Origin of the sequence: Phytohabitans sp. LJ34, assembly GCF_052068095.1 — a bacterium.
Classification (GTDB): Bacteria; Actinomycetota; Actinomycetes; order Mycobacteriales; family Micromonosporaceae; genus Phytohabitans.
In genome coordinates this window covers 56151-113821 of sequence record NZ_JBQHDG010000016.1, presented here as the reverse complement: position 1 = coordinate 113821, position 57671 = coordinate 56151, and the positions used below count along the sequence as shown (strand labels likewise).

Here is a 57671-nt window from a genome sequence, read left to right as displayed (position 1 = left end):
CATCCCCGAAGGACCGGCGACCGGATCCATCCGCCTCCAGGACCACGGAAACCCCGTGCAGTACCGCAACATCTGGATCGAGCCGCTGAGCTGACCGGCTGTCACGGCGGCCGTGCCGGGTTCGCTCGGCACGGCCGCCGCCAGCTCCCTAGGGCAGCGGGGTCATCTTGACCACCCGCGCGGACCACGGACAGTAGCGGTCGCTGGTGAGCGTGCCACTCTCCACATCGGACGGCAGCCCGTCGCAGACCTCGATGCTGAAGTCGACGAACTCCACGTCGTTCGGGTCGAGGTGCCAGCTGTACCCGATGTTGTACTCCGGCCCGGTGCGCACGATGAGGCCGTTCGGAAACTGGTTGCTCTGGTTGTTGAGGCTCGCGAACGCGGCCGTGATGTCGTTGGCGTCGACGAGGTGGATCCGGAAGAACTCGGTGTTGCTACCGCCGCCCACCCGGAGCTTGGCGACGTACTCGGTGGCCGGCGCGGCCACGGCCGGCGTGCCGGACACCGCCATCGCGACGGTCGTCGCCAGGGCGGACAGGATCGCTGTCATTCTGGCCCGCAAGGGTGCCTCCTCGGTCTGAAGTGACTGGCGCAGGGATCCGCGACCATCATCGTGGCGCGCTCTTTCAGATCGCTTTCACGCTCGCTTCACCCCGCGACAGCCGCGCGACAGGGCGCCCCACGTTCGTGGAGCGCCCTCGCGGAGGGGCGGTGTTCAGCTGGTGGGGAAGTTGTCCGGGGTCATGATGCGGCCGCGGATGAACTGGCCGGACGCCTTGAGCACGCCGTTGCCGCTGTAGTTGCCGCCGTTGCACGTGCCGGGCAGCAGCGCCGCGCTGCTCTCGGTGTGGTCGGAGAAGGTCCAGTTCGCGTAGCTGATCTTCAGCGAGTCGAGCAGGTTGAGCCAGGTGGTGCTGCTCGCCTGGTCGAACGGGCCGCTGCCGGTGTAGTCGACCGTGCCGAACTCCGTCACGAACAGCGGGATGCGGCTCGCCGCGCGGGTCACCGCGTCACGGTACGGGCCCTGGTGCGAGGCGGCGTAGAAGTGGAAGGCGTACATCACGTTCTGCGCGTTGACCGGGTTGTTGACGACCTCGTTCTCGTTGCCGCCCTCGGAGACGCCGAGCGAGGACCAGCCGCGGGTGCCGACGACGACGGGGCCGTCCGGGTCGTTGCCGCGGATCACCGGGATGACCTGCTCGGCGTAGCTCTTGATGGACGACCAGCTCACCCCGTTGGGCTCGTTGGCGATCTCGTAGATGACGTTGTTCTTGTTGGCGTGGCGGGCCGACACGTTCGCGAAGAACGTCCGCGCGTGCTGGAGGTTGATGTTGGGGTCGCCCGGCGTGAGGATGTGGAAGTCGATCAGCACGTACAGCCCGCGGGCGGTGGCCATGTCGACGAGGTTGTTCACCTGGTTGGTGAACGCGGTGGGGTTGGTCTCGTAGCCCTGCTCCTGCACGTACATGGAGACCCGGAAGAGGTCGGCCTTCCAGTCGTTGGCCAGCGCGTCCAGCGAGGCGTTGTTGTAGCAGCTACCGAACCACTGGATGCCGTGCGTGCTCATGCCGCGCAGCTGGATCGGCCGGTTGTACTGGTTGCACAGGTTGACGCCGCACACCCGCAGCTGGCCGTTGATCGCGACCGGCGTGGTCCCGGTCGGCGGCGGTGGCGTGGTCGGGCCGGTCGTCGGCGGCCGCGTGGTCGGTGCGCCGGTCGTCGGGCCGACCGTGCCGGTGCAGGTGGTCCCGTTGAGCGAGAAGCTGCCCGGCACCGGGTTGGCGCCCGACCACGAGCCGGTGAAGCCGATGCTCGTCGCGGCGTTGGTGGCGAGCGACCCGTTCCAGCCGTAGCTGGCGGCGGTGACCCGGGTGCCGGACTGCGTCCAGGTGGCGTTCCAGCCCTGCGTCACCCGCTGGCCCGCGTTGGCGAAGTCGAACCCGAGCGACCACCCGCTGATCGGGTCGCCCAGGTTGGTGATCTTCACGTCGCCCTGGAAGCCGCCCTGCCACTGGCTCACGATCGTGTAGTCGACCCGGCAGCCCGCCGCTGCCGTGGCGATGGCTTGCGGCAACACCGCCGCGGTGAGGCCGGCGGCTACCGCGCCGGCGAGGAGGAGTGCGGCAGAACGCTTCATGGGGCCCCTCATGCATAGAGAACGATTTATGGAAGCGCTCCCATGCTGGCTTTCCGGAAGGCGGCTGTCAAGCTGCCGGTATGCCCCCGTCCGCGCCAAGCCCGGTGTCCACGGCGCGTCGGTGATCGTTAGCCCAAAACCCGCGTTCGCGCCCGCGTGTCACACGGGTTCCGGGCTAACGATCATTGGTGAGCGTGACCAACAGCGGACGGGTGAGGCCGCGGGAGCGACGGTCTGGACCACGACGGACATCGCGGTAGCTCAAAATTTCAGAGCAGCTCGCGCAGCCTCCCGCGCGCCACGTCGGCGTCCGGGTGGCCGAGCTCGTCGAGGATGTCGACCGCGCCGCGCATGCTGTCGCGCGCGGCGCCGAGGTCGCCCGCGGCGAGGTCGTGCCAGAGCCCCCGGCGGTCGAGGAAGTTGGCGATGGTCCAGGCCAGCCGCCACCGGTACCGGTCTTCGTGGTGCGGCTGGCAGATGAGCGCGACGAGGGTGGCCCGCTCCGCCGCGCACCACGCCATCGCCCCGGCGTAGTCGGTCAGCGGCTCGGGCGCTACGCCGGCCGGCGGCGGAGCCGAGCAGGCGGAAGAGTCGGGCCGTCCCGGTGTCCAGCGCCCGGTAGGACCAGGAGAACAGCGCGCGGACGTCCGCCGCCGGGTCGCTGCCGGCCAGCGCGTCCAGGCGGTCGCGGGCGTCGTGCAGCTCGGCCGCGAGCGAGGCGAGCGTGAGCCGCGTGCGGGTCGCGGCGCGGGCGGCCACGATGGACAGTGCGAGCGGCAGGCCGGCGCAGGCCCGGACGATCGGCTCGACCGCGTCCGGCTCGGCGGCCAGCCGGCGCCGTCGATGCGCCGGGCGAGCACCTGCCGCGACTCGGCGGTGTTCATCACCTCCAGCGCGATCGGGTGGGCGCCGTCGACGCTCACCAGGCCGGTCAGCTGGTCGCGGCTGGTCACCACCACGGCGCAGCCGCGTGCGGCCGGCAGCAGGGGGCGCACCTGCTCCGGGTCGCGGGCGTTGTCGAGGACCACCAGCGCCCGGCGGTCGGCCAGCAGGCTGCGGTACAAGCCGGCCTGCGCGGCCAGGGTGACGGGTATCCGCGCCGCCGGCACCTCCAGCGCCTCCAGGAAGCCGCGCACCGCCTCGTCGGGGCTCATCGCCGTGCCGCCGGGGTCGAAGCCGCGCAGGTGGATCCGCAACGACGCCTGACCACCGGGGGCACGCACGCTGGCCGGTCCGCACGGGGGGACCGGCCAGCGCCTTCGGGAGATGACTTCGCCGGGGCTGTCACAGACCGGTGGCCCGCCCTGTCTTAGCTGGTGACCAGAGCGCACAGGGAAAGGGCAACTCATGAAAATCGTGGTAATCGGCGGAACCGGCCTCATCGGGTCCAAGCTCGTGACGAAGCTCACCGAGCAGGGCCACGAGGCGGTGGCGGCGTCGCCCAACACCGGCGTCGACACCCTCACCGGCGCGGGCCTGCCCGAGGCGCTGGCGGGCGCGTCGGTGGTGGTCGACGTGTCCAACTCGCCGTCGTTCGAGGCCGCCGAGGTGTTGCGGTTCTTCGAGACCTCCACCGGCAACCTGCTCGCCGCGGAAAAGGTGGCGGGCGTCGGCCACCACGTCGCCCTTTCGGTGGTAGGCACGGGCCGGAAACCGGGCAACGACTACTTCCGGGCGAAGGTCGCCCAGGAGAAGCTGATCGAGGACTCAGGGGTGCCCTACTCGATCGTGCACGCGACGCAGTTCTTCGAGTTCGTCCGCCGGATCGCCGACGAGGCCACCCAGGACGGCAAGGTCGTCATCCCGCCGGTGGCCTTCCAGCCGATCGCGGGCGACGACGTCGCCGAGGCGGTCGCCCGGGTCGCGGTGGGCACGCCGTTGAACGGCCACGTCGAGGTGGGTGGCCCCGAACGCGTCCGGATGGACGACTTCTTCCGCGACGCCCTGGCCAGGCTGGGCGACCCGCGCGAGGTGGTCACCGACCCGCACGCGCACTACTTCGGCGCCGAGGTCCTCGAGGAGTCCCTGGTGCCGGTCACCGAGGGCGCGCGGCACGGCGACATCAAGTACGCCGACTGGCCGGCCAAGTGAAGTAGCGCTCCTTCGAAACAGATTTCCCGGGCCGTGTCAGCTGCGGACCGCCGCTCCCGCCGGAGAACGCGCGGGTCGGCGGCTCGCAGCGCTCGCCGAGATCCCCGACCCGCACTGCCAGGTCCGCGCCGCAAGCCCGCGGTCGCCCATTCGTGCCCTCGCGGAAGGGCGGTCTGGGTGCCTGTGTGCGGGCCCGGGTTGGGTGTCCAGAGTGGTGTCGCAAGGCCTTGGTCGGCGGCGAGGGTGGGGAAGTCCTGGTGATCGTGGTCGTTTAGACCCCCTGGAGGGGGTCCAGATGACCACGATCTACAAGACGGCCCGGCGAGCAAGGCTCCGCAAGCCCTGGCGTCCACCGCCCTCGATGATCGTTAGCCCGAGAGGGGCGTGGTCGTCGGCGTGTCACAGCCGTATCGGGCTAACGATCATGACGCCGCCCACATGCTGAGCCATATCCCCAAACAGTGGGAAGGTGGGCCCGGCGATCCGCCGGTCATTTGTGTTTCGCGGCCGGGTCAACCCCCGAAGCCGCAGCCAGCGTGCGAAGCCCGAGGCCCCGCCGGAGGCGCCGCACTGACCGCACCAGCAACCGAAGCCGGAGCCCGTGGGCTTGCACCGCGGACCCGGCAGTGGACGGCCGGGGGTTTCGGCTCGGTCTGCGAGCCGCCGGCCGGGAGCGGTGCCCGCGGGAGCATACGATCTACCGCTGACACGGACATGGGCAAATGTCACGGCGATGGACGGCTAGGCGCGCCACGGTGTGAGGTCGAGGTCGGGATAGCGCAGGGCCACGCCGGCCAGGGTCTGCGGTGTCCAATATGGATGCCCTGGGGGCGGAAAGCCCAACACCTCCAGCTGGCGCTGGCTGGCCCGGCCGACGAACGCGGACCACTCGCTGGTGAAGCTCCGTGCCGCCCAGGCGACCCGCTGTCCCCAATGGACGCTCGCCGGGCGGAAGCCGACCTGCATGCTGTATCGGGCGCCGCGGGGTGCGGTCAGCTGGGTGCCGCGGTGGAAGGTGCCCGGCTCGAAGGCGATGACCGTGCCGGCGGGCCCGGCGCCGGAGACCTCCGCGCGGTAGAGCCGCGGGCTGCCGCTGTCGTCGTCGAAGCGCCAGTCGCTCTCCCGGCCCGGGCGCAGATACCAGTTGGGCACGGCCGGCAGGTCGGCGGTGTGCCGGCGGGAGACGAGGTGCGGCGGGCCGAGCTCCTCGGGCACGTCGTGGAGGAAGACGAACATCTCCACCTGCTGGCAGCCCGGCGTCGTGCTCGGCACGAGGATGGTGTGGTTGAGGTAGTCGCGGTGCAGGTCCTGGTCGTAGTCGCAGGCGCCGGTGAACTTGGCCCACGCCTCGGCCGACTGGAGCAGGATGTCGCCGCCGCCCAGCAGCGCCTCGGCCAGCGCCAGGATGCGGTGGTGGACGGCCAGCAGGCTGACCTCGGTGCTGGCGAACGGAAACGTGTCGATCCCGGCGAACTCGTCGCCGAGGAAGCGCTCGCGTCGCGGGTCGGTGCCGTCGTGGAAGCCTTCGGCGGAGGGGAAGAGCAGGTCGAGCTCGCCGACCGCGGCCGCCAGCTCGCCGGCCGGGACGAAGCCTGGCAGGATCACGAAGCCGTCGTCCTGCCAGGCTTTCGCCGCGTCCGCGAGGTCCATGCGGGCAGGATCACCGAACGCCGGGACCGCCCGCAACCGTTTTACTCACCGCAGCAGGCGGGCGAACTTTCGCACCTCGTCGGTGAAGACGGCGGGTTGTTCGAAGGCGGCGAAGTGGCCGCCCCGGTCGACGGTGTTGAAGTAGATCAGCTGGGACTTGTAGATGCGTTCGGCCCAGATTTTCGGGGTGGGCACGATCTCGTGGGGGAAGACGGTGAAGCCGACCGGCACCCGGAAGTCGTCGGGGGTGGCGGCGGTGCGCGCGTCCTCCCAGTAGATGCGCGCGGCGGAGGCGGCGGTGCCGGGCAGCCAGTACAGCATGATGTCGTCGAGCATCCGGTCGAGGCCGAGCACCTGCTCGGGGTTGCCGTCGCTGTCGGTCCACGCCATGAACTTCTCGAAGATCCAGGCGGCCTGGCCGGCGGGGGAGTCGGTCAGGCCGTAGCCGAGGGTCTGCGGGCGGGTGGACTGCTGGTAGACGAACCCGGCGCCGTCGTCGAAGAACCGCCGCAGCTTGTCCAGCGCCTGCTGCTCCTCCGCGGTTGGCGGGTCGCTGACCGGCGGCGAGAAGACCGGGAAGAAATTGAGGTGGACGCCGGCCAGCCCGGCGGGCGCCTGCTTGGCCATTTCGTGGGTCACCGAGCCGCCGAAGTCGCCGCCCTGTGCCAGCCACCGGCGGTAGCCGAGGCGGGCCATCAGCTGGCCCCAGGCGCCGGCGATACGTGGAACGTTCCACCCGGGCGCGGCCGGCTTGTCGGAGAAGCCGAAGCCGGGCATCGACGGCACCACCACGTGGAACGCGTCAGCGGCGCTGCCACCGAACGCGGTGGGGTCGGTCAGCGGGCCGATCACGTCGAGGAACTCCACCACCGACCCCGGCCAGCCGTGGGTCAGCAGCAGCGGGAGGGCGTCGCGGTGGCGGGAGCGTACGTGGAGGAAGTGGATGCCCAGCCCGTCGATCTGGGTGCGGAACTGGCCGAATCCGTTGAGCCGCGCCTCGACCCGCCGCCAGTCGTACCTGGTGCGCCAGTGCTCGACGAGGTCGCGGACCCGCCGCAGCGGGGCGCCCTGCGACACGTCGGTCTCCGGCTCCGGAAACCGGGTCGCGTCCAGCCGCCGCCGCAGGTCGCGCAGGGCGGCGTCGGATATCGACAGCCGAAATGGTGTCACGAGGCCGGATGCCGCCGACGCGGGTTCGCCGGCCCAGCCGAGCGGCGCGGCCACGGCGCCGACGGCAGCGGCGGTCTGGAGGAGGTTGCGACGAGTGGGGTTTCGCATGGCACTTACCGTGCCCAGGCGCCGCCTCCGGGACCAACGATTCGACCGTGCTGGAATCACCCGCGCTCGGCGACCGAGAGCAGTCCCTCGGCGAGCTGGGTGCGCTGGTAGAGCACCCGCCGCCCGGACCGCCACGAGCGCACCAGGCCGCTGCGCCGCAGCACCGACAGGTGGAAGCTCACCGACGGCGGGCTCTGGCCCAGCTCACCGGCGATCTCCGTGGTCGACCGCGGCGACGCCACGTGCGCGAGGATCGCCGCGCGGCTCTGGCCGAGCAGCGCGCCCAGCGCCTCGCCGGCCTCCCGCTCACCGCGCCCCCACAGCGTGCCGACGCCGCGAGCCGCGTAGACGAGCGTCGCGGGCCGGCCGGGAGCCTTGTCGACCATCAGGTTGGGCCAGCCGAACACCGACGGGAACAGCATCAGCCCGTCGCCGGCCAGGTCGTGGTCGACCGAGTGGCGGGGCTTGTCGATCCGGAGCACCGCCTCGCGGACGCTGACCTCCGGGTGCAGGCCGGACAGCAGCGCGTCGACACCGCCGTCGGTCAGCTGACCCGCCCGGTAGGCCACGTCGTCGCGGAGCACCGCGTGGAGGTGGCGCCAATGCGGCTCGATCGCCGCCGACCAGTACCCCCACAGCACGTCGGCCAGCCGCCGGGCGCCGGCCGCACCCTCGCCGATCAACGCCCGCGCCGGCTCGGGCATCGGCCGGCCCCGCCACACCGCTTCGAGCTCGTGGCGGACGGCGGCCGGGTCGGACTCGGCCACCAGCCGCAGCTGCCCGTCCACGCCGGCGCCCTGGCTCGCCGCGCGGAACAGGAAGTCCGCGACGTAGGCGCGCGCCGGCACCACCGCGGCCAGCAGCTCCATGTCGACGGGCCGCAGGCCGCCGCGGGTCGCCTCCCACCACGGCCGGTGCAGCGGCGAGACCCGCCGGGACGACAGCTGGTACAGGCTCTGCACCACCTCGCCGAGCGGCGAGTAGCCGAACCGGGTGCGGGCCACGTCGGCGACACCCATGCGCAGCTGGATCACGACGGCGCGTCCGATCGGCCCCACTCGACGACCACCCGGATCTGGGCGGTCGAGGCGGCGCGGGCGACGACGAAGGTCGCCTCGGCCGTGACGCTGAGTCCGATCTCGACGGTGACCCGCTCCGGCGGCTCCGCCAGCTCGGCGAGCCCGGCGGTGACGCTGCTCGCCACCGCCTTGAGCCGGGCCACGCCCTGCTCGAGCAGCTCGTCGGAGCGGTCCGCGCGGCGGCCGGCCGGCACCGGCTCGTCCGGGTCGGCCACCTCGAACGGCACGACGTCGCCGGCGGCGGTGCGGATGTCGACGTACTCGGTCATCTGGTCTCCTCACAGGCGGGCCCGGAGTAGGCGCCGCCGGGGCACCCGCGGCGCCGCGGAGGAGGGCTCGTTGCCGGATGCGCGCGCGTATCGTAGCAACGCCGCTACGAGGTGAGCCGCGCGTACATCACGTCGACCGGCAGGGCCGGGTTGGCCGCCGCGTACTCGGCCAGCTCGGCGTCGTCGAGCAGCGCCAGGATCCGGTCGGCGGGCAGTCGCGGGCACGCCGCCATCGCCCTGCGCACCCCGGCGTCGGGGTCACCGGTGAGCCGGTCGACCAGCGCCGGATCGGCGAGCGGGTCGCGGGCGGCGAGCCGCCGCACCGCCGGATCGTCGTCGCCGGCCAGCGCGGCCAGCCCGCCGGTCGGGAACCCCGGCAGCAACGGCAGCCGAAACCTGCCCGGTTCGCGGTACTCGCGGAACACCCGCAGCAGCAGCTCCGGCGGCGCGGCCGGGTGGTGCTGCGCGAGCAGGGCCCGCACACCGAGGTCTGGGTCGTCGGCCAGCGCGGCGACGACCTCGGCCGGGAGGCGAGGGTCGACCGCGGCCCGGCGGCGCAGCAGCGGGTTGACCGACGCGGCCAGCCGCACCGACTCCGCCAGCGGCCACGCCAGGGGATCCGGCTCGCCTTCCGACGCGGTGGTGACGTCGATGTCGATCCGGGCCCGCTCGTCCTCGCTCAACGCGGGATGCGTGGAGACCGCGGTCCGCACGGACACGTCGGGGTCGGCGGCCAGGCGCGCCAGCTGCGACCGGGTCAGGTCGGTGCGCCGGGCGAGGCCGGCGCGGACGTCCGCCGCCGGGTGGGCGAACAGTTCCTCGACCGTCTCCGGCGGCAGGTGCGGGTTGTCCGCCATCGCCGACACGCCGCCCATCAGGTCGCCCGGGTCGGTGGCCAGCACGTGCGCGACGAGCGCCGGCGACAGCCGCCGCCGGTAGACCATCGCGCGGAAGAAATGACCGTTGCGCGGGATGTCCGCCACCTCGTGCACCCGCTCCCGCTCCGCGTCGAGCCGGGCCACCGCCGCCCGCACCTCCGGCGCCGGGTCGCGCGACAGGGCCTGGCGCAACCTCGCGGACTCGCCGTCGGACCGGTCGAGCAGCTCGACGGCGGCGGCCCGGACGAGCGGCTCCGGGTGCGCGGCGAGCGCCGGCACCGCACGCGCGTCCTTGGCCCCCATCTCGAACACCTCGTCGCGCAGCTCGGCCAGCGTGATCATGTTGCGCCGCAGGAACGACACCAGCCGGTCGACCCACCGATGGAACGCGCGGTGTGGCAGCACCAGCACGCGGTCGTCACGGACGAGCTCGCTGACGCGACGCTCAGGATCGTCCAGCAGGCGGAGCCGCACCGCCGGATCGACGTGCACATTGGACGCGATCGCCCCCCGCACCCGCGCCGACGGATGGCGCGCGGCCGCCTCCACCACCGCGGGCGGCAGGTCGGCCCGCCGCCGGAACGCCGCGGGAACGGCGTCGGGGTGCGCGTCGAGCAGGCGCAGCAGCAGGTCGAGCGGCGCCGCGGGGTTGCGCGCGAGGCCGCGGGCGATCGCGTCCCCGGCCGGGCTGTCCAGCCAGTGGTCACCCCGAACGCCGGTCACCCCGCCCGCGCCCACCGCCCACCTGTCCTCCTCGATCACAGCGGCAACATTAGACACTGTCGGGCGCATGACTGTGCGGGATCGAGCTACTTCACACCGCCTTGACCCCGGGCGGACGAGACTGGCGGCGCTTGCGACGCGCGGCTCGTGGCACTGGCGGACGGAACGGGGACGGGGTATGCCGGAACAAGATGTGAGAGGTCGGGGTGACCTCACGCAAGCGTTGCTGGATAACGCAATCTGGTCGGACGAGCTGGTGGCGGAGGCCGGCATCCCGGTGCACGACGTGCCGCTGGTCACGGTGGGCGGGGGGATCGGCTCGTTCGTGCTCGTCGACTACCTGCGGATCGCGGGCGTGCCGAGCGCGGACATCCGGGCACTGTCCAATATCGACCATCCGTGGCAGACGTACGAGTACCTGACGCGGGTCTCACAGATCCCCGGGCCGGAGCGCATCCGGTCGGACTCGTCGTCGCGGCCGGACAACATCTGGGGCTTCCCGTCGTACGCGTTGAGTGAGGCGTGGCGGGAGAAGACCGTGCGGCCGCTGCTGCACGTGCTCGGCGAGCCGATCTTCGCGGACTACTGGACGCCGCGGGTCGGTGCGGTCTTCGCGAGCATGGCCCGCGAGTCGGCGCGCATCGGGTACCCGGAGATGTTGGTGAAGGGTGTGGCCCGGATGGTGCGGCGGCGCGCCGGCGGTGGGTACTTCACGGTGTTGACGCCGCCCCGCGAAGCCGGCCCGACGCGCCGGGTCGTCTACCGGTCCCGGTTCGTGCACCTGGCGGTCGGGTACCCGGGGCTGCGCTTCCTCCCCGACCTCCAGGAGTTCCGGGAGAAGTACGGCGACTTCACCCGCGTGGTCAACGCGTACGAGCCGCACGAGCACGTCTACGAGGCACTGCGCACCCGGCCCGGCACGGTGGTGGTACGCGGTGGCGGCATCGTCGCCTCGCGGGTGTTGCAGCGGCTGATGGACGACCGCGAGCGGTACCGGCTCAAGACGAAGATCGTGCACATCTTCCGCACCTTCGTCGCCGGTGCGCACGGCCCGCACCTGTGGTCGCGGCGCAAGGGCGGCGACGGCTGGGCGTACCAGGGCTTCAACTACCCGAAGTCGGTGTGGGGCGGCCAGCTGAAGGCGAAGATGCGGCGGCTCGACGGCGCCGAGCGGGCCGCGGAGTACAAGCGGATGGGCGGCACCAACACCCCCAAGCGCCGCCGGTGGCAGCAGCAGATGCGCGCCGGCCGCGAAGGCGGCTGGTACGAGGCGAGCCAGGGCACGGTCGAGCGGGTCGAGCCGGCCGCCGACGGCACCCTGGTCAGCCTGGTCGCCGGCGAGGCCGGCACCCGGAAGGTCGGCGCCGACTACATCATCGACTGCACCGGGCTGGAGGCCGACATCGCCGAGCACCGCGTGCTCGCCGACCTGCTGACCAACGGCGGCGCCGGCCGCAACCCGCTCGGCCGGCTGGAGGTCGAGCGGCACTTCGAGGTCAAGGGGACGGCCAGCGGCGACGGCGCCCTGTACGCCACCGGGGCGGCCACCCTCGGCGGATACTTCCCCGGCGTCGACACGTTCCTCGGGCTCCAGATCGGTGCCCAGGAGATCGCCGACGACCTGGCCCGGCGCGGGTTCGGCCGCCGCATTGGCCCGGTCCGCTCCACCGCGCAGTGGGTGCGCTGGGCGTTCGGCCGGCCGGTCCGGGAGGGATGAGAGATGGTGCCCGTGCTGCTCGGCCGGATACAGACCCGGCTGATCCTCCTGCTGGTGGTGGGCTCGGCCGTCACCGCGGTCGTCACGCCGCTCGTCGGTGCCCACTACCGCACCACGTTCGCCGTCCTCGCCGCCGTGGCGGTGCTCGGCGTCGGCTGGGAGCTGCTCTACCACCTGCTCATGCAGTTCCGGTGGGAGAAGGACTGGCCGTCGCTCTTCGGGCTGCTGACCGCGGTACCCGAGGGCGTGCTGCTGTGGCTGCTGCTCGACCGCGGCGCGGTGCCCACAGTGGACACCGCGCCGCCGCTCGCCGCGTACGCGGTGCACTTCGCCGCGGTGTGGCTGGCCGTCTGGCTCGTCGCGAACGGGCCGATGCGGGTCCCGTTCCCGCGCTGGCGCTTCCACGGTGGACGGTTGATATGAGACAGCCCGACCGGAGCGCGCCCTTCGAGGCGGTCCTGCTCCTGCCCGCGTACACGGACGCGCCCACCGTGATAGCCACCCGGGACGAGCCGACCCAGCTCCTCGTCGAGGGCGTGCACTGCGCCAACGGCCACTTCAACGACCCGGCCGTTCCGTACTGCCAGCTGTGCGGCATCTCGATGGCGCAGCTGACCCACGTGACGGTCCTCGGGCCGCGCCCGCCGCTCGGCGTGCTGCTGCTCGACGACGGCGCCACGTTTCGCCTGGACGCCGACTACGTGGTGGGCCGCGAGCCACACCGCGACCCGGCGGTGGCCCGGGGGGCACGGCCGCTGCGGGTCACCGGATCGGCGAGCGGCGTTTCGCGGCAGCACCTGCGGATCACGCTCACCGGCTGGACCGTCCGCGTCGTCGACCTCGGATCGGCCAACGGCACGGTCCTCGAACCGCCCCGCGACCCGCACCCGCGCCGGCTGGAGCCGGGCGTGCCGGCCGAGATCACGCCCGGCACGCGGGTCGCGTTCGGCCTGCGCTGGCTCCGCTACGAATCGCACCGAAACCCATGAACACCACAGGGGAACACATGCGCGGCATCGCCGACTACGAGTTCATCCGGCCGCTGGGCTCGGGCAACCACGGCCAGTACTTCCTCGCCCACCGGCCGGCCCGGCTGCCCGTCGAGGCGGCCGAGGTGGCGGTCAAGGTGCTCGCGGCCGAGTCGACGGAGGTGGCGTTCCGGCGGGCCACCCGCGAGCTGCGGGCGTTCGCCTCGGTGCGCTCGGCGTACCTCGTCGCGCCGTACGACGCGGGCCAGCAGGACGGGGTCTTCTACTACTCGACCGAGTACCTGCCGGGCGGCTCGCTGGCGGCGCCGGCCGCGCCGCTCGACCGGGCCGGTGCGCTGCGGGCGGTGGCACACGCCGCGCGGGCCGTCGCCGACCTGCACGGGGCCGGCGTGGTGCACCGGGATGTCAAGCCCGGCAACGTGCTCCTGCACGGCGGCGGGGCGCGCCTGTCCGACCTCGGGCTCGCGCACGTCTTCGCCGAGGGCGTCACGATCACCGGCATGGGTCCGCTCGACTCGGTGGAGTTCGTCGACCCGGCGCTGCTGCTGGGGGAGCGGCCCCGGCCGGAGCATGACGTCTGGTCGCTGGGTGTGCTGCTGCACCGGGTGGTGAGCGGCACCGGCATCTACGGCACGCTGCCCCAGGACGACGGCCTGCTGGTCCTGCGCCGCGTGGTGTCGACGCCGCCCCGGCTGAGCGACGACCTGCCGGAGCCGGTCGCCACCCTGGTACGCGAGTGCCTCGGCGCCGACCGCCCCACCGCCGCGGCGGTGGCCGAGCGCCTGGAGGGTTCCGGGTGAGCGGGCACGCCCTCGTCCACTTCCTGCTGGCGGTCGCGGCGATCATCGTGCTGGCCCGGGTCTTCGGCGCTCTGGCCCGGCTCGTCGGCCAGCCGCCGGTGATCGGCGAGCTGCTCGCCGGTGTCCTCATCGGACCGACGCTCTTCGGCACCACGGTCAGCGGCTGGCTGCTGCCCGCCGACATCCTTCCGGCGATGTCCGGCCTGGCCAACCTCGGCCTGGTCCTGTTCATGTTCATCGTCGGCTACGAGCTCGACCACGCCTCGTTGCGCGGCCGCGGCCGGATCGCCACCTCGGTGTCGATCGGGTCGATCGCGGTGCCGCTCGGGCTGGGCGTGCTCCTGGCCTTCTGGCTCGCCGGCCGCCACGACGTCTCGGACACGGTGCCGTTCGCCCTCTTCATCGGCGCGGCGATGGCGGTCACCGCGTTTCCGGTCCTGGCCCGGATCCTCACCGACCGCGGCATGGTGCGCACACCCGTCGGCGGGCTCGCCCTCGCCAGCGCCGCCGTCGACGACATCGCCGCGTGGTCGCTGCTCGCCGTCGTGGTCGCCGTCGCCGGCGCGGACACCGCCAACCCGTGGCTGCCGCTGCTCTGCGTGCCGTACGCGTTACTGATGTTCTTCGTGGTGCGTCCGCTGCTGGCCCGCCTCGACGCCGCGCGGGCGCGTGCCGGGCGGCTCACGCCCGACCTGCTCGCCGTGGTGCTGGTCGGCCTGCTGCTCTCCTGCCTGGCCACCGAGTGGATGGGCCTGCACGCCATCTTCGGCGCGTTCCTCTTCGGCGCCGTCATGCCGCGCCGGGCGGACCTGCTGCGCGTGGAGATCCTCGAACGGCTGGAACAAGTCAGCGTCCTGCTGCTGCTGCCCGCGTTCTTCGTCCTGTCCGGACTGCGGGTCGACCTGTCCACCCTCGGCGGGGCCGGCCTGCTGGAGCTCGCCGCGATCCTCGTGGTGGCGATCGGCGGCAAGTTCGCCGGTGCGTACGCGGGCGCGCGGCTCAACGGGGTGGGCAACCAGCCGGCCGGCGCGCTCGCCATCCTCATGAACACCCGCGGGCTCACCGAGATCGTCATCCTGACGGTCGGGCTGCACCTCGGCATCCTCGACGAACGCCTGTTCTCGATGATGGTGGTGATGGCGCTGGTCACCACCGCCATGGCGGGTCCGCTGCTCAACCTCGTCTACCCGCGCCGGATGGTCGAACGGGACGCGCTCGCCGCGCAACGGCCGCAGGCACCGCCGGCCGGCTACCGCGTGCTCGTCTCGCTGCCCGACGGCGCGCCGCCCGACGCCGCGCTGGTCGACCTCGCCGCCGACCTGGCCGAGCGGGGCGCGGCCGCCGGCGGACACGGGCCGGGCGAGGTGGTGCTCAGCCGCCTCGTGCCCTACCCGGCGCGGCCGCTCGACGTGGGCAGCGGGCTGTCCGAGGAGCTGCTCGGGATGACTACCGCGATGGGCGAGCTGGCCGGCCTGGCGGAGTCGGTACGCGCCCGCGGGCTCGGCGCGCCCGTGCTCGCCCGGTTCAGCCGCGACCCGGAGGCCGACCTCGCCGAGCAGCTCAAGGCCATCGAGCCGGATGTACTCCTGCGCGGTGGCGATCCGGTGGAGGTGGTCGCGCTGAGCGCCGCCGGACGCGACACCGTGGACCTTGCCGCCGCCCGTAGCATCGGGGCCGTCCCGCGGGATGGCGACGTGAGCGGAGTGAAGAGCGGATGACCGTAAAGGCGGCGCCCCTGCGCCCCGGCGACCCGCGCCGGCTGGGCCGGTACGAGCTGGTGGGTCGGCTCGGCCAGGGCGGCATGGGCACCGTCTACCTGGCCCTCGACGCCGGCAAACCGGTCGCCGTCAAGGTGATCCGGGCCGACGTGTCCGCCAACGACGAGTTTCGCCGCCGGTTTCGTGGCGAGGTCGAACGGGCGCGGCAGGTGCCGCCGTTCTGCACGGCGGAGGTGCTCGACGCCGATCCCGACCACGAGACGCCCTACCTCGTCGTGGAGTACGTGGACGGTCCCAGCCTCGCCGACGTGGTGACCGAGCGGGGGCCGCTCAGCCCGGCCAACCTGCATTCGCTGGCGATCGGCACGGCGACCGCGCTGACCGCGATCCACGGCGCCGGCGTGATCCACCGGGATCTCAAGCCCAGCAACGTCCTGCTCGCGCCGGGTAGCCCGAAGGTCATCGACTTCGGCATCGCGCGGGCGGTCGAGGCGACCAGCCAGCAGACCCGCACCGACCAGCTGCTGGGCACCGTCGGATACATGGCGCCGGAACGCTTCGGCCCGGACGCGGCCAAGCTGGTCAGCCCGGCCGCGGACGTCTTCGCGTGGGGCGCGGTGCTCGCGTACGCCGGCACCGGCCGCCCACCGTTCGGCGTGGATTCCCCGCCGATCGTGGCCACGCGCATCGTCACCCAGCCGCCCGACCTGGCCGGGCTTGTGCCGCCGCTGCGCGACCTCGTCGAGCGCGCGCTGGCCAAGGACCCGGCCGCCCGGCCCACCTCGCGCCAGCTGCTCGACATGCTGCTGGCTCCCGGCGGCGAGCGCCCACCGGCGGTCGCGGCGGCGCTCGCCGAGCAGCCGGCACTGCTCGCCGCCGCGGCCGAGGCGCAGGCGGCCACGGCACAAGCGCCCGCGGGGCAGGCGCCCGCGGCGCAGGTGGGCCACGACACCACCCGGTTGGCCGGTGGCACACCGGGCGCCACCCCGGCTCCGCTTTCCACCCCGGCTCCGCCTCCCACAGCGGCTTCGCTCCCGGCACCGGCACCGGCACCGGCACCACCGCCGCCGGCACCGGCTCCGCCACCGCCGTCGGCGGCACCGCCGGCGCGTGCCGGCGGGCGCGGGGGCAGGTTCGCCAACGTGGTGCTGGCGGTGGCGGCGCTCGTCACGTCGCTGACCGTCGCCGGCATCGTGACCGGCGTGGTGCCCCTGCCCGACCGCGACGACACCGGCGCGCTGCCGACGCCGTCCGCCGCCGTGTCGCAGAGCGCCGGGGCGACCCCGACCCCGTCCGCCAGCTCGCCCGCCGCGACACCCTCGGCGACGCCCACGCCCTCGGTGTCGGCCTCGCCCGGGCCGCGGCTGCTCCGCGACCCGCTGACCAAAGCCGGGCTGTGGCAGCCGCGCGAAGACGTGCAGCAGCGCACGACCTGCGCGTTCGACGGCGCGCTCGTGGTGACCCGCGAGAACACCGGGCCGTACCGGTGCCCGGGGCCGACCGGTGCCTACACGAACGTCGCCGCCGCGGTCGACGTGCGGCTCCAGGCGCCGGGCAGCTGCGCCGCGATGTGGTTCCGCTTCGCCGCGACCTCCGGCTACCTGGTGCGGGTCTGCGCGGACGAGATCGAGCTCGCCACCCACGGCGTCGGGGACGGCGCCACCGTTACGGTGCTGCACACCATGCGGCTCACCGAGCCGATCCCGCTCGACACCGCCACCCGGATCGGCGTCTCGGCCCGCGGCACGACCCTCGCCGTGGAACGCGACGGCGAGCGGGTCGGCACCGTCGAGGACAGCACCTTCACGCAGGGCCGGGTCGTGCTGGGCATCTTCCCCGACGCGGGCGACGAGGAGCCGCCGTTCCGCGTCGCGTTCGCCAACGTCGAGATCCGCCGCCTCTGACCGGCGGGCGGGCACCGCTTGCGGCCGGCGGCTCGCCAGGCGAGCCGAATCCCGGCCGTCGGTCTGAGTGGTGAGCTCGCTGGGCTTGTCGCGCGGGCCTGGCAGCGGAGGTCGGGGATTTCGGCTCGCCCTGCGAGCCGCCGGCCGCCGCGGTCTCCGGCGGGAGCGGTGGTCCGCAGGTGACGCGGACCCGGGAAATGTTGGTCTGAAGGAAGGGCGTGCGGGTGATGTCGAGGGTCGGCCCAGTCGGCGCGACGGTCTCTTTCGTGACAATCGGTGACCATCGAGCCACACCCCGCGTACGCTCGTGCCTGCCACTTCTCGCCGCCGGGGGTAGCCGTGGAACCCGTCGTCGTCGACTGCCACAGCCACGTATTCAACGCCGAGGACCTGCCGATCGACGGGTTCGTCAAGCGGCGGCTCACGCCGCTGCCCTCGGTGCTCACCGGCGTCCTCTCGCTGCCGCTCGACCGGCTCACCGCCTGGGCCGCGCCGGGCTCCAAGGAGGCCGAGCGCCTGGCGGCCCTCATCGCCGCGCGGACCGGCGGGCTCGAAGGCCTGGCGGAAGTCCCGGAGGCGGAGAGCGGCCAGGAGCTCATCTCCGACGAAGAGCTCGACGCGCGTCTGGTGTCGATGTGGCCGCTCGCCGAACAGCCCGCCGGCGGCGTCCTGGAAGGAGTCCCAGCCGATACCGAGACGCTGCTCGCGGACCGGCTGGCCGGCGCGACACCGGAGCAGCTGGACGAGCTGCGGGCCTGGCTGGAGGACGCGGACGACGCACCCGCGGGCGTCGCGCCGCCGCCCGCCCCGGGTGACGAGGGGCTCGAGGGCATCTCCGACCTCTTCGGGCTGGCCCGGTCGGTCAAGGACGCCGTCCACCGCTATGTCGCCGCGCTGCGCCTGGTCACCCGGCACCGCTACCTCGTCGCCGCCGAGGTCGCCGCGACCTACCCGAGCGCCCGCCTCTTCGTGCCCGCCCTCGTCGACTTCGACCGCACCGCCCGGGACCGGCCCTCCACACCGGTCGCGAATCAGGTGACGATCCACTCTCTGGTGTCCAAGCTTTCGGTCGCCGGCGGCATCCCGGGAGCGCCGGAGGTGCGGATCCACCCGCTGGTGGCGTTCTGCCCGTACCGCGAGATCGAGTGCTCCGAGCTCGCGACGTGGGACGTCCTCGACGGCGCACCGAACGGGTACGTGCCCTACGCCGACCCGGCGATGGCGACGGACGGCGACCGCTACCACGACGGCCTCGTCTACCGGCGGGCGCGGGCGCGACGGCTCACCGTGCCGTCCGGGCCCTGGTCCTCCGCCCGCCTCGACCTGGACGGCGTGACCCGCGCGATCGACATCGTCCGCCACGCCGTCGAGCTGGGCGGCTTCGCCGGCGTCAAGCTGTACCCGCCGTCCGGCTTCCTGCCGCTGGGAAACGGGGCCCGTTTCGGCGAGCGGGTCGGGCTGAAGCTCGACGCCGCCCTCCGCGCGCTCTACGCGTACTGCTCCGCCGAAGAGGTGCCGATCCTGACGCACGCCGCCCGCAGCAACGGGTTCGACAAGGGCTACGACGAGCTGGCGTCGCCGGCCGGGTGGGCGGGCGTGCTGAGCGAGTTTCCCGAGCTGCGGCTCTGCTTCGGCCACTTCGGACATCTACAGGGCGTGGGCGATCCGGGAAAACCCACCGCGACGAGCTGGCCGGCCCGCTTCCTGCGGCTGATCGACAGCTATCCACACGTGTACGCGGACGTCGGCAACTCCCGCTACGCCTACGACGACGACTACCGGCGGCGGTTCGACGCGTTCCTCGGCTGGGCGCTCGGCGGTCCGGACAGCGGGGACCCGACCGGCCGCAAGCGCCGCCGGCGGATCATGTTCGGTTCGGACTACTGGATGAACACGCTGGGCCCGGGGCACCACGACGCGCTCACCCGGTTCCGCGACGGGGTCGAGAGCGCGTTCGGCGCCCGCGCGCGCGACGACTTCCTCGGCCACAACGCGCTGCGCTGGCTCGGTTTCCGGGACGAGGACGACGCCGTCCGCGCGGACGGTCCCGCCGTCACGAGGCTGCGGGCGTTCTACGCCGACCATCCACTGCCGTCATGGCTCGGCGGTTGAAGCCCTACGACTCGTCGAGCAGCCGGGTGAGCTCCGGGCCGCCCTGGGACACGACCGGGTCCTTGCCCCGGCCGGGGTAGGAGAGGACGCGCCGGCACCCGTCCAGCTCGACCTGCACCTCGCCGTACCCGCCGCCTTGCGGCATCAGCACCGCGAACCGGCTGGCCGGCCCGGTGCACGGCTCGGCCGGGCCGGTGGTCGACAGCGCCGCCTCGATCAGGTCGCGCCGCGGCTGCGGCAGCACCCGGCCGCGCGCGAAGTCTCCGGTGGGAAACGTCCTGCCCCGCTCGTCCGCCGAGACGTGGTACTCGCAGAGCCCGACCGTCGCCGCGCCGGCCAGCGGCCGGCCGGCCGGGCCGGGGCGCGCCGCCCGCCGCGACTCGATCCACACGTGGTCGCCCCAGGTCGCCTCGCAGCGCGCGGCGGCGGGCTCCGGTGCCAGGTGCGCGTCGTAGACGCGCGAGTCGACGCGGGTCAGCTTCAGCGCCGTGATCGCCTCCTGGACCTCGGCACGCGGCTTGCCGCACGGGGTACGCGGAGGGCTGGGCCGCACGAAGTGGCCCGCCGAGTCGACGAGCGCCAGCCACGGCCAGCTGATCGCCTCCAACGTGCACGCGACGTCGCGTCCCGGGGTCTTGGGAAGATCGGGCAGCCGCAGGGCGGCGACGAGCGCCGCGATGTCCGTGCCGCGGTACTCGTTTCCCACGACGGGACCGGTGCCGCGCCCCTCGCCGCGGCAGATGACCACCGACGCCGGCACGAAGTCGGCCGGCAGGCGCGGGAGGTCCATCATGCCCCTCACGTTGCCCGGCGGCGGCTTGGGCGCCTGCTCGGCGCAGGACACCCACACGCCCGGCTCCGGGCTGACCACCCGGTCGGGCGCGGAGTCCCGCGCCCACACGGCGGCGGAACCGACCGAGACGGCGAGGACCGCCACCGCGGCCAGAGCGGTGGCCCGCCGCCGCCGGCGCCGCCCGGCCGCGGCCACGACGCCGTCGGCCGTCGCGTACGTGCCGGCCTCCTCGGCCAGATCGGCGAGCGCCTCGGTGAGTCGGGTGGTGGTCACGGGGTCACCTCCGGTGCCAGGTCGGCGAGCAGGTCCGGCGCCAACGCGCGGAGCCGGGCGAGGGCGTCGTGGGTCTGCGACTTCACCGTGCCGACCGAGCAGCCCATCGCCTCGGCGGTCTGCGCCTCGGAGAGGTCCTCGAAGAAGCGCAGCACGACCACCGCCCGCTGGCGGGGCGGCAGGGCGGCGAGCGCGCGGCGCAGGCTGATCCGCCGGACGGCGGCCTCCGCCTCGTCGGCCGGGCCGGGCAGGTCGCCGGCGGCGGCGTCGCTGACCTCGACGTAGCGGCGGCGGCGCCAGCGGGAGGTGCGCTCGTTGACCATGACCCGGCGCACGTACCCCTCCGGGTTGCCGCCCTCGACCACCCGCCGCCAGTGCGCGGCGGTCTTGGCGAGCGCGTGCTGGAGCAGGTCTTCGGCGAGCGTGTGGTCGCCGGTGAGCAGGTACGCGGTGCGCGACAGCGCGGGTCCGCGCGCGACCACGAACTCGCGCAACCCCTCGTACCGGTCCATGAGCGCCCCCTTCGCCCGGATAAACGCCGCGGGGCGGCGCCAGGTTGGGCGGCGGCGCGGCCGGGCGCAAACGTTATCTCGTCGACCCGCCGCTGACCACGGTCCACCAGCCGCTCACGGAGATGGCCGTGGCCGCGACCGAGCTCGCCCTCGCGCTCGGCCGCGGTGAGAAGGTGCCGCGGGTCGGCGTCGAGCTGGCCACCACCCTCACCGTCCGCGCGAGCACGGCACCACAGACCTGATCTGCCCGCGTCCGCGTCACCTGCGGACCGTTTGCTCCCGCGGGCACCGCTCCGGCCGGCGGCTCGCGGAGCGAGCCGAAATCCCCGGCCTCCACTGCCGGCTCCGCGGGGCAAGCCCACGGCGCTCGTGGATTGGCGGGAATGACAAAGGGAAAGGAGTCGTCTCCTTTCCCTCTTTAACGTATACCGCACCCGGGGGCTTGCGGCAAGACCCCGGTTGTGGCGCAAAATCGCAGGTCGAAGCCGGGATCCGTGAAATTGGGGGCCGATTACGTGAACCTGACGATCAGCGTGTTCAACCTTTCCGACCGCCTTTCCGCAAAGGCCGACCCGGCGTTGATCGCCCGCGACGAGCAGCACTTCGCGGCGATTTCGGAGAGCCTCGAGCAGGCGCTCGCCGACCTGACCGAACGCCTCGACGCCGAGCGCCGGGCGCCCGCCGGCAAGGGTCGCCGGGCGCTCGACCGCGACCAGGAGGTCCGCCGGTTGACCGCTCGCCTGCGCGCGCTGCGCCGGTTCGGCCTGGACCTGTGCCTCGGACGCATCGTCAGTGCGGACGACCCCGAGCCCGTCTACATCGGACGGCAGGGGCTCACCGACAGCACGGGTCGCCGGCTGCTGCTCGACTGGCGCTCGCCCGCCGCCGCGCCGTTCTTCGCGGCGACGCACGCCAACCCGATGGGTCTCGCGAGCCGCCGCCGCTACCGGTGGAACCTCGGCCGGATCAGCGACTACTGGGACGAGGTGTTCACCCCGGACGGGTTCGAGGGGCACGCCGCGCTCGACGACCAGTCCGCCTTCATCGCCAGCCTGGGCGGCACCCGGTCGCCCCGGATGCGCGACGTGCTCGGCACGATCCAGGCCGACCAGGACGCCATCATCCGCGCGGGGTCCGGCGGCGCGCTCGTCGTCGACGGCGGTCCGGGTACCGGCAAGACCGTCGTCGCGCTGCACCGCACCGCCTACCTGCTCTACTCCGACCCCCGCCTCGGGCACCGGCGCGGCGGCGTGCTGTTCGTCGGTCCGCACGAGCCCTACCTCGCGTACGTCGGCGACGTCCTGCCCAGCCTCGGCGAGGAGGACGTGCAGACCTGTACCCTGCGGGACCTCGTCGCCGAGGGAGCCGCGGCGGGGGTCGAGGCCGACCCGGAGGTGGCCCGGCTGAAGTCCTCCGCCGACCTGGTGAAGGCGATCGAGGCGGCGGTCCGGTTCTACGAGGAGCCGCCCACCAAGGGGATGACGGTCACCACCCAGGAGTCCGACATCCGGCTGAGCGCCGGCGACTGGGCCGAGGCGTTCGAGGCGCCGGGACCCGGCACCCCGCACAACGAGGCCCGCGACGAGGTCTGGGAGGAGCTGCTCACGATCCTCGTCGACAAGTACGACGGCGGCGAGCCCACCGACCTGGTCCGCCGGTCGCTGCGGCAGAACCGGGAGCTGGCCGCCGCGTTCAACCGCGCGTGGCCGCTGCTCGACGCGGCCGAGCTCGTCGGCGACCTCTGGTCGGTGCCCGCCTACCTGCGCAAGTGCGCTCCCTGGCTCAGCACCGACGACGTGCGGAAGCTCCAGCGGGCGGACGCGAAGGCCTGGACGGTGTCCGACCTGCCGCTGCTGGACGCGGCCCGGCAGCGCCTCGGCGACCCGGAGGAGTCCCGGCGCCGGCGCCGGGCCGACGCTACCCTCGCCGCCGAACGCGAGCGCATGTCCACAGTGGTCGACGAACTGCTCGCGTCCACCACCTACGACGACGGCGAAGGCGTGCTGATCATGCTGAACCAGCAGGGCATGCGGGACAAACTCGTCGACGAGACGGCGGCACCCACCGCCGAGCCGGACCTGCTCGCCGGCCCGTTCGCGCACATCGTGGTGGACGAGGCACAGGAGCTGACCGACGCGGAATGGCAGATGCTGCTGCTGCGCTGCCCGTCGCGGAGCTTCACCATCGTCGGGGACCGCGCACAGGCGAGGCACGGGTTCACCGAGTCGTGGCGGGAGCGGCTGGAGCGGATCGGGCTCGACCGGATCGACCTGGCCTCCCTCACCATCAACTACCGCACGCCGAAGGAGGTCATGGCGGAAGCCGAGCCGGTCATCCGGGCCGTGCTCCCGGACGCCAACGTGCCCACCTCGATCCGCGGCAACGGCCTCCCGGTCGTACACGGATCGGTCGCCGACCGGGACCAGATCCTCGACAGCTGGCTCGCCGCGCACGCGGAGGGCGTCGCCTGCGTCATCGGCGACCCCACGTTCCGGGAGACGGCGCGCGTGCGGTCGCTGACCCCGGAGCTGGCGAAGGGGCTGGAGTTCGACCTCGTCGTCCTCGTCGACCCGGATACGTTCGGCGAGGGCATCGAGGGAGCGGTCGACCGCTACGTCGCGATGACCCGGGCCACCCAGCGGCTCGTCATCCTCACGAGCTCCTGACAGGACGAGGTGATGCGGTTTCGATGAAGCCCGCCCCGCATGCTGGGTTCTCCGGTACGGCAGAGGAGGATTCCCATGCTTCGAGCGGCACTAGTGGTCACGGCCGCGGTCGGCGCGGCGGTGTTGTCGGGCGTCAGCGCGCCCGCCGCGCCCCACGACGCCCCGGCCGTGTCCACGTTGGACGACGGCACCGTGGACCGCGACGACGTCCTGGACCGGGACGACTTCACCCGGACCATCGACCGCGACGACTTCACCCGCGTCATCGACCGCGACGACTTCGACGGCGGCAACGGCAACGGCGAGTGAGCGCTCCCGTGGGTCTGAGCAGGGCGGTCGACGGGTTCCGGCTGTCGTACGACCGCGGCGGTGCCGGCGTGGCGGCGGTGCTGCTGCACGGGTGGCCGGGCGATCGCACCGAGTACCGCCCCGTCCTCTGCCACCTGCCCGAAATGGACGTCGTGGTGCCGGACCTGCGCGGCTTCGGTGAGTCGGACCGGCACCACGACGAGTCGGGCGCCTGCTACGGCCCGGACGCGCAGGCCCGCGGCGTCATCGGCCTGATCGAGGAGCTGGGCCTCGACCGGCCGGTGTTGGGCGGGCACGACATCGGCAGCCGCGTCGCGGTGGCGGTCGCACGCACGCGCCCGGACCTGGTCCGCGCCCTGGTGCTGACGCCGCCGCTGCCCGGGATGGGCGAGCGGATCCTGAGCCCGGCGGCCCAGCGGGAGTTCTGGTTCCCGGCCTTCAACCAGCTCCCGCTGGCCGCCGACCTCATCGACGGCCGGCCCGACGCGGTGCGCGCCTACCTCCGGCATTTCTGGACGCACTGGGCCGGGCCGGGCTTCACCGTGCCGGACGAGCACATCGACCACCTCGTCTCGCTGTACGCCGAGCCGGGCGCCTTCACGGCGTTGCTCGGGTGGTATCGGGCCAGCGGCGGGGCGCTCGCCAGGGTCGCCGCCGAACGTCCCGCGGAGCGTCTCGCCGCCCCGACCACGGTGCTGTGGCCCGACCACGACCCGCTGTTTCCGCCAGCCTGGTCCGACCGGCTCGACCAGTACTTCGCCGACCTCCGGCTGCACCGCCTGAGCGACACCGGCCACTTCGTCCCGATGGAGTCCCCACGAGAGTTCGCCGCGGCGGTAGCCGCCGCCGCGACGAGCTAGGAATCGAGCTACCGCGATGTCCGCCGCGGTCCAGACCGCTGCTCCCGCGGCCTCAGCCTCCGCGCCCCGGCCCTCGATCAGACCGGCTTGCGTGAAGGATCCGCGCATGCCCCACCGCGGCCCGCCTGGCCAGCTTGTCGTGGCGGGAGACGCACGGCGCCTAGCCTCACCCGGTCGGCCGGCGTACCAGCCGGACGGGGCACACGGCGCCGTGTTCACGCGGCATGATGTCCGGCGTGATTCGTCTCTACGGCCTGCTGTTCATCGTCGACCTGGTGCTGGTCGTCATCGCGCTGATCGACTGTCTGTCCACTGAGGAGTCGGCGGTACGCAACCTGCCCAAGGTGGCGTGGGTCTTCATCATCCTGCTCTTCCCGCCGATCGGGCCGATCGTCTGGTTCGTCGCCGGGCGGCCGCAGAACCGGCGGGTGGGCCGGGCCGGCACCTGGCGCCCGGGCAGTGGCTTCCCGGAGTCCGAGCGCCCCCGGCCGCTCGCCCCGGACGATGACCCGGAGTTTCTCCGGAGCAAGTCCCGCGAGCGGCGCGAAGACGAGGACCTGCTCCGCAAGTGGGAGGCCGACCTGCGCCGCCGCGAGGAGGAGCTACGCCGCCGCGACGGCGACAGCGCGCCCTCCTGAGACCAGCGCCGATATGGGCCGGGTGGGCACCGCGGCGGTGGGGGCCCTACCCTCGACGCAGTCGGATCGAGCGGGTTGGGGATGCGCATGCCGGAGTTGAGTGTTGTCACGGTGCGATCGGGGTCCTGGCACGAGCCGGCGACGGTGGTGCTCGAAGACCCGGCGAGCGGCCGCCACCTGCGGCTCACCGCCCCGGCGGCGGCGCGCCCCGGCCAGGGCGCGGGCGTGAGCGCTGGCCTGGTGCGTGACCTCCTGGACGCGGTCGGTGCGCCCGCCCGCCACGTGGAGATCGGCGAGGCCTCGTCCGCCCCGGCCCAGGTGGTGCTGGTCGTCGGCGACGGTGTGCGGGTGCCCGCGGCGCTGCTGGAGGCGGTGGCGTTCGCGCAGGAGACCGGCATCCCGATCCGCTGCGGCGACGCCGTGCTCGCCACCGAAGGCGTCACGGACGCCGCGCGGCAGAGCCCCACCGTCCGGTGGAACATCGCCGACCCGGCGCCCACCTCCGCGTACCGGGTGATCGACCTCGACGAGACCACGCAGATGGAAGCGATCCAGCTCAGCGTGGCCGACGAGGCCGAGGCACCGCCCGTGGGCGCGCCGGCCGGCGCCGCGGTCCTCCAGATCCGCCAGGGCCCAGGGGCGGGCGCGGTGTTCGTGCTCGACGGCGACGTGGTCACCTGCGGCCGCGACGGCGGCAACGAGATCCTGCTCGACGGCGCCACCGTTTCCCGCAAGCACGCCGAGTTTCACCGCCAGGAGACCGGCTACACCGTGTCCGACCTAGACAGTCTCAACGGCACGTACGTCAACGGCGAGCGCGTCAAGACCGCCGCACTGGCCCCGGGCGACGAGATCCGCATCGGCCGCTACCGGCTCACCTACGCGGCGCGGTGACGGCGGGCGTCAGCGGGTGCACTCCAGGTAGACGTAGACCACCATCGGCCAGAAGTCCTCGCTGTCGACCACATGGCACTGCTCGCTCTCGAAGCCCGCGTCGCCAGCCTGCCCCAACGCGTCTCCGAGGGCGTAGTAGTAGGCGATCCCGGGGCCGAAGCTGCTCGTCCCCTCACCCCGGAACACCCGCGTTTCCACAGCGTGCGCGGCACTGGAACCGGCAAGCGTCAGCCCGACGACAAGCGCGAGAACAGCCAAGACACGACGACCCATACCAATAGGCTAACGTCAATCCCCTCCGCCCGTCGTGGCTTTCTTTCGAAGCATATTTGCCCGCGTCCGCGTCAGCGGCGGACCGTTTGCTCCCGCGGGCACCGCTCCCGGCCGGCGGCTCGCAGGGCGAGCCGAGATCCCCGGCCGTCCACTGCCAGGTCCGCGGGACAAGCCCCCTGTCGCCTTCCCGGATCGCCGGTCCGGGAGCGGGCATTGTGGACAAACGTCGACCACCGCGTGTCGCGAGCTCACATTCACCCGCCCCTCGTTGCGCGCAGGGTTAGCGTGACCAGCGGCGGAGGGTGAGGCCGCGGGAGCGACGGTCTGGACCACGGCGGGCGTCGCGGTAGCTCAGATCTGGCTTTTGGGTTCGGTCCGGCGGAGGACGGCGAAGGCGGCGACCGGGACCAGCAGGAGGGTCAGCGCGCCGGACAGGACCAGGCCGCCGGTGGTGCCGGCCAGCTCGATGAGGGGGCCGCCGGCGGCGAGGCCGAGCGGGGCGGCGACGGTGGCGCCGGTGGTCCAGAGGGTGACCACCTGTTGTTGTTCTTCGGGCGCCAGGCCGGATTGCAGGAAGCTGTAGACCACCGGGGTGAACGGTGCCCACACCAGGCCGCCGAGGCCGAATACGACCATCGCGGCGGTCAGGCTCTGCACCGAGGCGAGTGCGATCGGGCAGAGGGCCCAGAGGGCGATGATCACGATGAGCAGGTGGCGTTGGGGGAGGTGGCGCAGCTGGTTGACGAGTGCGGCGCCGACGAAGGCGCCGACGCCCAGGGCGCCCCACATCAGGCCGAGCGCGGCCGCGTCGGCGTCCAGCTTCGCGCGGACGTAGAGGGGTAGGGCGATTTCGACGGGCATGTACAGGAAGTTGAAGAAGAACTCGACGAACAGCAGGCGGGCGGCCACCGGGCGGCGGCGCAGGATGCGCCAGCCGGACTCGTGCGACGGTGGGCGCCGGGGCATGTCGGGCTGCTTGGCCGCGCGGGCGCGTGGCACCGCCGCGGCGACCGCGGCCAGCAGGATCAGCGCGCCGGCGGCGTCGCAGATGAGCGCGACGCCGGGGCTCGTCGAGGCGACGATCAGGCCGCCCAGGACCGGGCCCACGATGTACAGGGCGAAGGTGGCGTTGAGGCCGAGCAGGCCGTTGACGGCGAACCTGCCCGTTTCGTCCACCATCGACGTGGCCAGCAGGCGACGGCTGCTCGACCCGGCCATGCGGAATGTCGCGCCGATCAGGAGGCCGGCGATGAGCACCGGCAGCGTGAGGTGGCCGGTCAGCGCGAGGACGCCGAGGGTCGCGAAGGTCAGCGATCGCAGCACGCAGTCGGCGACCAGAAGTGTGCGCGGCGGTATCCGCACCCGTCCCAGCCCGATGGACAGGGCCAGGATGGTGGAGATGACGAAGGGTGCCGCCTCGACCATGCCGATGGCGATCGCCTTGGGGACGCCGCCGTGGATGGAGAGGGTCTGCACCGGCATGGCCACGAGGATCATGCCGGTGCCGACGCTGGCGAGCAGGTCGCCGAGCAGGAGTCCAGCCACCCGCCGGTCGCGCAGCACCTCGGGGTAGGACTGGTGTGCCTCGGGGGTGGCGACGGCGGTCATGGCGGTGTCTCCTCAGCGGTCCTGGATCAGGCCGAGCACGTTGCCGTCGGGGTCGGTGAAGGTGGCCACCAGGCGGCCGCCGCCGACGTCGCGCACGGGCTCCTTCGTGGTGGCGCCGGCGGAGGTCACCTCGGCCAGCGTGGCCTCGATGTCGGTCACGTGCCAGTAGGCCACCGGCGAGGTCATGCCCTGCGGGCCGCCGCCGGGCACCAGGCCGATGTGCTGGCCCTCGGTGTCGAAGCCGACGTAGTAGGAGCCGTCGGTTCGCGGCTCGACGCCGAGCAGGGCGGCGTACACGGCCTTGGCCTTGGCGAGGTCGGACACCGGGTGCAAAACGGTCTTGATCATCGTTTCTCCTCGGGTAATGGATCGGACGTGCTCATAGCTTCGCCGCGGGCGGGGGTCCTCCGAATCCGTGCTGACCACGGAGGCGACCACGGAATCCCGGTACGCAAGGATGGGGCCGTGGAGATCTCGGCCCGGGAGGCGGACGTCCTGGCGCTGCTCGGAGACCATCTGAGCAACGCCGAGATCGGTGCGCGGCTGTACATATCGGTGCGCACCGTGGAGAGCCACGTCTCCTCGCTGCTGCGCAAGCTGGAGGTGCCGGACCGGCGGGCGCTCGCCGAGCGGGCCGGCGCGAAGCGGTCCGCGCCGGCGCCGGTGCTGCCGGCGCCGCTGACGTCCTTCGTGGGCCGGGTGGGGGAGCGGGCCGAGCTGACCGAGATGCTCGCCGCGCACCGCCAGGTGACCGCTCTCGGCCCGGGCGGGGTGGGCAAGACCCGGCTCGCGCTGGCGGTGGCCGGGGAGGCGGCCGGCGCGTACCCGGACGGGGTCTGGTTTGTTGATCTTGTCCCGATCAGCGACCCGGGCATGGTGGCGGCCGCGGTCGCCGGCGCGCTGGGCCTCGGCGAGCAGCCCGGCCGCGGCCTGGACGAGTCGGTGGTCGCCGCGCTGGCCGACCGCCGGGCGCTGCTCGTGCTCGACAACTGCGAGCAGGTACGCGACGGGGTGGCGCCGTTCGTCGAGCGGCTGCTCGCCGCGTGCCCCCGCCTGACGGTGCTGGCGACCAGCCGGGCCCGGCTGATGGTGCCGTTCGAGCGCGTGTACCAGGTGCCGCCGCTGTCCCTGGGGCTCGACGCCGTCGCGCTGTTCGTGGACCGGGCGGCCGCGGTGGGATCGCCGCCCGACCCCGGGGTGCGCCACCACATCGCCGCGTTCTGCGAGCGACTCGACGGCATGGCGCTGGCGATCGAGCTGGCCGCCGCCCGGTGGTCGACGCTCGGGCTGGACGGCCTCACCGCCGGCCTGTCCGACCCGCTCCGGATGCTGGCCGGCGGCTCCCGCGCCGACGAGCGGCACCGCTCGGTGCGGGCGGCGCTCGACTGGAGCCACGCGCTGCTGGAGCCCGAGGACCGGGCGCTCCTGCGGCGGGTGTCGGTGTTCGTGGGGCCGTTCACGGTCGCGGCGGCGGCGGAGGTCGCCGGGTACGAGGTGGGCGCCGCCGCGGACGGGCTGGCCCGCCTCGCCGAGCAGAGCCTGCTGGTGGTGACGGCCGGATACCGCGCGCTGGAGACCATCCGCCAGTACGGCGCGGAGCGGCTCGCCGAGTCCGGTGAGCTCGTCGACACGCGGTCCCGGCACCTGCGCTGGTGCCTGGCCAACGCCGCCGGGCTCGCCGTGGTGCGGGACGACTGGCGGGCCCGCTTCGACGCCGTGGCGGACGAGCTGCGCGCCGCGCTCGGGTGGGCGGCCGACCGGCCGGAGCAGCGCGCGGAGGCGCACCGCCTCGCCCGCGACCTGGCGGAGCTGACGTTCACCCGCCAGCTCGTCGGCGAGTCCCAGCAGCGCTACGAGCAGGCGGCCGCGCTCGCGGACGACCCGGCCGCCGCCGCGTCGATGCTCCGGCGGGCCGCGGCCGTCGCCGGTTGCCGGATGCGCGGCGACGACATGCACCGCCTCCAGCTCGCGGCCGCGGACGCCGCCCGCCGCGGCGAGGACACCGCGGGCGCCGCCACCGACCTGGCGACCGCCGCCGCCAACGCGTACCGCTTCTCCGGGAGGTTCGTGCGCGTGCCGACCCGCGAGGAGGCGGTGGCGCTCATCGCCGAGGCGCGCGAGCTGGCGGGCGACGACCCGGCCGCCCAGGCGGCGGTGGCGCTGGCCGAGGCCGGGGTGCTCACCGACGCGTTCGGCGCCGTCCAGGGGCCGCCCGACAACGACGTGCCGGAGACGCTCGCGCGTGCCACGCGGGCGGTCGAGCTGGCCGGCCGCACCGGCGACCCGCTCGCCGAGTCGGCCGCGCTCGACGCGCTGCTGGGCGCGCAGTGCTGGGGCGGTGACACCTTCGGCGCGGCGGCCACGGCCCGACGCCGGGTCACGCTGCTCTCGTCCACATCGGACACTCCAGCCGGCACCCACGAGCTGATCGACGCGCTCGGCATCGCCGCCGAGGCCACCCTCGGCGCGGGAGACCTGCCGGGCGCCCGCCGGTGGGCGCGGAAGCTCGCGGACCACCCGCTGCTGGCGGAGGTCGGGCATCGCGCCACGAGCTGGCTGCTGGTGGCCGACGCGTTCGCCGGCGAGGTCGACGAGGCGGTCGCCGCCCGCTTTCTCGAGGCGTGGCGGCGGGCCGGACACCCCGACCGGTCGTACCTCGCGCCGGCGGTGTCCGCCGTGGCGATGGTGTACGGCCTGCGTGGCGACCACGACGCCCGGCGGGAGTGGCAGGCGGTCCTCCAGCGCCTCGACATCGGCGCGCCGTACACGTACGGCTACGGTGCGGTGTTCGACGCGATCGAGATGCTCCACAGTGGACAGGTTGAGCGGGCGACGGAGCGGCTCGCGCCCGAGCCGAGCGAGGTGTGGCGGTGGGTTACCTGGATCTGGCTGCACTGGTACGTGGCGCTGCGCGCCGAAGCCGCCGTGCTCGCCAGGAGCCCCGAGGCCGCCGACCGCGTGGCCGCCGCGCGGGCCGTCGTGGCCGGCAACCCGGTCGCCGGCGCCATCGTGGACCGGGCGGAGGCGCTGCTCGACGGCGACGCCAAGCGGGTGCGCGCCACGGCCGACGCCTTCGACGCCGCCGGCTGCCCCTACCAGTCGGCGCGCAGCCTGCTGCTCGCGGGCGGGGACGTGCCGTAAAGCCCACGGTATGAGCCTTCTCGGCGCGGTCGGGAACGCGAAGGGGCCCTTCGGCGAAGTACAGATGAGTGCAGCCGAAGACAGGGGAGGGCCGATGAGAAGACGCGCGTTCTTGGCGGGGTTCCTGGCCGTGGTGGTGGGCGGCGGCGTGGTCGCGGGGCCGGCCGGGCGGGCCGAGGCCGAGGCCGCCGGCCGGAGTCCGGCGGACGGCGGGGGATCGTGGGTCACACTGATCACCGGAGACCGCGTGCTCGTGCGCGGCGTGGGTGCTCGGGCCGGCGTCGTGGTGGAGCCGGCGCGGCGGGCGCGGCCGGTGCAGTTCCAGCAGATCACGCGGCGCGGCGACCGGTACGTGCTGCCGTCCGACGCGGCGGCGCTGGTGCGGTCCGGAAGGCTGGACTGGCAGCTGTTCAACGTCACCGGGCTGGTCCGGCAGGGCTACGACGACGCGCGGGTGTCTAGCCTGCCGCTGCTGGTCCGGTACACCGACCAGGCGGCGGCCAAGCGTGCCGCGCCGCGGGGTGCGGCCGTGCGGCGCGGCCTGCCGGGCGTGCGGATGGCGGCCCTCGACGCGGGCAAGGCCGACGCGAGCCGCGTGTGGCGGGAGCTGGCGCCGGGCGGCGGCGGTGTCGAGCGGGTCTGGCTCAACGGGAAGGCGAAGGCGTTCCTCGACGAGAGCGTCCCGCGGATCGGCGCGCCGGCCGCTTGGGCGAAGGGGTTGACCGGCAAGGGTGTGCGGGTCGCGGTGCTGGACACCGGCGTCGACACGGACCATCCGGACCTCGCGGGCAAGGTCGCGGCGGCGCGCGACTTCTCCGGCAAGGGCAGCGTCGAGGACGGCAACGGCCACGGCACGCACGTCGCCTCGACGGTCGCCGGGTCGGGTGCCGCCTCCGGCGGCCGCTACCGGGGCGTGGCGCCGGATGCGACGCTCGCGGTCGGCAAGGTGCTCGACGACGACGGCAACGGCACGTTCGACTCGATCATCGCGGGCATGCAGTGGGCGGCGGGGGAGGCGCGCGCCGACGTGGTCAACATGAGCCTGGGCAGCGGGTACGGCAGCGACGGCACCGACCCGCTCTCCGCCGCGGTGGGCGCGCTCACCCGGGAGTACGGCACGCTGTTCGTGGCCGCCACCGGCAACGACGGCGCGGACGAGTGGGTCTCCGCGCCGGCGGCCGCCACCGAGGCGCTCGCCGTCGGCAGCGTGAGCAAGAGCGACGTGCCGAGCGAGTTCTCCAACCGCGGGCCGCGCGTGGGTGACGGCGCGGTCAAGCCGGACCTGGCGGCGCCGGGTGAGGGGATCCTGGCGGCGTGGCCGGCCGAAGGCGAGGCGTACCACCGGCTCGACGGCACCTCGATGGCGACGCCGCACGTGGCCGGTTCGGCGGCGCTGCTGGCCCAGCTGCGCCCGGCGTGGGGGCCGGGCGAGCTGAAGGACGGGCTGATGAGCACAGCCGACGAGGTCGCGGACGCCAGCCCGTACACGGTGGGCACCGGGCGGGTCGACGCCGGCCGGGCCACCGCCGCCGCGGTCACCGCCACCGGCAGCTTCTCGACGTACCTGCGGTGGCCCAACCAGGGAGCCTCCCGCAAGCAGGCGATCACCTGGCGCAACACCGGCGACGCGCCGGTGACGCTCACCCTGAGCGCCGCGCTGACCCGCCGCGACGGCGCCCCGGCGCCCGCCGGGATGCTCGCGCTGCCGGCCGGCACCGTCACCGTCCCGGCCGGCGGGACAGCCACCGTCGACGCGGTCGTGTCCACCGTGGACGGAGCGGCGGGGACGTACGGCGGGGTCGTCGTGGCCCGCGAGGCCGGCGGTGCCGTCGCCACCCGCACCGCGGTCTCGGTGCTCCAGGAGCCGCCGATGTTCGACCTCGCGGTCGAGCTCGTCGACCGGGACGGCAACGCGCCACCGGAGGGCGACTTCCCGAGCGTCACCATCTACGACCTCGACGACAGCGACTTCTTCTACTGGGGACTGTCCGGGACGATCCGCCTGCCCGCCGGGCGGTACGCGGTGCACACGACGATCGAGACGCCGCGGGCCGGGCGGGAGCCGACGTACAGCTTCGTCAGCCACCCTGAACTGGTGCTCGACCGGGACGTCGCGCAGACCTTCGACGCCCGCGACGGCAAGCCGGTGTCGACCACAGTGGACAACCCGGCCGCCCGCGGCGGGAGCGCGCAGACGCACATCCTGACCCGGATCGCCGACTGCGACTGCACGTTCGGCCTCCTCACCGGCCTCGACCCGCGCTTCCACGAGGCGTACGCGGCGACCCTGCCGGGGACCAGCTCGGCGACGTTCGCCTTTGGACAGTCGCGGCGGGCCATGGAGCCGGAGCTGGAGCTGTTCGCCGACGACGGCGAGCGCTTCGAGGTCGCCACCGGCTGGCTTTCCGGTTCGCCCACGCCCGAGGAGGCGGCCACCCCACAAATGGTCTACGGCGGCCAGGGCACACCCGAAGACCTGGCGAAGATCGACGCGAAGGGCAAGCTCGTGCTCTTCGAGATCCCCGGCGACACGAGCTACGAGGAGGCGTACCGGCGGACCGGGTACATCCGCGACGCCGGCGCGCGGATGGCCATGGTGAACGTGCTGGAAGACGTCCCGCTGGCGGCGGACGAGCCGGCTCCGGCATTGCCCACGCTGCGCGGCTTCGGCCCGACGGCGGCGCGGCTCGCCGCGCTGGTCAAGGCGGGACAGACCACAGTGGAGTACGCCAGCCGCCCGTGGCCCAGCCTGCGGTACGAGCTGGCGTACGGCGTGACCGGGAAGGTGACCACGCCGCAGGTGCACCGCCCGCGCACCAGAGAACTGGCCGCGGTGCGGACCGCGTACCACGACAACGTCGCCGACTCGCTCCGCTACGTCGTCGCGGACACCGACTTCTTCGGCTCGTCCCTCGGCGGTGGCTGGTCGGTGCCGGCGCGGGCGCCGCGGGAGCGGATCGAGTACTTCTCGCCGGGCACCTGGCACCTGCGTGCCCACGGCTACTGGGGTCCGCGGGACTCGCTCGGCGACACGGTGACCCTGGCGCCCCGGCGCACGTACCGGATCGCGTGGAACAGAGCGGTCGCCGGCCCTTCGTTCCGGGGTGAGACGGGCACCGAGTCCGGACCGCGGCCGTGGGCGTGGCGCGACGGCGGCGCGATCGACGTGATCCTCCCGCTCTACGGCGACGGTGCCGGCCGCCCCCGCGTGCCGTTCAGCGAGGACGGCACCGACACCGGCGCGATCAGCCTGTACCGGGACGGCGCGCTGGTCGGCACCGCGGACGTGCCCGACCAGGCCCGGTTCGAGGTGCCGGCCGAGCCGGGCAGGTACCGCCTCGTGGCCGAGACGAGCCGTTCGGTGGACTGGTGGCCACAGTGGACGAAGGTGTCGGCGGCCTGGACGTTCCGCTCGGCGGCCGCCGACGAGGGCACGGCGCTGCCGCTGCTGACCGCCCGCTTCGCCCCGCCCGTCGACCTCCGCAACCGGGCCCCGGGCGGCCGCTCGTTCACTTTCCCGGTGTACCTGGAAAGGCAGGGGACCGGACCCGTCGCCGTGCGGAAGCTGTCCGTGGAGGTCTCGTACGACGACGGCCGCACCTGGCAGGCGGCGAAGGTGAAGCGCTTCGGTCCACAGTGGACGACCACCGTGCGGCACCCGGCGGACGGGCACGCCGCGCTCCGGGCGAAGGTGACCGACACGGCCGGCAACACGCTGGAGCAGACAGTGCTGCGGGCGTACCAGATCGCCTAGCCTATGGTTACGCTCCATGGACGCTGACGTGATCGTGGTGGGGGCCGGCCTCGCCGGGCTGGTCGCCACCGCGGAGCTCGCCGACGCGGGCCGCCGGGTCGTGCTGCTCGACCAGGAGCCGGAGCAGAGCCTCGGCGGCCAGGCGTTCTGGTCGTTCGGCGGGCTGTTCCTGGTCGGCTCGCCCGAGCAGCGGCGGATGGGCATCCGCGACTCGGTCGAGCTGGCCTGGCAGGACTGGCTGGGCAGCGCCGGCTTCGACCGGCCCGAAGACGAGTGGCCGCGGCGCTGGGCCGAGGCGTACGTCAACTTCGCCGCCGGGGAAAAGCGGGCCTGGCTGCGCGCGATGGGCCACCGGCTCTTCCCGGTGGTGGGCTGGGCCGAGCGCGGCGGCGGCGCGGCGGACGGCCACGGCAACTCGGTGCCCCGCTTCCACATCACGTGGGGCACCGGTCCGGGCGTGGTCGAGCCGTTCGCCCGCCGGGTGCGCGAGGCGGCGGCGCGCGGGCTTGTCGAGCTGCGGTTCCGGCACCGCGTCGACGGCCTGGTCACCACCGGCGGCGAGGTCACCGGCGTGCGCGGCCGCGTGCTGGAGCCCAGCGACGCCCCGCGCGGCACCACCAGCTCGCGCGTGGAGACCGGCGACTTCGAGTACACCGCGCAGGCCGTGATCGTCACCTCCGGCGGCATCGGCGGCGACCACGACCTGGTACGCAAAGCCTGGCCGGCCCGCCTCGGCCCGCCGCCGAAACGCATGGTGGCCGGCGTCCCCGCCCACGTCGACGGCCGCATGCTCGCCATCACCGAGGCGGCCGGCGGCCAGATCATCAACCCGGACCGGATGTGGCACTACACCGAGGGCCTGCAAAACTGGGACCCGGTCTGGCCCAACCACGGCATCCGCATCCTGCCCGGCCCGTCGTCGCTGTGGCTCGACGCCACCGGCCGGCGGCTGCCCGCGCCGCTGTTCCCCGGCTTCGACACGCTCGGCACGCTGCGGCACCTGATGGCCACCGGGTACGACTACAGCTGGTTCGTGCTGACCCAGAAGATCATCGAGAAGGAGTTCGCGCTTTCCGGCTCCGAGCAGAACCCCGACCTCACCAACCGCAGCGTCCGGCAGGTGCTCCAGCGGGTGCGGCCGGGCGCACCCGGCCCGGTCGAGGCGTTCAAGCGGCACGGCGCCGACTTCGTCGTGGCCGACACGCTGCCCAGGCTCGTCGCCGGCATGAACGACCTCGCCGAGCGGGCCGGCGGCCCAGCCATCGACCCCGCGGAGCTGCGGCGCGTGATGGTGGCCCGCGACCGCGAGATCTCCAACCCGTTCAGCAAGGACGCCCAGGTGACCGCGATCCGCGGCGCCCGCTCGTACCGCGGCGACCGGCTCGTCCGGGTCGCCACGCCACACCGCCTCCTGGACCCCAAGGCGGGCCCGCTCATCGCCGTCCGCCTCAACATCCTCACCCGCAAGACCCTCGGCGGCCTGCACACCGACCTGTCCGGCCGGGTCCTGCGCGCCGACGGCCAGCCGCTGCCCGGCGTGTACGCGGCCGGCGAGGTGGCGGGCTTCGGCGGCGGCGGCATGCACGGCTACAACTCCCTGGAGGGCACCTTCCTCGGCGGCTGCCTCTTCTCCGGCCGCACAGCCGGCCGCGCCGCCGCCACCGCCGTCAGCTAACCCCGAGCCGCGGAGCGCGTGAGGCTTCCGGTGACCTCCTCGCGCTGTCAGAATGCCGGGCATGGACGAGACGAACGAAGACCAGGGCGCGACGATCGGGCGGCGGGCGTTCTTCGGGCGGACGCTGCTGGCGGCTGGCTCGCTGGCCGGCCTTGTCGCGCTCACCGGCTGCCCCGGCGGCGGCGATGGCGACGACGATGACGATGACGACGACGACTAGAGCTATCTGATCCAGGGCCGGCGCCCGGCGTGAGCTTCCTTCGAGGGCATATTTGCCCACGTCCGCGCCAGCTGCGGACCGTTTGCTCGGGGTCCCCGGGGAAACGTGGAGCGCAGCGGAGCGTTTTCTTGGGGTGCTTTCCCGCGGGCACCGTTCCCGGCCGGCGGCTCGCGGAGCGAGCCGAAACCCCCGGCCGTCCACTGCCAGGTCCGCGCGACAACCCCCCGGGGTCTTCGCGGCCAGTAGCAGGCCCCTACCTCCGACATCCTGACGCAGCGTAACCAGCCAAGGGACGAGGCTTCGAGATCTAGGAGACTTCGGGTTGAAATAGCGCCTAAACTCTCCTAGATCTCGAATCTCGCGCCGCTCACACCGCCGCGGCGGTTACCCGCGGCGACGAAACCCCTGTCGCGTTCCCGGATCGCCGATCCGGGAGCGGGGCATTGTGGACAAACGTCGACCGCCGCCAGGGGTGAGCGCGACCAGCGGCGGACGGGTGAGGTTTCCCGGGGGCCCCGCGCAGCGGTCTGGACCACGACGAACGTCGCGGTAGCTCAAATCTCTGTCCAATAGGAACTCAGGCCACGTCACCCCAACTTCGGAAGCTCTTTACAGCGGCTCGGGTGCGATCAGGCGGTCGGTGGAGTCGTGCACCGAGATGGCCATCACCGGGCAGAGCTCGGCCGCGTCGGTGATGGCCTCGTCGGGGTCGGCGTGGTCGCTGGCCGGGGTGGAGACGCCGTCGACCAGCGTGAACCACTCCGGGGCGGTGCCCGCGCAGGTGCCTGAGCCGATGCACCGGGCGGCGTCGACCGAAATCCTCCACTGTGGAGCTACCATGCGACGGGCATCCGTTTGAGGCCGCGGACCAGCAGGCCGCTCTTCCACTCCAGGTCCTCCTCGGGGCCGGCGAAACGCAGGCCGGGCAGGCGGTCGATCAGGGTGGCGACCGCGACCTGTAGCTCCATCCTCGCCAGCTGTGCGCCGATGCAGTGGTGCACGCCGTGGCCGAAACCCATGTGCGGGTTGGCCGAGCGGGTGAGGTCGAGCGTGTCGGGCTCGGCGAAGACCTCGTCGTCGCGGTTGGCCGACGCGACCGAGCCGATGACCGGCTCGCCGGCGCGGACGAGCACGCCGCCCAGCTCGATGTCTTCGAGGGCGTAGCGGGCGAACGAGGACGCCACGCCGAGCGGGACGTAGCGCATCAGCTCTTCGACCGCCGTGGGCACCAGGTCGGGGTCGGCCCGCAGCTGTGCCAGCTGGTCGGGGTGGGTGAGCAGCACGTAGACGAAGTTGGGGATCTGCGTCACGGTGGTCTCGTGCCCGGCGGCCAGCAGGCCGGCCAGCAGCCGCACCATCTCCTGCTCGGTCAGGCGGTCGTTGTCTTCGTCGCGGACCCGGACCAGCGCGCTGATGAGGTCGTCGGTCGGGGTGTCCCGGCGCTGGGCGATCAAGCCGGCCATGTAGGCCCAGAGACTGTCCAGGTAGGACTTGATCTGCTCAGGGGTGAGCGACGTGGTCGACACGATCGCCTCGGACCAGACGTGGAAGCGGTCCTGGTCGGTGACCGGGACGCCGAGCAGCTCGCAGATCACGGTGATCGGCAGGGGAGTGGCGAAGCGCTCGACCAGGTCGGCCGGCGGCCCGGCCTCGACCATGCGGTCGACGAGGCCGTCGGCGATCTCCCGGGCCCGGGGGCGCAGCTGCTCGACCCGCCGCGCGGTGAACGCCTTGGCGACCAGCCGGCGCAGGCGGGTGTGCTCGGGCGGGTCCATCGACAGGATGCCGCCCTCGATCTGGCGCGGGGTGATCCGCGGCTCGTCGCGCCCGACGCTGGCGGCGCGGCTGAAGCGCGGGTCGCCGAGCACGGTGCGGACGTCGGCGTAGCGGGTGGCCAGCCACGCCTCCTCACCGAACGGCAACCGCACCCGGGTCAGGGGCTCGGTGCGGCGCAGCTCGGCGTAGAAGGGATCGAGGCGGAGCCGGTCGGGCGCGTTGAACGGGTAGTCGCGCACGGGACGCTGGGTATCCGTCATGTCTACGGATCGTACTGAACTTTATCGATCGTTTGGGGCCCGGTGCGGCGGCCAACCGCGCCGGGCACCCAAGCCGGCCTAGAGCGGCGGGTACGCGTTTTGCATCAGCTGCCGGAACTGGGCCGGGAACCACGCGCCGAACGGCGGTGCGCCGGGCAGCGCGCCGGACGGTGTGCTGCTGCCGCGCGGCGGGCCGTCGTACGTGGGATCGCACATCCGGTCGAAGGCGGCGCCGGGGATCGGGATGCTCGCGCCGTCCGACTCGCCCGGCGGCTTGATCCACACATAGGCCTGGATGCCGTCCACGGGCGCGGCGGTGGGGCGCTCCCCGAGGCCGGCACCGGTCTGGTTGCAGTAGTTGCCCTTGCTGATCCGCCGGTCGATCCGCGACTCGTCGACGAACCAGTTGGCGTCGGTCGACGTCGACGGGCCGGTCGGGCGGGTCGGCCCGCCCCAACCGTTGCGGGAGGTGTCGATCAGGAGGCCGATGCCCGCGGGGAAGCCGGCCTGCACCAGCGGGACCCGCACCGCCTGGGCGAAGGTCAGCTCGTCGTTGAACTGGTTCCAATCCACCCACTTCGTGTAGGTGTACGGCGGGACCATCGGGATGAAGGGCTCGCGCAGCGCCGAGTAGTTGGCGGTGTTGGTGACGAACCCGCGCACGTTGGCCGTGGTGCTGCCGGACGCGCGGGCGGCCAGGGCCATCAGGTCGATCGTGGGCCGCAGGTTGTCCTCCCACCCGATCATGCCGTGGTGCGACAGGTCGAGGTAGTTGTAGACGTTCGGCACCGCGCCGAGCTTGGCGAGCGCGTAGCCGATGCCGTCGACGTAGCCGCGGTTGGCCGCCATCGCGTTGCAGAGCAGGGTCGCGAAGGGTCGCGTGCCGGTGCTGATGACCAGGTTGGGCAGCGAGTCCGGCTCGACGACCGTCACGACGCGCAGGTTGGCGTAGGCCGGACGGCCGAGGATCTCGGCGATCGGGTCGACGAACTCCGCCTTGTAGCGGGGCAGGTCGTCGGGGCCGAGCTCGCCTTCGGACGCCATCCGCCCGCAGTTGCGGCCGGGCAGGTCGTAGAGGACGAGCTGGACGACCATCGGCTGCCCGCCGGACTGGGCGACCGCCTCGTCGAGGTGCGCGGCGAGGCCCATCGCGCCCGCGCCGCCCTCGATGTCGGCGATGGTGTCGAGCCACACCGCCGTCGGCTGGTCGGCGACCCGCTCGCCGCCGGGCTCGGCGAGCGCCCTGGCGCTCCACTCTGGATTGACGTACACGCGGGCGCCCACATAGGGGTTGGCCGCCGGCGGCTGCGTCCCGTCGACCCAGAACCGGACCTGCGTCGCGGCGGCGCGCTGCGGTGTCCCGTCGTCGTACGCGGTGGCCTGCGCGGTGTGCTGGCCGGCGGGCACGCCCGTGAGCGTGGTGGTGTACGGCGCGGTGGTGTCGCTGGCCACGAGCCGGCCGTCGAGGTGGAAGTCGACGCGGGCCACGCCGTGGTCGTCGCTCGCCGTCGCGTCCAGCTGGATGGGGTCGGTCGAGCGGTACACCTGGTTGGGCACGGGACTGGTGAGCGCGACCGTCGGTACCTGGGTGTTGGGCGGGCCGACGGGCCGGCACGGCGTCCCGTTGAGCGTGAACGCGGTGGGCATCGTGTTGGCGCCGGTGTATGTCCCGTTGAAGCCGATGGCGATCCGGCGGCCGGGTGCCAGTCGCGCGTTCCACGGCGCGTTGCTTGTCGCGGTCACCTGGGGGCTGCCGGCCGCCTGGGACCAGGTCACCGGCCAGCTGGTGGTGATCCGCTGGTTGCCGGGGAACGTGAACGCGAGGGTCCACCCGTCGATCGCGTCGCCGGTGTTGTCGATCATGATGGAGACGCCGAAGGTGGTGCCGTTGTCCCACTGCTTCTCGTAGGTGATGCCGCAGCCCACCGCCGCTTGCGCGGCGGTGGGTGCGGTCAGGACGGCACCGGCCGCCAGCAGGGTCGTCAGGGCAAGGGCAACCACGCGGGTACGCATGCGACCAGCGTGACACGGAAATTGATCGATATCAATCAGACTTGAGTCGTCGCCAGCTCGCGCTCGACCGGTGCGGGCACCTCGTCCAGCTGGTGGCGGAGCTTCTCGCCCTCTACGTCCACATTGGGCAGTAGTTTTGTCGAGCCAGCGGGGCAGCCACCAGGCGGCCTTGCCGAGCAGCGTCATCACCGCGGGCACGATCGTCATCCGCACGATCAGCGGGTCGAAGAGCACGGCCACGCCGAGCGCGAAACCGATCGACTTGACGATCGACTCCGGCGAGAGGATGAAGCCGGAGAAGACGCTGATCATGATGATCGCGGCGGCGGTGACCACCCGGGCGCCGTGGCCGAAGCCGCTTCGCGGGTACCTCGCTCCAGATGATCGCCGACGAGCTGGGCGTCACGAAGGACGGGTGAGGCCGCGGGAGCGGCGGTCTGGACCACGACGGACGTCGCGGTAGCTCAAAATCTCTGTCTGATCAGGGGATTCAGGGGTTGAAGCCACCCGACTCCGAAAGCGACAGGGGTGCCGGGGTGAGGACGGCCGCCACCGCGGTCTCCTCCATCGCGTGGGCACAGTCGACCATCGCCTCGCGCGGCATGTACCAGGTGTCCGCCTCCAGCGTGAGGTGGAACGATCCAGGTGCCTCCTCGACGGCCGCGAACAGCCGCTCGCTGCCCCGCCGGGTCAGCGGCTCGTGGGTGAACGTCGTCGCCGGCAGCGCCGCGCGCACGTCGGCCGGCGCCGGCGGCTCGGCGACCGGTTCGTCCACTTCGGTCAGCCGGCGGTCGTTGTAGTAGCAGTCGATGTCGACCTCTTCGCCCCGCTCGCGGCTGATCCGGTCGACGAGCGCGGCCAGCTCCACCGGGTCGTAGTAGGAGTTCTTGAACGTGGCGATGACCCGCCGGCTCACCCGCGCCAGCGCCTCGTCGAAGCTGACGCCGGCGACGTCGACCGCGCACAGGCCGTACTGCGTGGTGACGCTGACCGAGTCGGCCAGCCCGCGCCGAAACCGGTTGTTGACCGCGATCCGGGTGACCGGCGGATGGATGCCGGTCACCCGCGCCAGCGCCACGAGGAACGTCGTGAGGATCACCTGCGCGGTCCCCGCCCGGGTGCGGCCGCGGATGACCTGGATCGCCAGGTGTGCCGCGGGCGAGTCGAACCGGAGCTTCCAGTGCCGTGGCTCGCCCCGGTCGACCGGCGCCGGAAACCGCCGGGCGGGCACCCGGCGCAGCACGTCCGCCCACTGGCGCAGCACCGCTTCGCTGTGCCGCCGGCCGGCGGGGGAGTGCTGCCAGCGGGCCTGCTCCAGCGGCTGCATCGCGGTGACCGGCTTTGGCGGCGCGCCACCCAGGGCGTCCCGCTCCCGCAGGTCGGCGAGCACCGCGAGCGCGCCGAACGCGTCCCACACGACGTGGCAGACGGTCAGCACCCGGTACGCGGGCACCCCGTCCTTCAGGATCGCGGCGAGGAAGATCGGCCAGTCGCCGGCGAAGTCGAAATCGCGGGCGGCGTACCGGTACGCCATCCGGTCGGCGACGTCCGACGGGTCCTCGTCGCCCGCCTCGACGACGTCCACAGTGGTCTCGCCCGAGGCGTGCACCTCCTGGACGGCCGGGCCGCCGGTGGGAAACCGCAGGCGGGTGCGGAGCACCTGGTGGCGGCCCATCAGGTAGCGCAGCCAGCCGGCCACGTCGTCCAGCGTGGTGCCGGCCGGCAGCGGCTCGCAGTGCGACAGCGCCAGCCAGGCCCGCTGGCGCTTCATCGCGCCCAGGATCTCGAGCTGGCCCCAGCTGAGGCCGGCGACGCCACTACCCTCGCCCGCGAAGCGCACCACCATCTGCCCCATGACAACCCAGACTCGACGTGGCCGGTCGAACACTGGCAGGAGATCGATGGACTCCCACGTCATCCCGGGTAGCCGCGGGCGATCACCGGGGGCCGAACGCCTGACCGAGGACGTCCCGGGTGACGACCCGGCCGAGCCGATCGCCGTCCACGGACGCGGTGCGGTAGTGCACGCCGGCCCAGACCCGGGCACCGACCAGCTCGGCCGCGGCCGCGGCGAGGCTGCCGTAGTGGCGGGTGGTGCCGGAGTCGGCGCTGTAGGCGCTGAACGAGAGGTTGTCCCGGCCGAAGAACGACCGCAGGGCCGTCATCGTCGCCGACGTGAAGCAGGCGTGCCCCGAGGGGTACTCCGTCGAGGGCGCCGTGGTCCGCAAGGGCGTCCAGGCCGGGTCGGCGGTGGTGGCGGGGTTGCCGTCGGTGTCCGCGAGCGGGATCGCCGTCACCGGCCGCCAGAAGCTCCAGAACTTCTTCTCCTTGTAGCAGGCGATCAGCGTGTCGACGGCGGCCATGTCCACCATCGCGAACATGCGGGCGGTCTGGAGCGCGCTGAGCCGGTGGGTCGCCGCGAGCTGGCGGGTGATCTGCCACTCCACCATGCGGTAGTCGTCCCACCAGATCGCCGCCTCGGTCTGGTCCGCTGTGCGTACCGTGCTGGTGGCCGAACCGACGGCCTTGACCTCGTTGAGGTCGCGCGCGTAGGCGGTGCTGGTCAGGGCGGGCGGCCCCGGCGTGTCGAAGTCGTCGGGGTCGCCGATCACGAACGGCTTCAACGTGGCGAACCAGGCGCCGGCCTGGAGGAAGTCGGGCGGGGTCGGCCGCCACTGGCCCGGCTCGGTGCCGACCCGCCACGTCGCGTCGGAAAACGCGCCGTCGTCGACCCGGGCGGCGATCATCGCGACGGCCGCGGCTTCACCCACGGCGACGCCGCCGCGCTCGGAAGGACCGTCCGGGATCGCGGCCAGCGACTCGTCGTACCGCACGCGCAGCGCGTCGGCCTGGGCCGGGAAGAGGGAGAGCAGCACGCGGTACGACGCGGCGGCGACGGCGGCCGCGGTCGAGTCGCCGGGCCGGCCGCGGGGCGCGACGAGGTACGGCTCGTACGGGGTACCGGCGATCGCGTTGACCGCGTCGTACACCGCGCCCTGCACCATGGCGAAGCTGCGCGCGGTCGCGGTCGGCGACTGCCGGGCGACCTCGTAGATGGCGGTCTGGGCGTGGACGTTCCAGGTGATGACGGCGTTGGGTGCGGCGGCGGGCCCGGCCTGCGCGGCGGCCGGCGGTGCTGCCACCGCCGGCCCGGCCAGGGCGAGCGCGGCCACCACCGCGACGGCACGCGACCTGCTAAACCCTGTCATGACAGCTCAACATAGACCCGCGTGACTTCAGATCGGTTTCACCTTGCGCGGCTAATCCTGGACATGTAATGTCCAGGTATGCGGATGAGCGAGGGCGTCGAGTGGGCGTTGCACAGCTGTCTCAACATGAGCTGGCTGCCGGCCGGTCAGGCCGTGCCCGCGGCCAAGCTCGCCGCCTTCTACGGGCTGCCCGCCGCATACCTCAACAAGCAGCTCCAGGCGCTGGCCCGCGCCGGCATCGTCTCGTCGACGTCCGGCCCGCGCGGCGGCTTCCAGCTGGCCCGTAGCCCCGAGCGGATCACGCTGCTCGACGTGGTGGTGGCCATCGAGGGCCCGGAGGAGGCGTTTCGCTGCGAGGAGCTGCTCAAGCGCGGGCCGGGCGCCGATCCCGCGGTCGACTACCGCCAGGCGTGCCTCGTCGCGCGGGCGATGCGGCGGGGCGACCTGGCCTGGCGGCGCGAGCTGGCCGGGCAGACCCTGGCCGACCTCAAGGCCGACGTGGAGCGCGCATATCCCGCCACGCCCGGCAACACGGTGAACAGGTTCGCGGCACTGCGCGGTTTTTAGGAGGGCAATTCTAGATGTTGGATATCCAGGATAATGTTCGCGGCCGGGTCTGGCTGCCCGGCACGCCTGACTTCGACGCGGCCCGCCGGCCGTGGAATCTCGCTGTCGAGCAGCCCGTGGCGGCGGTCGTCGAGGCCGCCGACGCGGACGACGTCGCCGCGCTGGTCCGCCACGCCCGCGCCACCGGGTTCGCCATCGCGACCCAGCCCAACGGGCACGGCGCGACCGGCCGCACCGGCGGCACCGTCCTGCTGCGCACCCGCCGGCTGGACACGATCGAGGTCGACCCGGTGGCCCGCCGCGCCCGCGTGGGCGCGGGCGTGTCCTCCGGCCGGCTCCAAGCCGCCGCCGCGCCGCACGGCCTGACCGGGCTCCCCGGCAGCTCGCCGGTAGTCAGCGTCACCGGCGTGGCACTCGGCGGCGGGCTGAGCTGGTTCGGCCGCAAGCACGGCTGGGTCGCCGACAGCGTCACCGCCTTCGACGTCGTCGATGCCGGCGGCCGGCCGCGGCACGTCACCGCCGACACCGAGCCGGACCTCTTCTGGGCGCTGCGCGGCGGGGGCGGCGACTTCGCCATCGTCACCGCGCTGGAGATCGCCCTGCACCCGGCGCCCACCCTCTACGGTGGCCGGACACTGTGGACCGCCGAGCACGCGCCGGCCGTCGCGGACGCCTACCGCCGGATCACCGCGACCGCCCCGGACGAGCTGACCGTCTGGTTCGACCTGTTGCACTTCCCGGGCGCGCCGCCGATGGTCGCCGTCGACGCCACCTACCTCGGCGCCGAAGACGAGGCGCGCGACCTGCTGTCCCCGTTGGACGGCCTGCCGGCGCCGCTCTCCGACAGCAGGAAGGTCATGCCGGTCACCGAGCTGGGCTCCATCACCGCCGAGCCGACCGATCCGAGCGCGGGCCTGTCCCACGCCGAGCTGCTGACCACATTGGACGACGCCGCGGTCGGCGCGCTGCTGGAGAGCCCGATCGCGCCACTGCTGAGCGTGCAGGTGCGGCACCTGGGCGGGGCGTTCGCCGCTCCGTCGGACAGCCCGCACGGCCCGCTCACCGAGCCGTACGCGCTCTACCTCTTCGGCCTGCCCACCGACCCCGCGGCGGTCGTCGCGAAGCGGCGCGCACTGGCCGGGTCGCTGCCCACCAGCGGCCGCAAGCCCTTCACGTTCCTCGACCCGGAGGAGACGGTGGCGGACGCGTTCGGCCCGGAGGCGCTGGCCCGGCTCCGCGACATCAAGCGGCGGCACGACCCGGACGGCGTCTTCCGCGCCAACTTCCCCACGGGCGGGTGACCGGCGTCAGCTCGCGCTCCACGGGCGGAGCTTCTCCGGGTTGCGCACCGCCCATATGTGCTTGATCCGGCCGTCCACCACGTCGAAGGCGATCACCACTCCCACCGCGCCGTCGACTTCGCCGACCAGGCCCGGCTGGCCGTTGACCGTACGCTCCAGGAGCCGCATGCCGGTGGCCCGGCCGGCGAGGTCGGCGAAGTAGCGGGCCACCCGCTCGCCGCCCACGATCGGCTCGATCGCGGCGGTGACGAGCCCGCCGCCGTCGCCGACCGCGATGGCGTCCGGGTCGAGGATGTCGATCAGCGCCTGGATGTCCTGCGCCTCCCACGCCTGCCGGAAGTCCCGCACGATGCCGGCCCGCTCGGCCGGCGGGGTTGCGGGGGCCTGCGACGCCTGGATGCGGCGGCGGGCCGACGAGGCCAGCTGGCGGCAGCCCGCCGGGGTACGGCCGACGATCTTCGCCACCTCGGCGAACGAGTAGCGGAAGACGTCGTGCAGCACGAACGCCACCCGCTCGGCCGGCGTCATCGACTCCAGCACGACGAGAAACGCCATGTTGATCGACTCGTCGAGCGTGACCCGGTCGGCCGGGTCGGCGCCGATCGCCGCCGCACGCCCGCTGACCAGCTCCGCCGGCCCGGGCACCGGCTCCGGGAGCCACTCGCCCACGTAGCGCTCGCGCCGGGCCCGCGCCGAGCCGAGCAGGTCGAGGCAGATCCGGCTGGCCACCGTGGTCAGCCAGGCGCCGGGCGTCTCGATCTCCTCCCGCCGCTCCGGCGCCATCGCGTACCAGCGGGCATACGTCTCCTGCACGACGTCCTCGGCGTCGGCCAGCGAGCCGAGCAGCCGGTACGCCAAGCTGATCAGCTGGCGCCGCTCGCTCATGATCGCGCTCAGCGTCGGGTCGAGCGGCTCGTCCTGCCTGCTCATCGGTGGTTCTCCCTCGGTCGCGGCCGTCCCTCACAGGTTCGACGAGACACCGCACGGGAATGTGAGGTTGGCGCCCACCTCACATTACGAGGCGTCGCGTCGTCGTACCCGGTGGGACTCAAACCGATCGATTCGACAAGGAGCACACCGATGAACGACTTCCAGGCCATCGCTGACCGCGTCGAGATCGAGGCGCTGCGCGCGGAGTTCACCGACGCGTCGATGACGCACGACTGGGACCGCTTCGCGTCGCTGTTCACCGAGGACGGCGCCTGGCGGATGCCGCACATCGACGTGGAGCTCGCCAGCCGCGAGGAGATCCGCGCCGGCGTCGAACGCCTGCGCGGCATGTGGGCCTACTTCGTGCAGAACGCCCATCCGGGCACGATCCAGCTCGACGGCGACACCGCCACCGGCCGCGCGTACATCGCGGAGTTCGGCCGCTTCCACGACGGCCGGTCCAACCTCAACTACTCCCTGTACCACGACCGCTACGAGCGCACCCCGGCCGGCTGGCGCTTCGCCGAACGCCTCTACGAGGTCCGCTACGTCGACACCAGCCCCCTCCCCGGCGAGGCCTCGAAATAGCCGCCAAGGCCGCCAGGCCACCCCGAGATCTCTCGGAGTCGACTTAGTAAGTTTCCAAAGACATATTTGCCCATGTCCGCGTCACCTGTAGACCGTATGCTCCCGCGGGCACCGCTCCGGCCGGCGGCTCGCAGCGCTCGCCGAGATCCCCGGCCTCCACTGCCACCTCCGCGGTGCAAGCCCGTCGCTTCTTCGTTTGTGGTGGTTAGTGCGCCTCCGGCGGGGCCTCGGGCTTCGCACGCTGGCCGCGAAACACCATGACCGGCGGATCGCCGGCCACCTTCCCACTGGTTGGGGAGGCGGCTCAGCATGTGGACGGCGCCATGATCGTTAGCCCGTTTAGGGCGCGACACGCCGAAGACCACGCCCTTATCGGGCTAACGATCACGCGATGCGGCCGCCGCGTTCCGCATCTCCCACGTGACGGGACAATCGGTCAGGATCTGGAAGGCGTCGTGGTGGACGCCGGGGCTTGCGAAGCCTTGCTGAGCCGGGCCGCAGGCCCCAAATCGGAGTTTGAGCCGGTTGTCCGCTTGCTCTGCGGTTTCGGCTCGCTTGTGGTTGCGGTTACTGCGCCTCCGGCGGGGTCTCGGGCTCCGGCCGGGCCGTCCCCGGCTTGTTCACTCTTCTTGGTGGGTGGTTGCGGTGGGAGCCGTGTCGTATGCCGTCGTCCAGGCTGAGCCGAGCAGGCCAGCGCCGGGGCCGCCAGCCGCCGTCTGATTGTCACGGTGCGCGGGTCGTGGCGGCCCCGGCGCTGGTCTGCTCCCCGTGCGGGTGGACGACGGCATACGGCACGGCTCGGGCTACGCCCGCTGGCTGCGGCAAGGGCGGGGCTGGCCGCGTGGGTCATGACCGTTTCCGCCGACAACTTGCCGGCAGATCCTTTCCCGGGTCCTGGTCAGCGGTGGACCGTATGCTCCCCGCTGGCAAGGTCCGCTCCGGCCACCGGGCTATCGGTTACATGGCGTCACCGGCCCGCGACATCCGTCGCGATCCGCACCGCCGCAGCCAGCGGCCTCACCCCATCCGCCGCCGGGCCGCACCCACCCCTGTCCACGATGTCTGCTCTCGGAACGGCGATCCACCAACAACCGGGGCTTCGTCGCCGCGAGTGACCGCCGCGACGGTGCGAGCGGCACAAGACTCCTGGTCGCAGACGTTCCCTGCTAAGTCTGGCGGCCTCGGCGCGGGGTCTCTGAGCTGGGGAAGGCATTGCGCCACACGCCGTCTCAAAACTCCGAAGTCGAGGGCAGTTGCGTACCACGATCTGCTGGCGTGCCCCGATCTCTCACACCGATCGAGGAAGATGCCCGACATGGCGCGCCGGTAGCGTCGCCCGCTTTCTGAGGCGAGCGTTGCCAACAAAGCGGGGATTTGCTGCCTCAGAACGCTGACCAGGAAAGGCCGTCCGTACATGGGCTTGTCTCGCGGGCCTGGCAGCGGAGGTCGGGGGTTTCGGCGAGCGCTGCGAGCCGCCGACCGGAGCGGCGCCCGCGGGAGCATACGGTCCGCAGGTGACGCGGACGGGGGCGAATCCGCTTGAGAGACGTCGCGACGGCGGCCTTCGGGCATGAGGCTAATCGGTCGCCCTTCGTAAATCGGTGTCGTCGGGCGTTCCGGTGCGGGATGCTCGGCGGTGATGACTGATCAGGGTGATGGTGAATCGCGGCCGGTGGTGCGCATCGTGCACCTGGACGGGGCGGCGTTCCGGGCGCTCGTCGAGGGTGACCTCGCCGCCGCGAACGCGGCCAGTCCGGTGCCGCTCTCGGCCTTCATCGCCGGTCCGGACGCCCGGTCGGTGTGGGGGATGCGGCTGCGGCAGTACGAGGAGGACCCGGCCACCGGCGCCTGGGTGACCGGGATCATCTGGGACGAGCGGCGGCAGGTCGCGGTCGGCTGGGCCGGCTATCACGGGCCGCCGGACGCCGCCGGGATGGTGGAGATCGGCTACACCGTCGACCCGGCCTACCGCCGCCGTGGCTACGCGCGCGCCGCCCTGGAGGCGCTCCTGGCGCGGGCCGCGCGGGAGCCGGGAGTGCGCACCGTGCGGGTGAGCATCCGGCCCGACAACAAGCCCTCCTACGGGCTGGCCGCGCAGTACGGCTTCGTCGAGGTCGGCGACCAGTGGGACGAAGAGGACGGCCTCGAGATCGTCTACGAGCGCCCCGCGGGCCAAGCCTGACGATGGACGACACCCCGGCGCGCGTGCCGGCCGCGTTGCCGCCGACGCCGAACGGTGGCTGTCCACATACGACGGTGAACCGTTCGACCTGGCGTTCGTCGACTGCCTCCCGGGCAAGTTCCACCGCATGGACGACGTGCTCGGCCTGCTGCGGCCCGGCGGGCTCTACATCGGCGACGACCTGCTCTCGCGACCCACCTGGCCGGCGGAGCACGAGGAGCGGGTGGCCGCGTTCCTGACCAGCCTGCCGCAGGTGCCGAGGCTGCGGTCGACGACCATCGCGTGGGCCTCCGGCCTAGTCGTCGGGGTGCGTGTCTGAGCACACGCCGGGTGTGGCGGCGAACACGAAAGCGCCATACGGGCGTTACGTCCAGTTCATCTGCCGTAGGCTTATCGGCTGGCCGCGCGCCCCTTCTGGCGTCCGTCCGGAAAGGTGCGCGATGACCCTGACTCCCGTGCTGCCCGTTGCCGCCCCGGCTGTGTTCGCGTCGGACCGTGCGCCCGACCCCCGTACGCTGCTGGACATCTTCGCCGAGACGGTCGCCCGGCACCCGGACGCGCCGGCCATCGACGACGGCACCGAGGTGCTGGACTACCGCCGGCTGGCCGCCGAGGTCGCGGCCGTGTCCGAAAAGCTCGCGGCGGTGGGCATCGGCAGCGGCGACCGGGTCGGCATCAGGATCTCCTCGGGCACCGCGGAGCTGTACATCACGATCCTCGGCGTGCTCGCGGCCGGCGCGGCGTACGTGCCGGTCGACGCCGACGACCCCGACGAGCGCGCGGACCTCGTGTTCACCGAGGCCGGCGTGTGCGCGGTGCTCGGCGACGGCGGCGCGGTAAGCATCCGGGCGGCCGGCAACGAGCCGCGCCCCGACGACGACGCCTGGATCATCTTCACCTCCGGCTCGACCGGCAAGCCGAAGGGCGTCGCGGTCAGCCACGCGTCGGCCGCGGCGTTCGTCGACGCCGAGGCGGAGCTGTTCCTGGCCGCGGCGCCGATCGGGCCGGGCGACCGCGTGCTCGCCGGGCTGTCGGTGGCGTTCGACGCCTCGTGCGAGGAGATGTGGCTGGCCTGGCGGCACGGCGCGTGCCTGGTGCCGGCCGCGCGTTCGCTGGTGCGCAGCGGCGTCGACCTCGGCCCCTGGTTGGCCGAGCGGCGGATCAGCGTGGTGTCCACCGTGCCGACGCTCGCCGCGTTGTGGCCGGCGGAGGCGCTCGACGGCGTGCGGCTGCTCATCTTCGGCGGCGAGGCGTGCCCGCCCGAGCTCGCCCAGCGGCTGGCCGTCCCCGGCCGCGAGGTCTGGAACACGTACGGGCCGACCGAGGCGACCGTGGTGGCCTGCGCCGCCCGGCTCACCGGCGACGGCCCGGTGCGGATCGGGCTGCCACTCGCGGGCTGGGCGCTGGCGGTCGTCGACGTGGCCGGCGAGCCGGTGCCGATGGGCGCCACGGGCGAGCTGGTGATCGGCGGCGTGGGGCTGGCCCGCTACCTCGACGAGGCGAAGGACGCGGAGCGGTTCGCCCCGCTGCCCTCGCTCGGCTGGGCGCGCGCCTACCGCAGCGGCGACATCGTGCGCGCCGAGCCGGAAGGGCTCGTCTTCGTCGGCCGAAACGACGAGCAGATCAAGCTCGGCGGCCGCCGCATCGAGCTGGGCGAGGTCGACGCCGCGCTCCAGGCGCTGTCCGACGTCGCCGGCGCGGCCGCGGCGGTGCGCCGCACCAAGGCCGGCAACCAGCTCCTCGTCGGATACGTGACCGTCCTGGAGGGGGCCGCCTTCGACGCCGGCGCGGCCGCCGCCCGACTGCGCGAGCAGCTGCCCGCCGCGCTGGTGCCGCTGCTCGCGGTCGTCGACGCGCTGCCCACGCGTACCTCCGGGAAGGTCGACCGCGACGCGCTGCCCTGGCCACTGCCCACAGTGGACGCCGACCCGGCGGCACTCACGCCGACCGAGGAGTGGCTCGCCGAGGGGTGGGCCGAGATCCTCGGCGTGCGCCCCACCGAGCCGGACGCCGACTTCTTCCGCAGCGGCGGCGGCAGCCTTGCCGCGGCACAGCTCGTCGCCTGGATTCGCACCCGCCACCCCCACGTGTCGGTCGGCGAGCTCTACCAGCGCCCGCGCCTCGACGACCTGGCGTCCGCGCTCGACGAGCGCGAGACCGCGAGCGTCACCACCAGGCGGGAGATCGCGCCCACGCCCCGCCGGGCCGGCGCCATCCAGACCCTGCTCATGGCGCCGCTGCTGACGATCGTCGGCCTGCGCTGGCTGACCGTGCTGGCCGCCGTCGCCAAGCTGCTGGGCACCCCGTGGGCGCCGGCCGTCTCCTGGTGGTGGGTGGCGCTCGGCTGGTTCGTGCTCTTCAGCCCGGTCGGCCGGATCGCCATCTCGGCCGGCGGGGCACGGCTGCTGCTGTCCGGCGTACGGCCGGGCAGCTACCCCCGCGGCGGGAGTGTCCACCTGCGACTGTGGACCGCCGAGCGGCTCGCCGACCTGAGCGGCGCCACCAGCGTGGCCGGCGCGTCCTGGATGATCCGGTACGCGCGGGCGCTCGGCGCCGACATCGGGCGCGACGTCGACCTGCACTCGGCGCCGCCGGTCACCGGCCTGCTCAAGCTGGGCCGGGGCGCGGCCGTCGAGCCGGAGGTGGACCTCTCCGGTTACTGGGTCGACGGCGACGCCGTCCACATCGGATACACCTGGGTCGGCGCCGGTGCGCGGATCGGCGCGCGCAGCACGCTGCTGCCCGGCGTGCGGGTCGGCAAGGGCGCGGAGATCGGCCCCGGCTCGACCGTGCGCGGTTCGGTGCCGGCGGGCCAGCGCTGGGTTGGCGCCCCGGCCACCCGCGCCGGCAAGAGCGCGCACACCTGGCCGGACCGCCGCCCGACCCGTTCCCGGCGGTGGGTCGCGATGTACGGGGTGACCTCGTTCCTGCTCGGCATCCTGCCGGCCCTCGCCGCGCTGCCCGGGATCGCGATCCTGGCCCGCGCGTCCACCGGCGCGGCCACGCTCGGCGGCGCGGTCACCGGCGCGCTCGCCGCCATGCCGCTCGCCGCGCTGGCCTACGTCGCCGGTTACGCGCTGCTGGTGCTCGTCGCCGTGCGGGCGTTGAGCATCGGGCTGCGCGCGGGCTACCACCCGGTGCACAGCCGGGTGGCCTGGCAGGTGTGGGCCACCGAGCGGCTGATGGGGATGGCGCGCGTCGGGCTCTTCCCGCTGTACGCCAGCGTGCTCACCCCCGCCTGGCTGCGCCTGCTCGGCGCCAAGGTCGGGCGCGGCGTGGAGGCCTCGACCGTGCTCGCGCTGCCCAAGATGACCACCGTCGCCGACGGCGCGTTCCTCGCCGACGACACGATGGTAGCCACGTACGAGCTGCGGCAGGGCTGGCTGCACGTGGCACCCACCCGGATCGGCAAGCAGGCGTTCCTCGGCAACTCCGGGATGGCCGCGCCCGGACACTCGGTGCCGAAGCGGGGCCTGGTCGGCGTGCTCTCCTCGGCGCCGCGCAAGGCCAAGAAAGGCTCGTCGTGGCTGGGCATGCCGCCCATGCCGCTGCGCCGCGCACCGGAGGAGGCGGACAGCAGCCGCACCTACGCCCCGCCGGTCCGCCTCAAGGCGGCCCGCGCGGTGGTCGAGCTCTTCCGTCTGGTACCGGTGGCGTGCGCCGGCGCCCTCGCGGTGGTCGTGCTGGGCGCGCTCGCGGCGATCTGGCGGGCGCTCGGCCCGGTGGCCGCCGGCGCGCTCTCCGGCGCCGTCCTGCTCGCCGCCGCGGTGCTGGCCGCCGCGACAGCCACCGCGACGAAGTGGTTGCTGGTCGGGCGGTTCCGGGCCGGCGACCGTCCACTGTGGGACTCGTTCGTGTGGCGCAACGAGCTCGCCGACACGTTCGTCGAGGTGCTCGCGGTGCCGTGGCTCGTCCCGGCGGCGACCGGCACTCCCGTGCTGACCGGCTGGCTGCGTACGATGGGCGCGAAGATCGGCCGCGGGGTGTGGCTGGAGACGTACTGGCTGCCGGAGATGGACCTCGTGCGCCTCGGCGACGGGGCGACCGTCAACCGGGGGTGCGTCGTGCAGACCCACCTGTTCCATGATCGGATCATGAGTATGGACGAGGTGACGCTGGCGCCCGGCGCCACGCTGGGCCCGCACGGGATCGTGCTGCCCGGCGCCACGATCGGCGCGCGGACCACGGTCGGCCCCGGCTCGCTGGTGACCCGCGGTGACACCGTGCCGGCCGACACGCGCTGGCTCGGCAACCCGATCGCCGCCTGGCCGGCCCGCGCCCGGGAATGACCGCCGCCGCCCAGCCCGGTGCGGAGCGCTCCGGCGACCCGTACCTCCCGGAACACGGCAACGGCGGCTACCGCACCAGCCACTACGACCTCGACCTCGACTACCGGATCGTCACCAACCGGCTGACCGGCCGGGCGGTCGTCACGGCGGTCGCCGCCCAGGCGCTGTCCCGGTTCAGCCTCGACCTGGCCGGGCTGCGGGTCAGCCACGTGCTCGTGGACGGCGTCGCCGCGCGGTTCACCCAGGTGGGCCATAAGCTGCGGGTGCGGCCGGCCCGCCCGGTGGACGAGGGTGCGGAGTTCCGGGTCGAGGTCCGCTATGGCGGGCGCCCCCGCCCGGTCCGCGGGCGGTGGGGCGACATCGGGTGGGACGAACTGACCGACGGCGTGCTGGTCGCCAGCCAGCCGGTCGGCGCGCCGTCCTGGTTTCCGTGCAACGACCACCCCGCGGACAAGGCGAGCTATCGCATCGCGGTGACAGCGCCGACGCCGTACACCGTCGTCGCCACCGGAAAGCTGGCCGACCGCCGGCGGAGCGCGAGCACCACCGCGTGGGTCTACGAGCTGCCGGAGCCGACCCCCGCCTACCTGGTGAGCGTCCAGATAGGACGGTACGAGCGGGTCAACCTCTACAGTGGCGGACCGGCGCAGCGGGCGGCGGTGCCGGCACGGCTGCGGCAGCGGTTCGCCCACGACTTCGGCCGCCAGGGCGAGATGATGGAGGCGATGCAGCGCTTCTTCGGCCCGTACCCGTTCGCCGAGTACTCCGTCGTCGTCACCGACGACGACCTCGAAGACCCGATCGAGGCGCAGAGCATGTCCGTCTTCGGCGCCAACCACGTCGACGGGCGGCGCACGCACGAGCGGCTGGTGGCGCACGAACTGGCCCACCAGTGGTTTGGCAACAGCCTGACGGTGGCCGACTGGCGCCACATCTGGCTCAACGAGGGCTTCGCGACGTACGCCGAGTGGCTGTGGTCGGGGGTCTCCGGCGGCCCACCGGTGGACGCGCTGGCCCGGATGTGGCACGCGCGGCTCGCCGCCCGCCCGGCCGACCTGCGGATCGCCGACCCGGGCGTGGCCCGGATGTTCGACGAACGGCTCTACAAGCGCGGCGCGCTCACCCTACACGTGCTGCGCCGCGAGGTGGGCGACGAGCGGTTCTTCCGGATCCTGCGCGGCTGGGTCGCCGAACACCGCCACGGCACGGTCACCACCCCGGCGTTCACCGCCCTGGCCGAGCGCCTGGCCGGCCGGTCGCTGGCGTCGCTGTTCCGGGCCTGGCTCTACTCGGCACCACTGCCTGGCCTGCCCGGCTGACGTCGCCGCGCGGCCCGCCACCTGACCCCCGCCACGGTCACCACACCCGACGACGCCGCGCTCACCGTCGCCGTCTGGGGCGGACCCGCCCTGTGGGCACTAGAACTGCCGCCGTCGGGGCCTTGCGAGAGAGCTTTCGGAGTCGGGTTGCTTCGGCCTCTGGATCCACTTGGACAGAAGATGTGAGCTACCGCGATGCCCGTCGTGGTCCGTGCCGTTGCTCCCGCGGCCTCACCCGTCCGCCGTGGGTCACGGTTACCCCGGCGGCTGCGCCGGGCCATGCGGCCCCGGCCTGGGGTGGGTACGCTCGGGATGCGTTTGCTCTGCTTCCCTGGAGGGGCCACCCTGCATTGGGGTCGCCGCTACCGGGAGGTTGTCGGGTGTGGAGGCAGGAAATCTAGAGACCTTTCGGAGTCAGGGTCGCCGCGGTCTCGAAAGCTCGATTCGAAGCAGGCTTGAGCTGCCGCGCGACGTCCGTCGTGGTCCCGACCGCCGCCCGGGTGGCCTGACCCGTCCGCCGCTGGTCACGCTCACCCCGCGCACGGTTTGTCCACAATGCCCCTTGCCGAGGCGACCGGCACCAGACCGGACAGAGGCACTGTCACCACGGGTAACCGCCGCAGCGGCGTGAACAGGATCCGATGCCAGATCTTGGAGAGTTAGGGCGCCATATCAACCCTCGGTCTCCTAGATCTCGAGGCCCGACCCCCGATGCTGGTGACGCTGCGTCGGGATGTCGTTGGTAGGGGCTTGCCCCGCGGGCCTGGCAGTGGACGGCCGGGGATTTCGGCTCGCCCTGGCGAGCCGCCGGCCGGGAGCGGTGCCCGCGGGAGCATACGGTCCGCAGCTGACGCGGACGTGGGCAAATCTGCCTCGAAGCAACGCCACGACGGGCGGCGACCCTGACGCCGAAAGGTCTCTAGAGACCTTTTGGAGTCAAGGCGGCTTGCCTCCAAGTCCCTTTAGGACGAGGATTTGAGCTACAGCGATGTCCGTCGTGGTCCAGATCGCTGCTCCCGCGGCCTCACCCTTGGCGGTTGGTCGCGGTTACCCCTTGCTGGTTACGCTGCGTCAGGACGGCAGAGGTAGGGGTCGGCCAAGCCTCCGCAGAGCGAGTAGAAGTCCCTAGCCCCACTCGGATCCTTGCGGGGTGCGGACGGTGGTGAGGCGCACGGCCAGGGTGCCGGCGAGCAGGGCGAGGCAGGCGATCACGAGACACCGGATGGCCTGGTCCGGCAGCAGGCGGGCGGGTTGGAACGGCAGCAACGCCAGCCCTGCGGCGACCACTGTGGACGCCGCCGCCCAGAAGGCGAACGGCCGGCGCGGTGCCGGCGGGGGCGGTCCGTGCCAGCGGCGCAGCAGCCGCGCCCCGCCGAGGTGCAGCATCAGCGCCAGCCCCACCGCGAAGCCGACGAGGTCGGACACCCGCACGAGCAGCTCCCACCACGGCAGCCCCGGCGCCACCCGAGCGTGCAGCCAGGGAAACAGGAGCCGGCCACCGTCCACATAGGGATGGGTGAACGCGTCCCACACGATGTGGCTCAGCGCGCCCAGTACGGCCGAGATCGCCGTGATCCACCATGGATGGCGCACCGTGCCGAGCACGCCGTAGTCGCGCAGCGCCAGCCGCCCGCCGGCGGGCAGGTGTGCGGCCACGACCGGCGCCGTCCAGCGCACGAGCCGCCCGCCCACCAGCGTGATCGGCGCCGCCCACCACAGTGGAGCGTGCCAGGCGTGACTGTGGATGGTCACGCCGTATCCGTCGGCGGCGTAAGCGATGTCGGGCGCGACCGCCCCGATGACGAGGCCCACGCCGTCGAACCACCGCGGCCGCCACAGCTTCAGGGGCACGACGGCGATCGGATGGGTGGGCAGCGTCAGCGGCATGCTCGGGACCGTACGGCCGCCGCCGGGGGCGTTGGTGATAGGACGGTGAAGGTTGCGTGCGGATCCTGACGCGGGCTCTACCTGAGCACGAGCGTGGTCAGCGACCGGGCCGGCAGCAGCACCGGGATGCGCCGGGTGCCGTGCGAGCGGGTGTCGGCGACGCGTTCCAGCGAGTGGGTTTCGTCCGTCAGGTACGTGGTGGTGCGCTTGACGAGCGTGTCCGTCTTGAACGTGGTGCTGGCCGTAGCCGTGCCGGTGTTGAGCAGCTGCACGGTCATCGAGCCGTCGCGGTTGCGGAAGGCGGTCGCCTTCACCAGCGGGTCGGCCACCTGGGTGGTCACCCGCACCGCGCCGGGCCGGATGAAGCGCGAGTACGCGGCGAAGGC

47 protein-coding genes (2 of these 47 cut by a window edge) are annotated in these 57671 nt (G+C 73.2%); 26 read left to right on the top strand and 21 right to left on the bottom strand.

Annotated elements, in window-relative coordinates; genetic code table 11:
* Nucleotides 1-94: the 3' portion of a family 16 glycoside hydrolase gene (locus tag ACTMTJ_RS27105; RefSeq protein WP_441220747.1), read on the top strand. 2906 nt of this gene lie to the left of the window's left edge; 94 of the gene's 3000 nt are visible here — the last part of the coding sequence; the start codon falls outside the window, past its left edge; the stop codon is at nt 92-94.
* A 54-nt stretch (nt 95-148) separates the two neighbouring features.
* Here ACTMTJ_RS27105 and ACTMTJ_RS27100 read toward each other — a convergent pair whose 3' ends face one another.
* From ACTMTJ_RS27100 to ACTMTJ_RS27090, 3 genes are all read right to left on the bottom strand, one after another.
* Nucleotides 149-565 carry a BP74-related protein gene (locus ACTMTJ_RS27100; RefSeq protein ID WP_441220745.1) on the bottom strand — a complete coding sequence of 139 codons (417 nt, stop codon included), beginning with the start codon at nt 563-565 and terminating at the stop codon, nt 149-151.
* Nucleotides 566-718: 153 nt separating this feature from the next.
* Entirely contained in the window at nt 719-2140 is a 1422-nt protein-coding gene (locus ACTMTJ_RS27095) for a cellulase family glycosylhydrolase (RefSeq protein ID WP_441220743.1), read from the bottom strand.
* A 269-nt stretch (nt 2141-2409) separates the two neighbouring features.
* On the bottom strand, nt 2410-3363 hold the full coding sequence (locus ACTMTJ_RS27090) for a hypothetical protein (protein WP_441220741.1): 954 nt from the start codon (nt 3361-3363) through the stop codon (nt 2410-2412).
* Nucleotides 3364-3487: 124 nt separating this feature from the next.
* On the opposite strand from ACTMTJ_RS27090, the gene ACTMTJ_RS27085 reads away from it, so the two are divergent.
* On the top strand, nt 3488-4231 hold the full coding sequence (locus ACTMTJ_RS27085) for an SDR family oxidoreductase (protein ID WP_441220739.1): 744 nt from the start codon (nt 3488-3490) through the stop codon (nt 4229-4231).
* A gap of 741 nt (nt 4232-4972) precedes the next feature.
* Here ACTMTJ_RS27085 and ACTMTJ_RS27080 read toward each other — a convergent pair.
* The 5 genes from ACTMTJ_RS27080 to ACTMTJ_RS27060 form a co-directional block, all read right to left on the bottom strand.
* Complete coding sequence (locus ACTMTJ_RS27080) at nt 4973-5881, bottom strand: phytanoyl-CoA dioxygenase family protein (RefSeq protein ID WP_441220737.1); 909 nt, start codon at nt 5879-5881, stop codon at nt 4973-4975.
* Between the two features lie 45 nt (nt 5882-5926).
* Nucleotides 5927-7159: an epoxide hydrolase family protein gene (locus tag ACTMTJ_RS27075; protein WP_441220735.1), complete on the bottom strand. Its 1233-nt coding sequence runs from the start codon at nt 7157-7159 to the stop codon at nt 5927-5929.
* 56 nt (nt 7160-7215) lie between these two features.
* Nucleotides 7216-8217: a DUF5937 family protein gene (locus ACTMTJ_RS27070; RefSeq protein WP_441220733.1), complete on the bottom strand. Its 1002-nt coding sequence runs from the start codon at nt 8215-8217 to the stop codon at nt 7216-7218.
* The gene (locus ACTMTJ_RS27065) at nt 8190-8507 is read right to left on the bottom strand and encodes a CU044_2847 family protein (protein ID WP_441220731.1); all 318 of its coding nucleotides are present in this window, start codon (nt 8505-8507) and stop codon (nt 8190-8192) included. The genes ACTMTJ_RS27070 and ACTMTJ_RS27065 overlap by 28 nt, the downstream gene beginning before the upstream one ends.
* Before the next feature lie 104 nt (nt 8508-8611).
* Nucleotides 8612-10147: a hypothetical protein gene (locus ACTMTJ_RS27060; RefSeq protein ID WP_441220728.1), complete on the bottom strand. Its 1536-nt coding sequence runs from the start codon at nt 10145-10147 to the stop codon at nt 8612-8614.
* Between the two features lie 184 nt (nt 10148-10331).
* Here ACTMTJ_RS27060 and ACTMTJ_RS27055 point away from each other — a divergent pair, with 184 nt between their 5' ends.
* From ACTMTJ_RS27055 to ACTMTJ_RS27025, 7 genes are all read left to right on the top strand, one after another.
* Nucleotides 10332-11825, top strand: a complete 1494-nt coding sequence (locus ACTMTJ_RS27055) for a hypothetical protein (protein WP_441220726.1) — start codon at nt 10332-10334, stop codon at nt 11823-11825.
* 3 nt (nt 11826-11828) lie between these two features.
* On the top strand, nt 11829-12248 hold the full coding sequence (locus tag ACTMTJ_RS27050) for a hypothetical protein (protein ID WP_441220724.1): 420 nt from the start codon (nt 11829-11831) through the stop codon (nt 12246-12248).
* Nucleotides 12245-12814 (top strand): FHA domain-containing protein, encoded by a 570-nt coding sequence (locus ACTMTJ_RS27045; RefSeq protein ID WP_441220722.1) that lies wholly within the window; start codon nt 12245-12247, stop codon nt 12812-12814. The genes ACTMTJ_RS27050 and ACTMTJ_RS27045 overlap by 4 nt, the downstream gene beginning before the upstream one ends.
* Nucleotides 12811-13614, top strand: a complete 804-nt coding sequence (locus tag ACTMTJ_RS27040; protein WP_441220720.1) for a protein kinase domain-containing protein — start codon at nt 12811-12813, stop codon at nt 13612-13614. The genes ACTMTJ_RS27045 and ACTMTJ_RS27040 overlap by 4 nt, the downstream gene beginning before the upstream one ends.
* Nucleotides 13611-15332: a cation:proton antiporter gene (locus tag ACTMTJ_RS27035; protein ID WP_441220718.1), complete on the top strand. Its 1722-nt coding sequence runs from the start codon at nt 13611-13613 to the stop codon at nt 15330-15332. The genes ACTMTJ_RS27040 and ACTMTJ_RS27035 overlap by 4 nt, the downstream gene beginning before the upstream one ends.
* Nucleotides 15329-17236, top strand: coding sequence for a protein kinase domain-containing protein (locus ACTMTJ_RS27030; protein WP_441220716.1), 1908 nt, complete (start codon nt 15329-15331; stop codon nt 17234-17236). Before ACTMTJ_RS27035 ends, ACTMTJ_RS27030 begins: the two co-directional genes overlap by 4 nt.
* Nucleotides 17237-17512: 276 nt before the next feature.
* The gene (locus tag ACTMTJ_RS27025; protein WP_441220714.1) at nt 17513-19348 is read left to right on the top strand and encodes an amidohydrolase family protein; all 1836 of its coding nucleotides are present in this window, start codon (nt 17513-17515) and stop codon (nt 19346-19348) included.
* A 4-nt stretch (nt 19349-19352) separates the two neighbouring features.
* On the opposite strand, the gene ACTMTJ_RS27020 is transcribed toward ACTMTJ_RS27025, so the two are convergent.
* Nucleotides 19353-20414 (bottom strand): hypothetical protein, encoded by a 1062-nt coding sequence (locus ACTMTJ_RS27020; protein WP_441220712.1) that lies wholly within the window; start codon nt 20412-20414, stop codon nt 19353-19355.
* Nucleotides 20411-20926: a SigE family RNA polymerase sigma factor gene (locus ACTMTJ_RS27015; protein ID WP_441220711.1), complete on the bottom strand. Its 516-nt coding sequence runs from the start codon at nt 20924-20926 to the stop codon at nt 20411-20413. Before ACTMTJ_RS27015 ends, ACTMTJ_RS27020 begins: the two co-directional genes overlap by 4 nt.
* Nucleotides 20927-20970: 44 nt before the next feature.
* On the opposite strand from ACTMTJ_RS27015, the gene ACTMTJ_RS27010 reads away from it, so the two are divergent.
* From ACTMTJ_RS27010 to ACTMTJ_RS26985, 6 genes are all read left to right on the top strand, one after another.
* The gene (locus tag ACTMTJ_RS27010; RefSeq protein WP_441220709.1) at nt 20971-21168 is read left to right on the top strand and encodes a substrate-binding domain-containing protein; all 198 of its coding nucleotides are present in this window, start codon (nt 20971-20973) and stop codon (nt 21166-21168) included.
* A gap of 279 nt (nt 21169-21447) precedes the next feature.
* Nucleotides 21448-23592, top strand: a complete 2145-nt coding sequence (gene helR, locus ACTMTJ_RS27005) for an RNA polymerase recycling motor ATPase HelR (RefSeq protein ID WP_441220979.1) — start codon at nt 21448-21450, stop codon at nt 23590-23592.
* A 75-nt stretch (nt 23593-23667) separates the two neighbouring features.
* Nucleotides 23668-23901 carry a hypothetical protein gene (locus tag ACTMTJ_RS27000; RefSeq protein WP_441220707.1) on the top strand — a complete coding sequence of 78 codons (234 nt, stop codon included), beginning with the start codon at nt 23668-23670 and terminating at the stop codon, nt 23899-23901.
* 8 nt (nt 23902-23909) lie between these two features.
* Nucleotides 23910-24761 carry an alpha/beta fold hydrolase gene (locus tag ACTMTJ_RS26995; RefSeq protein WP_441220706.1) on the top strand — a complete coding sequence of 284 codons (852 nt, stop codon included), beginning with the start codon at nt 23910-23912 and terminating at the stop codon, nt 24759-24761.
* A 236-nt stretch (nt 24762-24997) separates the two neighbouring features.
* Entirely contained in the window at nt 24998-25399 is a 402-nt protein-coding gene (locus ACTMTJ_RS26990) for a PLD nuclease N-terminal domain-containing protein (RefSeq protein WP_441220704.1), read from the top strand.
* Between the two features lie 111 nt (nt 25400-25510).
* Nucleotides 25511-26293, top strand: coding sequence for an FHA domain-containing protein (locus tag ACTMTJ_RS26985; RefSeq protein WP_441220702.1), 783 nt, complete (start codon nt 25511-25513; stop codon nt 26291-26293).
* Nucleotides 26294-26302: 9 nt separating this feature from the next.
* Here the strand turns inward: ACTMTJ_RS26985 and ACTMTJ_RS26980 are convergent, their stop codons facing one another.
* The 3 genes from ACTMTJ_RS26980 to ACTMTJ_RS26970 all read right to left on the bottom strand — a co-directional run bounded on the left by ACTMTJ_RS26980 (nt 26303) and on the right by ACTMTJ_RS26970 (nt 28522).
* Nucleotides 26303-26566, bottom strand: a complete 264-nt coding sequence (locus ACTMTJ_RS26980) for a hypothetical protein (RefSeq protein ID WP_441220700.1) — start codon at nt 26564-26566, stop codon at nt 26303-26305.
* A 351-nt stretch (nt 26567-26917) separates the two neighbouring features.
* Nucleotides 26918-28174: an MFS transporter gene (locus ACTMTJ_RS26975; protein WP_441220698.1), complete on the bottom strand. Its 1257-nt coding sequence runs from the start codon at nt 28172-28174 to the stop codon at nt 26918-26920.
* Between the two features lie 12 nt (nt 28175-28186).
* Nucleotides 28187-28522 (bottom strand): VOC family protein, encoded by a 336-nt coding sequence (locus ACTMTJ_RS26970; protein ID WP_441220697.1) that lies wholly within the window; start codon nt 28520-28522, stop codon nt 28187-28189.
* A gap of 117 nt (nt 28523-28639) precedes the next feature.
* On the opposite strand from ACTMTJ_RS26970, the gene ACTMTJ_RS26965 reads away from it, so the two are divergent.
* The 4 genes from ACTMTJ_RS26965 (at nt 28640) to ACTMTJ_RS26950 (ending at nt 36964) form a co-directional block, all read left to right on the top strand.
* Nucleotides 28640-31315, top strand: a complete 2676-nt coding sequence (locus tag ACTMTJ_RS26965) for an ATP-binding protein (RefSeq protein WP_441220695.1) — start codon at nt 28640-28642, stop codon at nt 31313-31315.
* A 94-nt stretch (nt 31316-31409) separates the two neighbouring features.
* Nucleotides 31410-35069, top strand: coding sequence for a S8 family serine peptidase (locus ACTMTJ_RS26960; RefSeq protein ID WP_441220693.1), 3660 nt, complete (start codon nt 31410-31412; stop codon nt 35067-35069).
* Nucleotides 35070-35085: 16 nt separating this feature from the next.
* On the top strand, nt 35086-36744 hold the full coding sequence (locus tag ACTMTJ_RS26955) for an FAD-binding dehydrogenase (protein WP_441220691.1): 1659 nt from the start codon (nt 35086-35088) through the stop codon (nt 36742-36744).
* Nucleotides 36745-36805: 61 nt separating this feature from the next.
* On the top strand, nt 36806-36964 hold the full coding sequence (locus ACTMTJ_RS26950) for a hypothetical protein (RefSeq protein WP_441220689.1): 159 nt from the start codon (nt 36806-36808) through the stop codon (nt 36962-36964).
* A gap of 609 nt (nt 36965-37573) precedes the next feature.
* Here ACTMTJ_RS26950 and ACTMTJ_RS26945 read toward each other — a convergent pair.
* The 5 genes from ACTMTJ_RS26945 to ACTMTJ_RS26925 form a co-directional block, all read right to left on the bottom strand.
* Nucleotides 37574-37804 carry a ferredoxin gene (locus ACTMTJ_RS26945; RefSeq protein ID WP_441220687.1) on the bottom strand — a complete coding sequence of 77 codons (231 nt, stop codon included), beginning with the start codon at nt 37802-37804 and terminating at the stop codon, nt 37574-37576.
* A complete protein-coding gene (locus tag ACTMTJ_RS26940) occupies nt 37798-39000 on the bottom strand; it encodes a cytochrome P450 (RefSeq protein WP_441220685.1) in 1203 nt (400 codons plus the stop codon). Before ACTMTJ_RS26940 ends, ACTMTJ_RS26945 begins: the two co-directional genes overlap by 7 nt.
* 78 nt (nt 39001-39078) lie before the next feature.
* On the bottom strand, nt 39079-41349 hold the full coding sequence (locus ACTMTJ_RS26935) for a glycoside hydrolase family 6 protein (RefSeq protein ID WP_441220683.1): 2271 nt from the start codon (nt 41347-41349) through the stop codon (nt 39079-39081).
* Between the two features lie 154 nt (nt 41350-41503).
* Nucleotides 41504-42868, bottom strand: a complete 1365-nt coding sequence (locus ACTMTJ_RS26930) for a condensation domain-containing protein (RefSeq protein WP_441220681.1) — start codon at nt 42866-42868, stop codon at nt 41504-41506.
* 82 nt (nt 42869-42950) lie between these two features.
* Nucleotides 42951-44222: a vanadium-dependent haloperoxidase gene (locus ACTMTJ_RS26925; protein ID WP_441220679.1), complete on the bottom strand. Its 1272-nt coding sequence runs from the start codon at nt 44220-44222 to the stop codon at nt 42951-42953.
* A gap of 78 nt (nt 44223-44300) precedes the next feature.
* On the opposite strand from ACTMTJ_RS26925, the gene ACTMTJ_RS26920 reads away from it, so the two are divergent.
* The gene (locus tag ACTMTJ_RS26920; RefSeq protein WP_441220677.1) at nt 44301-44789 is read left to right on the top strand and encodes an RrF2 family transcriptional regulator; all 489 of its coding nucleotides are present in this window, start codon (nt 44301-44303) and stop codon (nt 44787-44789) included.
* Between the two features lie 14 nt (nt 44790-44803).
* A complete protein-coding gene (locus ACTMTJ_RS26915; RefSeq protein ID WP_441220675.1) occupies nt 44804-46090 on the top strand; it encodes an FAD-binding oxidoreductase in 1287 nt (428 codons plus the stop codon).
* 6 nt (nt 46091-46096) lie between these two features.
* Here the strand turns inward: ACTMTJ_RS26915 and sigJ are convergent, their stop codons facing one another.
* Complete coding sequence (sigJ, locus tag ACTMTJ_RS26910) at nt 46097-47020, bottom strand: RNA polymerase sigma factor SigJ (protein ID WP_441220673.1); 924 nt, start codon at nt 47018-47020, stop codon at nt 46097-46099.
* Between the two features lie 150 nt (nt 47021-47170).
* Here sigJ and ACTMTJ_RS26905 point away from each other — a divergent pair, with 150 nt between their 5' ends.
* From ACTMTJ_RS26905 to ACTMTJ_RS26885, 5 genes are all read left to right on the top strand, one after another.
* Nucleotides 47171-47608 carry a nuclear transport factor 2 family protein gene (locus tag ACTMTJ_RS26905; protein WP_441220671.1) on the top strand — a complete coding sequence of 146 codons (438 nt, stop codon included), beginning with the start codon at nt 47171-47173 and terminating at the stop codon, nt 47606-47608.
* Nucleotides 47609-49247: 1639 nt separating this feature from the next.
* Nucleotides 49248-49790: a GNAT family N-acetyltransferase gene (locus tag ACTMTJ_RS26900; protein ID WP_441220670.1), complete on the top strand. Its 543-nt coding sequence runs from the start codon at nt 49248-49250 to the stop codon at nt 49788-49790.
* 127 nt (nt 49791-49917) lie between these two features.
* Nucleotides 49918-50109, top strand: a complete 192-nt coding sequence (locus ACTMTJ_RS26895) for a hypothetical protein (RefSeq protein ID WP_441220668.1) — start codon at nt 49918-49920, stop codon at nt 50107-50109.
* Nucleotides 50110-50230: 121 nt separating this feature from the next.
* A complete protein-coding gene (locus ACTMTJ_RS26890) occupies nt 50231-54079 on the top strand; it encodes a Pls/PosA family non-ribosomal peptide synthetase (protein ID WP_441220666.1) in 3849 nt (1282 codons plus the stop codon).
* A complete protein-coding gene (locus ACTMTJ_RS26885) occupies nt 54076-55398 on the top strand; it encodes a M1 family metallopeptidase (RefSeq protein ID WP_441220664.1) in 1323 nt (440 codons plus the stop codon). Before ACTMTJ_RS26890 ends, ACTMTJ_RS26885 begins: the two co-directional genes overlap by 4 nt.
* Nucleotides 55399-56523: 1125 nt before the next feature.
* Here the strand turns inward: ACTMTJ_RS26885 and ACTMTJ_RS26880 are convergent.
* Together ACTMTJ_RS26880 and ACTMTJ_RS26875 are read right to left on the bottom strand one after the other, a co-directional pair.
* Nucleotides 56524-57285, bottom strand: a complete 762-nt coding sequence (locus ACTMTJ_RS26880) for a DUF4184 family protein (RefSeq protein WP_441220662.1) — start codon at nt 57283-57285, stop codon at nt 56524-56526.
* A 77-nt stretch (nt 57286-57362) separates the two neighbouring features.
* On the bottom strand, nt 57363-57671 hold the end of the coding sequence (locus ACTMTJ_RS26875) for a glycoside hydrolase family 30 protein (RefSeq protein WP_441220660.1). Its footprint extends 1110 nt past the window's final position; only the last 309 of its 1419 coding nucleotides appear in the window; the start codon falls outside the window, past its right edge; it ends in the stop codon at nt 57363-57365.

Excerpts from the sequence above, each read along its gene's own strand:
- ACTMTJ_RS27095 (WP_441220743.1), bottom strand. The coding sequence starts at position 2,140 with ATGAAGCGTTCTGCCGCACTCCTCCTCGCCGGCGCGGTAGCCGCCGGC.
- ACTMTJ_RS27085 (WP_441220739.1), top strand. The coding sequence starts at position 3,488 with ATGAAAATCGTGGTAATCGGCGGAACCGGCCTCATCGGGTCCAAGCTC.
- ACTMTJ_RS27080 (WP_441220737.1), bottom strand. The coding sequence starts at position 5,881 with ATGGACCTCGCGGACGCGGCGAAAGCCTGGCAGGACGACGGCTTCGTG.
- ACTMTJ_RS27075 (WP_441220735.1), bottom strand. The coding sequence starts at position 7,159 with ATGCGAAACCCCACTCGTCGCAACCTCCTCCAGACCGCCGCTGCCGTC.
- ACTMTJ_RS27065 (WP_441220731.1), bottom strand. The coding sequence starts at position 8,507 with ATGACCGAGTACGTCGACATCCGCACCGCCGCCGGCGACGTCGTGCCG.
- ACTMTJ_RS27050 (WP_441220724.1), top strand. The coding sequence starts at position 11,829 with ATGGTGCCCGTGCTGCTCGGCCGGATACAGACCCGGCTGATCCTCCTG.
- ACTMTJ_RS27045 (WP_441220722.1), top strand. The coding sequence starts at position 12,245 with ATGAGACAGCCCGACCGGAGCGCGCCCTTCGAGGCGGTCCTGCTCCTG.
- ACTMTJ_RS27040 (WP_441220720.1), top strand. The coding sequence starts at position 12,811 with ATGAACACCACAGGGGAACACATGCGCGGCATCGCCGACTACGAGTTC.
- ACTMTJ_RS27030 (WP_441220716.1), top strand. The coding sequence starts at position 15,329 with ATGACCGTAAAGGCGGCGCCCCTGCGCCCCGGCGACCCGCGCCGGCTG.
- ACTMTJ_RS27015 (WP_441220711.1), bottom strand. The coding sequence starts at position 20,926 with ATGGACCGGTACGAGGGGTTGCGCGAGTTCGTGGTCGCGCGCGGACCC.
- ACTMTJ_RS27000 (WP_441220707.1), top strand. The coding sequence starts at position 23,668 with ATGCTTCGAGCGGCACTAGTGGTCACGGCCGCGGTCGGCGCGGCGGTG.
- ACTMTJ_RS26980 (WP_441220700.1), bottom strand. The coding sequence starts at position 26,566 with ATGGGTCGTCGTGTCTTGGCTGTTCTCGCGCTTGTCGTCGGGCTGACG.
- ACTMTJ_RS26975 (WP_441220698.1), bottom strand. The coding sequence starts at position 28,174 with ATGACCGCCGTCGCCACCCCCGAGGCACACCAGTCCTACCCCGAGGTG.
- ACTMTJ_RS26970 (WP_441220697.1), bottom strand. The coding sequence starts at position 28,522 with ATGATCAAGACCGTTTTGCACCCGGTGTCCGACCTCGCCAAGGCCAAG.
- ACTMTJ_RS26960 (WP_441220693.1), top strand. The coding sequence starts at position 31,410 with ATGAGAAGACGCGCGTTCTTGGCGGGGTTCCTGGCCGTGGTGGTGGGC.
- ACTMTJ_RS26955 (WP_441220691.1), top strand. The coding sequence starts at position 35,086 with ATGGACGCTGACGTGATCGTGGTGGGGGCCGGCCTCGCCGGGCTGGTC.
- ACTMTJ_RS26950 (WP_441220689.1), top strand. The coding sequence starts at position 36,806 with ATGGACGAGACGAACGAAGACCAGGGCGCGACGATCGGGCGGCGGGCG.
- ACTMTJ_RS26945 (WP_441220687.1), bottom strand. The coding sequence starts at position 37,804 with ATGGTAGCTCCACAGTGGAGGATTTCGGTCGACGCCGCCCGGTGCATC.
- ACTMTJ_RS26940 (WP_441220685.1), bottom strand. The coding sequence starts at position 39,000 with ATGACGGATACCCAGCGTCCCGTGCGCGACTACCCGTTCAACGCGCCC.
- ACTMTJ_RS26930 (WP_441220681.1), bottom strand. The coding sequence starts at position 42,868 with ATGGGGCAGATGGTGGTGCGCTTCGCGGGCGAGGGTAGTGGCGTCGCC.
- ACTMTJ_RS26925 (WP_441220679.1), bottom strand. The coding sequence starts at position 44,222 with ATGACAGGGTTTAGCAGGTCGCGTGCCGTCGCGGTGGTGGCCGCGCTC.
- ACTMTJ_RS26920 (WP_441220677.1), top strand. The coding sequence starts at position 44,301 with ATGCGGATGAGCGAGGGCGTCGAGTGGGCGTTGCACAGCTGTCTCAAC.
- ACTMTJ_RS26915 (WP_441220675.1), top strand. The coding sequence starts at position 44,804 with ATGTTGGATATCCAGGATAATGTTCGCGGCCGGGTCTGGCTGCCCGGC.
- sigJ (WP_441220673.1), bottom strand. The coding sequence starts at position 47,020 with ATGAGCAGGCAGGACGAGCCGCTCGACCCGACGCTGAGCGCGATCATG.
- ACTMTJ_RS26905 (WP_441220671.1), top strand. The coding sequence starts at position 47,171 with ATGAACGACTTCCAGGCCATCGCTGACCGCGTCGAGATCGAGGCGCTG.
- ACTMTJ_RS26900 (WP_441220670.1), top strand. The coding sequence starts at position 49,248 with ATGACTGATCAGGGTGATGGTGAATCGCGGCCGGTGGTGCGCATCGTG.
- ACTMTJ_RS26895 (WP_441220668.1), top strand. The coding sequence starts at position 49,918 with ATGGACGACGTGCTCGGCCTGCTGCGGCCCGGCGGGCTCTACATCGGC.
- ACTMTJ_RS26890 (WP_441220666.1), top strand. The coding sequence starts at position 50,231 with ATGACCCTGACTCCCGTGCTGCCCGTTGCCGCCCCGGCTGTGTTCGCG.
- ACTMTJ_RS26885 (WP_441220664.1), top strand. The coding sequence starts at position 54,076 with ATGACCGCCGCCGCCCAGCCCGGTGCGGAGCGCTCCGGCGACCCGTAC.
- ACTMTJ_RS26880 (WP_441220662.1), bottom strand. The coding sequence starts at position 57,285 with ATGCCGCTGACGCTGCCCACCCATCCGATCGCCGTCGTGCCCCTGAAG.